Genomic DNA, 56,351 nt, shown 5'->3' on the forward strand with positions numbered 1-56,351 from the left:
AGTCCGACGATGCGGTCCAGAGACGGGGCGGTCTCGGGGACTTGGACGACAGGGCCGAACATGCCCGGGGTGCCCTCGGGCGGTGTGTCCCTGAGGAATTCGAGCAGGATGGTCGAGTGGGCCGAGTCGACACTGGGTTGCTGATCGGTAGCGCGGGCGAGATCCCAAGTGTGGACCACGATTTCGTCCAGGGCGATCGTGGCCATGACGACGGCCGGGGCGGATACGCCGCCCGCTTCGGTTTCGCCGTCCCAAGCCGCCGGATCGCGCCATGCCTCGACGAGTGCCTTCAGTTGGGCCGGAATGCGGGAACACCAGTCGGCGGGCAGGGCGCTCTCCGGGCCGACGGCGGGCGGGACCGAGCGGCCGACCGCTTCCTTGGTCGCGGCCTGCCGGAAGGCCTCGGTGAGTCCGATGACGTGGGCAAGCAGGTCGCGCACGCTGGTATCGGTGCATGGTGTCGGCGCGCTGAGCCGATCATCGGTGATGGCGCCGGCCACCGCCTCCAGCGCGGCGGCGGCCGGTTCGAGATCGAAATTCGGGTGCATCGGGGCCTCCTCGGCAACGGACGTCAACGATTGAGACGGCGCGCTCCATCGGAATTCATCGGTGCCGCGATCCCGACCGCATCCGGTTCGGTCCGGCGCCTTGCGAGGCTTTCCCACCGCCGCCCATCGCAACCAAGTCGTAGCGGCGAAAGGTGCTGGAAAAGCGGAGAATTGGGAGATGAAGGGCGATCGGGTGGAGATCGTCGTCGATTTCGGCGACGGGTCTCGCAGTTATGAAGTGGTCGCGACGCGGGCCGGGCGCAAGGTCGAGGTGCGCATCGCGCGTGGCGTGGTCGAGGTCAGCGAAGTGACGCGAACGGGCGTCGCGGTGCGGACGGCGCGGTTCATGGCGGGACGCACATTGGCGCTCGTCGAATTCCCGGCGAATGGTTCGGGTCCGGTCGACGGCGAGTAGCAGGCGGGTTGCCGCGCGGCCGGACTAGGAGCATTCTCAACAGTGTTGGACTGGTTGTCCGCCTGCGCTGTGATTCCCGCAGCACCTGGAGTTCGCTCGGCAGAGCATCGGGTACCCAGCCGAAAAGCACGCGCGGAGAGGAATGAACGATGACCGATCCAAGCACGTCCCGCACCATCGACGCGGTTTCGGAAGCCGACTACGTCGAGCAGAACGTCCCCGCCTACCCCGAGATCGGCGATGACACCGACGACAGCTCCGACCGCGATCTCGCGGCGGCGGTCGATCGAGATGCCTTCGATGCCAATCCGGCCGATGTCGTGGAACAGTCGATCCCGGTGCCGCTCGACGACGATCGCGATTCCGAGCCCGGGTACTGATCGGCCCCGCAGCCGGGGCTCACCAGCACCTGAAAGTACCGAGCGATGCTCGGCTGTACCTATCGCTCACGGCGCGATCTTGGCCCGCACGGTCGCGTGCAACTCCCGCAGACTGGAACGCTCGGTCGCGACTTCGAGCACCCGCAACCCGTGCGCGTGCCCGGCCAATTCGACCGCCAACTGCTCGGGATCGACCTGCTTGTGCGGAATCCGGTAGGCGGCACACAGCGCGGCCAAATCCATTCCGTGCGGCGTACCGAAGACGCGCTCGAAAACACCGGCGTACTGCGGATCACCCTGTTCCAGGAGTTCGAAGATGCCGCCGCCATCGTCGTTGGCGACCACGATGGTCAGATCGGCGGGGCGGGGTTCACCGCGGCCGATGAGCAGGCCGGAGGCGTCGTGCAGGAAGGTGAGGTCACCGATCAGCGCAATGGTGCGACCGGTGTGGTGCAGTGCCGCGCCGACGGCCGTGGAAACGGTGCCGTCGATACCGGCCACGCCACGATTGGACAGCACTCGGACACCCGGCCGCGGAGCCGAGACCAGGGCCGCGTCACGCACCGGATTGGATGCGCCGAGCAGCAGCTGATCGCCCTCGCGCAACGCATCCATCACCACCGCGGCGACATGCAGCCCGGTCGGCTTCGGGTGGTTGGCCAGTTCGGCGCGAACAACCTGAACAGCCTTCGTATCGAGTTCGCGGCAGTACGCGAGCCAGTCCGCACTCGGCGCACCCGTGGTCACCGCTCTGGTTCCGGTGCCGACCACATTGCCGGAGACATCGGGCCAGCGGGGACCCGTGGTGAGCGCGTAGACGGTCACGGCCGGATCCGCGAGCACCTTCGCGACCTGACGATGTAGCGTCGGCCGCCCGGTGATGATCGCCTGCCGCGGCTTCAGCAGCGGCAGCGCCAGCGGATGCAGGGACGGACCGTGCATCGGGGCCGTGGGTTCGGCCACTGTCGGCAGCTCGGCCAGCTCCGGTCGCAAGCCGGCGCCATGACCGGAGATGACGACCGTATCGGGCGTCAGGTCGAGATCGAGGGGCACATCGAGCGTCGCGTACCGGGTGCACGTCCACGCTTCGCCGCCGGGGCGACCCTGGGGCGACCACTCGTCCGGCGTGTGATCCGGTACCAGCGGCTCGCGCAGCGGAATATCGAATTGCACCGGCCCGGCATTGCCGGAACGGGTGCCACGGGCCGCCGCGAGTACCCGGCAGACGGCCGAACGCCATTGACTGTTCTGCTGGCCGTAGGGCATACCGCCATCGGTATCCGACTCCTCCTCGGCGAGTCCGAGGCTGATCGAGGCACGGACCTGGCTACCGAACAGCCCGAACTGTTCGACGGTCTGATTGGCACCGGAACCGAGCATCTCGTAGGGCCGGTTGGCGCTCAGCACCACCAGCGGTACGCGGGCGTAGTTCGCCTCCAGCACGGCGGGACCGAGATTGGCGACGGCGGTCCCCGAGGTCATCACCACCGGAACCGGCAGTCGACTGGCGATGGCGAGACCGATGGCCAGAAAGCCCGCGGTTCGCTCGTCGATGCGCATATGCAGGCGGAGTCGGCCGGCCGCATCGGCCGCCTGCAGCGCGAATGCCAGGGGCGCGTTTCTCGACCCCGGGCACAGAACGACGTCTCGCACACCCCCGCGCGCGAGCTCGTCAACGACCACTTGCGCCTGTGCTGTAGACGGATTCACATCTCCAGCCTCTCAGACAGTTGCTTCGACGTCTTCGTCACCCTGCTCACAATGGCACCTCGCCAGCGCTCGGCGCCATTGTGCTCCAGAGTGCGCTGCGCCGTTGGTTCGTCGGCCGCGCTCCCCACGCCGTCGGGGGTTGGCGGAAATTCGCCCCGCGTCCACCACCGGACGCGGGGCGCTCAGCGCCCGTGGTCGGCCGAAGCACCGTGCGCGCCAATGAGCGTCGCCGATGCACCCACCACGGAGCGAGTCCCATGAGCGAACGCAGTGAGCGGCAAACCACAGCCGCCCACGCGGTCATGTCGGAGCCGAGCGCTAGCGAGGCGCAGACACGAACGAACGCAGTGAGCGACAAAAAACACAGCCGCCCACGCGGTCATGTCGGAGCCGAGCGCTAGCGAGGCGCAGACATGAGCGCGAGACGCGGCGCCGTGGCGCCGCAATCCAACTCAGGCGTGCCGCTGCACGAGGTCGCCCAGCCGTGGCAGGGCCTCGATGACGTTCTTCTTGGCCGACGAACGCATCGACGAGTAGACCTTCTTCAGCGCCGGACGCGTCGAAGCGTCGGCACGCGCGTCGGTCACCGAGAGCAAAGCCTCGGCGACCTCATCCGACTTGGCGACCAACAGGTCGGCGAACTGGCCGGACCCTGTCGCCACGTATTCCTGCCAGTACGGCTCCAGCTGCGAGACGAGCTTGGGCGCCAAGGATTCCAGCGCGTCCGGCACGATGGACGGGCTGATCTTCTTGACCGCCGCGTAGCCACCCTTGACGGCCAGGCCCGACGCACCACCCTTGTCCGACACCTCGGCATCCAGAACCTCCTTGGCATCGGCAAGGAAGGCCGTGCGCTTTGCGTCGTCGAGCAGGGATTCAGACAGTGCTGCAACCACTTTCAGGTTCCTCCGGAATAGATGTCGATGAACGAGCGCACGTCACTATACGCACTGGTGCGCAGAGTCACACGGCACTCATCGGCTAATGGGCGCAGCCGGACGAAGTCCGTCGTCAGTCTCTTGCGCTTGGCGAGCGGAGGCGGAGCCCCGCCTACGGCTGCCATGGCAGCAACTGGACCATCAATCCTTCACAATCCGCGAGGACATTGCCCTGCTCATCGGCCAGTTCCGCGGTGATGAAGGTCTTACGGCCTTCGATGCGATCTACGCGACCCCGCACGGTCAGCGGCGTGTGCAACGGAGTGATCTTGCGATAGTTCACATGCAGATAGGCGGTGCGGCTGATCGGTCGTCCGGCGTAGTGCACGATCATGCCGAGCAGATCGTCGAAGAGCAGTGGGAGCACGCCGCCGTGTGCCGCGCCGTTGCCGCCGAGATGGAAGCGACGGAATTCACCGGTCATCACGATGCCGTCGGGTCCGGCCTCGACCACCTGCCACGGCAGCAGCAAAAGGCTGCCGCGCCCGGGCAATTCGACCGCGCGGCCCGCCGGACCCTGGAGTTCGGGTGCGCGATACGGCTCGAGCAGATCGATGAGTTCGCGCGTGCGGTCGAGTGCCTCGCCGTAGATCTCGTCGGGGGCGTCCACGGAGACGACCAGATCCTGCAGCGTGCGCATGGCCTCGACGAACGGGCCGAAGTCGGCGCCGACTCGGGCGCGGGAGACCTTGGGGAAGCCGCCGTGCTTCTCGTACCGGGATTCGTCCACCGCGCTGTTGTCGATGCGCCCGACAACGCGTTCCGGAACCCGTTTCACTGCCTCACGCCCACCCGTCGCCCGACCGCCACCCCTCATCGAATCGCTTCGCGATGCTCCACTCATGCTCTGCACGGTATCGCGTTGTTTTACACCGTCAAGTCGTACCGCCGAGTAATGGAATCGGCACCGTAGAAGTTCGCATGGAAGTCGCTGGCATCCGAAACATCGGTGGGGGCAATAATCACTGGGGTGACGTTCAATCCGAAGCTGTGGCGGCCCGTTCCAGGGTTCGAGAACCTGACCGACATCACCTATCACCGGCATATCGAGCAGGGCACCGTCCGGGTGGCCTTCGATCGGCCGGAGGTGCGCAATGCGTTCCGTCCCCATACGGTCGACGAGCTCTATCGTGCGCTCGATCACGCCAGGATGACCCCGGACGTCGGCGCGGTGCTGATCACCGGCAACGGCCCCAGCCCGAAGGACGGCGGCTGGGCCTTCTGCTCGGGCGGCGACCAGCGCATTCGCGGCCGCAGCGGCTACCAGTACGCCGATGGCGAGACCGCGGACACCGTCGACCAGGCGCGTGCGGGCCGCCTGCACATCCTCGAGGTGCAGCGGCTGATCCGGTTCATGCCGAAGGTGGTCATCGCGCTGGTCAACGGCTGGGCCGCGGGCGGCGGGCACAGCCTGCACGTGGTCTGCGATCTGACCCTGGCCAGCCGCGAGCACGCCAGGTTCAAGCAGACCGACGCCGATGTCGGCAGCTTCGACGGCGGTTACGGCAGCGCCTATCTCGCGAAAATGGTCGGCCAGAAATTCGCGCGGGAAATCTTCTTCCTCGGCCGTCCCTACACCGCCGAGGAAATGCATCAGATGGGCGCGGTGAACAAGGTCGTCGATCACGCCGAACTGGAAAATGTCGCACTGGAGTGGACCGCCGATATCAACGGCAAATCCCCGCAGGCCCAGCGCATGTTGAAGTACGCGTTCAATCTGCTCGACGACGGCCTGGTCGGTCAGCAGCTCTTCGCGGGCGAGGCCACCCGGATGGCGTATATGACCGATGAGGCGGTCGAAGGCCGCGACGCCTTCCTGGAAAAACGCAAGCCGGACTGGACCCCCTACCCCTGGTACTTCTGACATGGACATCCTCGGCAGCCGGGTCATCCTGCGGCCCGCCGACTACCAGGCAACCCTCGCGTTCTACCGCGACGGACTCGGCTTGGCCATCGCGCGCGAGTATCCGGGCGGCACGGTTTTCTTCGCTGGACAGTCGCTGATCGAGGTGGCCGCACACGGCGGATCGGGCAAATCGACCACCTTCGAGGGTGCGCTCTGGCTGCAGGTTCGCGACATTTCGGACGCGGCGGCGGAGCTTGCGCTGAAGGGGATCCGCATCGAGCGCGAGCCGGTGCGCGAGCCGTGGGGACTGATCGAAATGTGGGTGCACGATCCGGACGGCGTGCCGATCGTTTTGGTCGAAGTTCCCGCCGAGCATCCGATCCGGCGGGATTCGCGCTGGTCACCGGACTGATCGCGCACGCAGCGCCTGCGCTGCCGGTCCGGCTCGAGTTGCCAATGCCGACCCCGGCGAGGACGATAACCACGGATGACCGCCCGACCGCCGACGTCCGGGTGAGCACCGATGAGTACCGTCCTCCGAGTGAATCGCAGTCTCGATGTCCGACGTACCCGACTTCTTCCCCTCTGACGCGGCCGAACCCCCAGCGCGCCGCCCCAGCAAACCGACCCCTGCCGCGTGCGGTCATGTCGACATGACACGATCAGACTCGTGAGGGAGCGCAGCGAGCGAACCATTAACACAGCGCGCCTGCGCACGACGGCGCCGAGCACCAGCGAGGTGCGGTCGCGCATGACGGGGGCGAAATCATGAGTCGCACCCTGCGGACGCTGCCGATGCCGACCGGATCCGGGCTCGGCGATGTCATGCCACATCTGCGAGAAGTGTTGGAGGGCAACGGCCCCGCGTGGTTGCCGATACCGACCAGCGACCGTCGGGAGGCCCGACGACTGAGCGATGCACTCTTGCCCGGCGAGCTGATCGATGACGAGGCGGCACTGGTCGTGACCACCTCCGGCACCACCGGTGTGCCGAAGGGCGCCATGCTCAGCTCCGCAGCGCTGCGGGCCAGCGGGACTGCGACACACGATCGACTCGGTGGTCCCGGCACCTGGCTCCTGGCCCTGCCGACCCATCACATCGCGGGCATTCAGGTGTTGCTGCGCAGCATTCTGGCCGGTACCGAACCCAGCGTGCTCGACGTTTCCGGCGGCTTCCTACCCGAGGCGCTGGCCGGCGCGATTTCCGGTATGCGTGGTGAGCGCCGCTACACCGCGCTGGTGCCGACCCAGCTCATCAAGGCGCTGGAGGCGCCCACCGCCGCGGCGGCACTTGCCCAGTTGGATGGCGTGCTCGTCGGCGGGGCGGCCACTCCGGCGCCGGTCTACGAGCGCGCGAAAGCGGCCGGTATCAACGTCGTTCGCACCTATGGCATGAGCGAAACCTGCGGCGGCTGTGTGTACGACGGAGTTCCGCTCGACGGCACCGAGATTCGCATCGAGGACGGTCGCGTGCTGCTCGGCGGCGCGATGATCGCCATCGGCTACCGCGGCCAGCCCGACCATCCTGCGTTCGCCGAACCCGGCTGGTTCCGTACCGAGGACGCGGGCACCTACGAGAACGGCGTGCTCAGGATCAGCGGACGGCTCGATGAGGCCATCATGACCGGCGGACTGCTCGTCATCCCGCAGGTCGTCGAGGCCGTGCTGATCACGCATCCCGGCATCAGCGAATGCGTCGTGCTCGGTCTGCCCGACGATCGGCTCGGCCAGCGGGTCGCGGTCGCGGTTGTCCCCGCCCCCGGCGCCACCCCGACCCTCGAGGAACTGCGCGATCACGTCGTGCGCGAACTCGATTCCATCGCCGCACCGCGCGAGCTGGCGATCCTCGACGAACTCCCGCTGCGCGGACCGGGCAAGCCGGACCGCGCCCAACTCCGCGAGCATCTCCTCGCGGAGTCGACGCACTGACACCGGGTCGGGCGGGCAGCGCCCGCTGTTACCGACGATCGCTATCGATGGCCAGGGCCGGGCACAGCTGATAGGCGCCGTCGTCCGAGCGGCTCGCGACTTGCTGCGGGCGCGCAGACGTGCAAGTGGGTGCAAGAGATCGGTGACACCGTCGTGCAAGGGCCGTGCAAGACGGCGACCGCACAGTCTTATGCATGACTTCTTTCGCACCCACTTCAGCGCTCGCCGTCGAGGCGGACAGCCTGGTCAAGGTGTTCGGGGAACAGCGCGCCGTCGACGGTGTGAGCCTGGCGGTTCCGCAGGGCTCGGTCTACGGCGTGCTCGGACCGAACGGCGCGGGCAAGACCACGACCATCCGCATGTTGGCCACCCTGTTGCGCCCGGACGGCGGCAGCGCCCGCATCTTCGGCCGTGACGTCGTCGCGGAACCGACGGCGGTCCGGTCCCTGGTCGGTGTCACCGGGCAGTACGCCTCGGTCGACGAGGACCTCACGGCCACCGAAAATCTGATCATCTTCTCCCGCCTGCTCGGCCTCAGCCGGATCGATGCCAGGCGCAAGTCGGTCGAACTACTGGAGGAGTTCGACCTCACCGAGGCGGCGAACAAGCCGCTGAAGAACTTCTCCGGCGGTATGCGACGCCGCCTCGATCTGGCCGCCAGCCTGATCGCGACACCGCCGCTGTTGTTCCTGGACGAGCCGACCACCGGACTCGATCCGCGCACCCGCGCCCAGATGTGGGAGACCATCCGGCGTCTGGTCCGCGAGGGCGCGACGGTGCTGCTCACCACGCAGTACCTGGACGAGGCCGATCAGCTCGCGGACCGGATCGCCGTCATCGACCACGGCAAGGTGATCGCCGACGGCACCGCAGACGAACTCAAGTCCTCGGTCGGCGGCTCGTCACTGCATCTGACCCTGGTCGATCGGGCCCAACTCGAGGAGGCCCGTCGCATTGTCGCCGACTTCCTCGGCGCCGAGGCCCAGATCACGCCGGAGGCCGGACGGCTCACGGCGCCATTGCCGGATGCGGGCATGACCGCCGATCTGCTGATCCGCCTGCGCGAGTGGGAGATCGCGGTCGACGAGATCACCGTCACCAAGCCCAGCCTCGACGAGGTCTTCCTCACCATCACCGGCCACCCGGCCGAAGACGACAACGATTCGGAACGGAGCGCGGCATGACCACAATTACCGCACCAACCCCGGCGCGCCACGCTGCGCCGACCGCAATCCCGGAGGCCAGCAATAAGATCAGCCTCCGCCAGACCGTCGAGACCTCGTTCACGATGGCCTACCGCGGCATTCTGAAGATCAAGCACAACCCGGAACAGCTGTTCGATGTGACAATTCAGCCGATCCTGTTCACCGCGCTGTTCGCCTACATCTTCGGCGGCGCGATCTCGCACAACGTGCACGACTACCTGCCGATCCTGATTCCGGGCATCCTCGTGCAGACCGTGGTCCTCACCTCTGTCGTCACCGGTACCCAGCTGCGTGAGGATATGGACAAAGGCGTCTTCGACCGGTTCAAATCCCTGCCCATTTCCCGCATTTCGGCGCTGGCCGGCGCATTGATCGCCGATATGGTGCGCTACAGTCTCGCGACCGTGCTCACCGTGGTCGTCGGCCTGTGCCTCGGCTACCGTCCCGGCGGCGGGTTCGTCGGGGTCGTGGTCGCCGGTGTGGTGGTGATCTTCTGCTCATTCGCGGTGAGCTGGATCTGGGCGCTGGTGGGTGTCACGGGTAAGAGTGCCGCTGGCGTGCAGGGCATTTCGATGATGATCATGTTCCCGCTGACCTTCATGTCCGGTGCGTTCGCACAGGTCAGCACGATGCCGGGTTGGCTGCAGGGCATCAACCACGCGAACCCGATCTACTACATGGTCAATGCCGCCCGAGAGTTGATGAACGGCAACGCCTACAGCAGCGATCTGGTCTGGTCACTGGTCGGCTCGGTGGTCGTGATCGTGATCTTCGCGCCGCTCGCGGTCCGGGCTTACATGCGCCGGGCTTGATCACTCAGGTCTGACCCGAAAGTCGCGGTGGGTAAGTCACCCACCGCGATTTTCGTTGTCCCAGAACAGCTCCTGCAGGAGTTCGAGGATCCGCGCCGCCGCTTGGCGTCGACGCATCCCGGCGGCCCGGGTCAGTGCTGCATCGAAGCGCTCGTCCCCGACCGTTGTTCGGTGCAGTTCCACGTGCCGCCGCAATTCGGCCGACGGACTATCCTGTCGCCCCATGACTTTGCCGGCCAGCGAAACCAACTCCAAGCCGATCTCCGAATCGCGTTGGACCGCGAGATAATACGTTCCGACCGCGTTGCCGACCGCACCGATCTGCGGCAGGTCGTAGAACTGTCCGAGTCGGCCCACCGCGAGGCCGAGCAGCGTGCGCGCGATATCGTCGGCCTGCGCCGCCCGTCCGTACAGCACGTACGCGTCCAGGGCCCCGCTCGCGGTCATCAGAATGCCCGGGCCGGGCATCGGTTCGTCATTGGGCCAGCCGTACAGGTCGAGTGCCCGACGATAGTGGCGCAGCCCGGCGTCGATATCGCCCTCTGCCAGTTCGAGTTCCGCCATGCCGATGACCACCGGTGCCAGACGGTGGTTGCGTCGGATGTGCGGGTCGTCGATCGCGGTGCCATGCGCCGGATCACCGTCCGCGGCGCCGAGCGCGAAGCCCAGCTCCCGCCGCCCTTCCGCGAACCGCCCCGCGCCGATCAGCGATATCGCGAGATAGCTGCGTATCTCAACGGCCTCTTCGTGGGCACGCAACTCCCGCAACAGCTCCGCGGCCCGGCGGTAGTAATCCACCGCATCGGCATAATGCGCGGTCTGTCCGGCGAGCTGCCCGAGGTGCTGGGTAACCATCGCCGTGCCCCAGACATCAGAGCCCTCGATCAGCTGCAAGGCGGCCTTCGCGTCCCGGGCGGAGCCGTAGACATGGCCGGCGTTCTCCCTGATATTCGCGCGCATGAACACCGCCGCGGCGCGTACCACCGGGTCCGGCGACTTCGCACCGTCGGCGAATAGCCTGGGTGCGTCCGCACCCGAGGTATCCGAGCAGGCCATGACGCCGAGAAAGCGCACTCCACTATTGAGATCGATTGCGGTGCTGAGCAATCGACGGACCCGCGCCCGAGTGGTCGCCACCGCACGCAGATCGCTGCCCTGATACACCATGTGCATACCGATCAGCAGGTGCGCGAGCATCTGCAGATCGGCGAACGTACCGTGCACCGGACCGGGTTCGGGTGCCAGGTTGATAATCCGGCGCCCCCAACCGCTCAGCTCCATATGCGCGCCACGCATCACCCAGAGCGTGCCGACGATCGGGAAGACCCGGTACACCGTGCGGGCGTCCCTGCGCTCCAACGCATATCGCAGCACCGCGACCAGGTTGTCGAGTTCCGCACCGACCGAGAGCACGGTGGCCACCTGCTCGTCGGAGACATAACGCTGCACCGTGGCGATCGAATAGTCACGGGCCCAGCGCGACATCCGATCCATCACCACGGGACGCTCGTCGATCGCACCCGAAATGCCCGCCGCCGCATCGGATCCGGTCAGCGCGAGCTGTTCCTCCCCGAATTCGCGAACGGTTTCCAGCATTCGGTAGCGGGTGCCGATCAGGCCTTCATCGTCGTCCAGGACGGTCAGCAGCGATTGGCCGACCAGTCCGTCCACGGCCGTGGCCACATCGTCGACATCCGGGCCGCCCGCCACCACTTCGGCGGCATCGAGGGTGAACCCGGCCGGAAAGCGGCACAGCCTGCGCAAGGCGATCTGTTGCGACTCTTCCAGCAGATTCCAGCTCCATGCGATCACCGCATGCAAGGTGCGATGGCGTTCCGGTGAGGAGCGATCTCCGCTGCGCAGCAAGGCGAATCGGTGTTCCAGGCGGGTTTCGATTTCCTCGACGCTCATGGTCCGCACGCGGGCGGCCGCGAGTTCGATGGCCAGTGGCAGCCCGTCGAGTGTGGTGCACAGCCGGGCCACCACTTCGGGATCCAGGCGCACTGTCGGCCGCACCGCACGGGCTCTGGCCATGAACAGCTCGGTTGCGGGCGATCCGGCCGCATCGATTGCCAAGGGCGCCAGCGGATAGACCGTTTCCGCGGTGATCGCCAGCGGCGCTCGGCTGGTGGTGAGGACACTGAGCTGGTCGCAGCTGCCGACCAGGTCGGCGACCACCTCGGCGACCGCGTCGATCAGATGCTCGCAGTTGTCCAAGATCAACAGCGTCGGGCGGGCGGCGAGCGCATCGCGCAGTCGGCGACCGGCATCGCTGTAACCGGTGGAGCGCCGCCACGCCGTCTCGCGGACGATCTCGCCGAGGCCGAGCGTCGTGCTGATCGCGGCCTCGATATCGGCGCGCGGATCGGCATCGGCGGTCGTATCGGCCCGCACCGAGGCCAACTCGACCAGCACCACGGATTCGCTGCGCGCGACCCGTGCGCCCAATTCGTTGGCCACCCTGGTCTTTCCGGTGCCGCCGGGGCCGAGGACGGTGGTCACCCGGGAGCGGTGCAGTAGTTGCGCGAGTGCGTCCAGATCGGTGGCGCGTCCGAGTAGGGCATTGGGGGCGGCGCGCAGGCCGATCGCGGAGCTGGCACTCGGTGGCGCGGCGGCCGAATCCGAAACTCGTCCAATCGAATCCAGTGCCGTCGCGTCCCGCCCTGCGGAATCCCGTGCGACCGAATCCGCTACCGCGGACGATACCGTCGGATCAGCCGGTGTGACCGAATTCACGACGGGCGTCGGCTTCGGTACGACCCCACCGTGATCGGTCCGCGATGCGAATCCTGGCACCGGATCACCCCGCAGGATAGCGGTATTCAGCTCGACCAGCGCCGGACCCGGATCCGCGCCGAGTTCTTCGACAAGTCGCCCACGGATCGATGCGAAGACATCGAGGGCTTCGTTGGGCCGACCGGCCGCGGCGAGCAACCGCATCAAGGTGGCGTGCGCGGCCTCGTCGAGCGGCTTGGCGGCCGTGGCGCGGCGGGTGATCGCCACCGCGCCGTCGAGATCACCGCCGGCGACCCGGGCGGCGACCTCGATCGCCTCCAGTTCGGACCAGCGGTGGGCGGCCGCGGCGCGCAGCTCGTCGGCGAGATCGCCCGCGGGTAGGTCGGCACCTGGCTCGCCGCGCCAGAGCGATCTGGCCTGGGTCAGCACCTCTAGACATCCGGCATGATCACCGTCGGCTTGTTTGGCGCGGGCCGCGCGCACCAGGTAGTCCACAAGGGTCAAATCGACCTGATCAGCGGTCAGCGTGAGACGGTAGCCCGCCGGACCGATCTCCAGCGCCGCATCCGGTAGCGCCGCCCGCAGTCGCGACACCTGGGTGTGCAGTGCGTTCATCGGCGAGCGCGGCGGCTGCTCACCCCACACCTCATCGATCAGTGCCTGGGCACTGCGGCTGCGGCCGGGACGCAGGGCCAGCGCGGCGAGCAGCAGTCGCGACCGTGCCCCGGGTAGCGCTGCGAGCGTGCCGTCTCGGCGTAGCGCGATTTCGCCCAGCAGGGCCACTACGACCGATTCGCCTGCGGGCGTCGTCAGGGTTTGACTTCGGCCGTTCGGGCCGCTCTGATCGGGAAACATTCCGTGGTTATCGTATGCGAGCCCCGGCGCGAGCGACGGGCTCGGAGGCGGTAGCGCAAGGGCAAAACAGTCGGCCGCCAGGCCGCCCGTTGAGGGTGGGAGACGGGCGGGCCCATGGAGGGACCCGGGAGTGCCGAAATCGAATACTGTGTGCCAGGCTGACATGGTTTTTCGCCCCTGTTCGGACCGCTGAGGCGTTTACGCTGTGCGCATGGCTGAGTTCGAAATCGTTCGGCAGGCTGTGATCACGGCCGAGCCCGCGCGCATTCATGGGCTGATCGATAACTTCCACGAGTGGACCAAGTGGTCGCCGTGGGAGGACGTCGATCCGCAACTGCAGCGGAAGTACTCCGGACCGGACGCTGGAGTCGGCGCCAAGTACGCCTGGGACGGCAACCGCAAGGCCGGTCGCGGCAGCATGGAGATCACCTCCAGTGACGACCGGGAAATAGGTATCCGGCTGGCCTTCGAGAAGCCGTTCAAGGCCACCAATAAGACGACCTTCGAGCTGAACCCGGTCTCGGCCCTGGAAGGAGGAGAACCCCGCACCGAGGTGGTCTGGCGGATGAGAGGTCAGCACAAGGGCCTGATGGGCGTGATCGGGAAGGTGTTCCCGATCGACAATATGATCGGCAAGGACTTCGAAAAGGGCCTCGACCGACTGAAGACCGCCGCCGAAGCCAACTGAACCGCCCGAGCGGACCGAACCGCGGCCGCGCATTAGGCTGCGAAGATGGCTACTGCAGCGCAATGGATCGAGGGCGCACGGCCCCGCACCCTGCCGAACGCGATCGCCCCTGTCCTCGCCGGAACCGGCGCCGCCGCCTCCATCGATGGCGCGGTGTGGTGGAAAGCGGTTCTCGCGCTGCTGGTTTCGCTGGCCTTGATCATCGGGGTGAATTACGCCAACGACTACTCCGACGGCATCCGCGGCACCGATGACGTGCGGGTCGGTCCGCTGCGGCTGGTCGGGCAGAAGCTCGCCTCGCCCGCCACGGTCAAGAATGCCGCGATCATCAGCCTGGCCATCGGCGCGGTCTTCGGGCTGGTGCTCGTCATCGCGACGGCGTGGTGGTTGCTGCTGGTCGGCCTGGCCTGCCTGGCCGGTGCCTGGTTCTACACCGGCGGCCGCAAGCCCTACGGCTACAGCGGGTTCGGTGAGCTGGCGGTCTTCGTCTTCTTCGGCCTGATCGGGGTGCTCGGTACCGAATTCGTACAGGCCGAGCGGATCGAATGGGCGGGTCTGGTGCTGGCGATCGGGGTCGGGGCGTTCTCCAGCGCGGTGCTGGTCGCCAATAACCTGCGCGATATTCCGACCGATACCGAATCCGGGAAGGTCACGCTCGCGGTCAAACTCGGCGATCCGCGGACCCGGACGCTGCACCTGGCGCTGCTCCTGGTGCCGTTCATCGCGACGCTGCTGTTGGTCGTCCGCACGCCCTGGGCGCTGGTCGGACTGGTCGCCGTGCCGTTGGCGGTGCGCGCCAATGCACCGGTGCGCTCCGGCAAGGGTGGGCTGGAATTGATTCCGGCGCTCCGCGATTCGGGGTTGGCGCTGTTGGCGTGGTCGGCGGTTACCGCACTGGCACTGGGTATCGCAGGATAGGGACCGCGAAGCGCGGCACCCAGTTGGCGCCGACGGATCCGAGTGTGCACTTCCCGGCCGAATTCGGCAATTTCCGCCTCGTTCGCGCAAAGAATGCACGCTCGGACCCATTCCGCCTTTGAACGAGCCGTGAGCGCGCCAGGAAACTGCTAGTCGTCGCCGTCCGGAACCAGGACGCCGAGGATCCAGTTGACCACCGCGACAATGATGCCGCCCCACACCGCTGCCCAGAAGCCGTCGATACGCAGGCCGTAGTCGGTGGTCTCGGTGATCTTCGCGGTGAGCCACAACATCAGCGCGTTGATCACCAGCAGAAACAGGCCGAGGGTCACGATGACCAGCGGCAGCGATAGAAGTTTCACGATCGGCTTGACCAGCGCGTTCACCACGGTGAAGACCACGGCGACGGCCAGGATGACAATGACTTTGCCGCCATTGCCCTTGTCCTCGGGACTCCAAATCTCGATCTTGTCGACCCATGCTGCCGCCAGCCAGATGGCAACGGCGTTGATGATCAAGCGAATCAGAAGCTGCATGGCTTGATGCTAGGCCCGACGGGCGGGCATGTGCTGCCACAAACCGCGAATCGAGCGGCGCACACATGCCCGACCCCTCACGCGGCACGGTCGAGCAGCGCGTGCACCTTTGGTCGGAGCGCATCGATCGCTTTCGAACCGCCGAGGATGCGGATGGTGGTCGCATTGGGCGCGCGCAGAATGCCTAGCAGCAGGTGCCCGGATTCGATGGACCTGTCCTTGCGGGCCATGGCTTCGCGCAGTCCCAGCTCCAACACCTTCTTGGCATCCCTGGTGAACGGGATGTGACCCCAGTTCCGATCGCGGCCGCGGCCGAATCGGGACCGCTCCTCGGGCACGGCCCGTTCCAGCGCATCCTCGCCGAAGGTGGCCTCCAGGCTCTCGCGCACCGCATCCAGATCGATGCCGATCGAACGCAGCGCCTCGGCGTCCTCCGCACCGAGCGGCTGGCCTTTGGCCTGCTGGCCTAGGGTTTTCAGCACCTCTCGGTGGGTGAGCCCCGCCTCCTCGAGCAGTGTCTTCAATTCCGGCTCGCCCTGTGCCAACAGACCGAGCAGGACATGCTCCACCTCGATCCTGGGTGCGCGCAGTTCCCGCGCGTCTTCCTGAGCGATGACGATCGCCGTTCGCGCCGACCTGCTGAACCGTTCGAACATCAGCGGTTCCCGCCTCTCCGGTTGTATTTCTGGTGGACCGCCTGCTTGCTGACCTCGAGCGCCTCCGCGATCGCCTGCCAGGACCAGCCCTGTTCGCGGGCATTGGTCACCTGGATCGCCTCCAGTCGTTCGAGCAGCCGACGCAGAGCGAGCACCGCGCGCAGCCCGACCTTGGGGTCCGGACTGCCTGCGGCGGCCGCCAGTGTGGTTGCTTCAGTCATGTCGTCAATTTTGATTGACGAACTCCGGAGTTGTCAACGAAAATTGACGAGGCTCGCCGCGAGAGAACCCCGGCGCTGCGGCCGGGGTTGCGATATCGCGTGCTAGGCGGACCAGATTCCGGTCGCGGCGAACTTCTCCAGGATCGCGGCGGGTTCGGTGAGGTTCATGCCCTGCGCCTCGACCCACGAGTCATCGAAATACGTCCCGGCATAACGATCTCCGCCGTCGCAGAGCAGCGTGACGACACTGCCCGCACGTCCGTTGAAGATCATTTCGGCGATGAGTGCGAACGCACCCCACAGATTGGTTCCGGTGGAACCGCCTACGCGGCGGCCGATTACCCGACTCGCGTGCCGGGCAGTGGCGATCGATGCGGCATCGGGCACCTCGATCATCCGATCCACCACCTGACCGATGAACGACGGCTCCACTCGCGGGCGGCCTATTCCCTCGATGCGCGAAGGCATTCCGGTCTGATACCCGGCGTCGGCGGTTTCGTAGCCGCCGTAGAACGCGGAGTTCTCCGGGTCGACCACGGCCAGTTTCGACGGGTAGCGGTGATAGCGGATATAGCGACCGATGGTGGCACTGGTGCCGCCGGTACCCGCGCCGACCACGATCCAGTCCGGCACCGGATGCGCCTCCAATTCCATTTGCTGGAAGATGGATTCGGCGATGTTGTTATTGCCGCGCCAGTCGGTGGCACGCTCGGCATGGGTGAACTGATCCATGAAGTGGCCACCGCATTCGGCGGCCAGCCGCGCCGCCTCGGTGTACATATCCGGTGGGCGCTGCACGAAATGGCAACGGCCGCCCTGAGCTTCGATCAACTCGATCTTCTGCGGCGAGGTGCTCGCCGGCATCACCGCGACGAAATCCAGGCCGAGCAGTTTGGCGAAATACGCCTCGCTGACCGCGGTCGAACCGGACGACGCCTCGACCACCGTGGTGCCCTCGGTGACCCAGCCGTTGCAGATCGCGTACAGGAACAGTGACCGCGCCAGCCGGTGCTTGAGGCTGCCGGTGATGTGGGTCGACTCGTCCTTCAGGTACAGCTGGACGTGCCAGGCGCCGGGCAGCGGATACCGGATCAGATGCGTGTCGGCGCTGCGCTGGGTGTCGGCCTCGATGAGCCGCACGGCATTGTCGACCCAGGCCCGTGGCGTACTGCGATCGCAGTACTTCACGAGGCGGCACCGTTCGGGTCGTCGTCACCACGCAGCCGGGCGCGCAGCTGCGCCTTGTCCTGGCGACGCTTCGCATCGACGACCGCGATGTCCTCGTTGACCCGAGCGCGCAATTTCTTGAACAGCGTCAGCGACAGCGGCATCGCGATGACCAACGCGAACAGCGCGGCGACCAACCACGGAACATCCACCGAGACGAGCCGGGCGACACCGATGATCGCAGCGGCGATGACGACGACCAGCGCCAGCCTGGCGAGCGTGTACAGCGCCAGATTGCGGGCCAGCCGCGCGCCGACGCCAGCGGTTTGCTGTGCGGGTTCACCCTTCGGTGGCGTTGCGTCACTCACGTCGTCCAGCCTATGCGAAGCTATGGCGCACCCTCGGCGATACCTCCGGTCGAAGTAAGTGGTGGCCTCGCCGATGCTCGACCAAGCGCAAGGAACCAGAGACGGACTGCGTCCGACTACGCCTGACCAGGGCTCATATCCGTTTTGTCTATTACTTCCCCTTTACCAACTGTAGGTGGTTCGAGTACCTAGGGGTTGCAGTGCAACGATGGCGCCATCTGATGAGGGAACTGTCGAGAACGGAGAGGTTTGCTATGACTGCGATCACCGTCGGCGGCCAGGACACCCTGCTGACACCGGGCCAAGTCGCCGCCATGTTCCACGTCGATCCGAAGACCGTCACCCGTTGGGCCCACGCCGGGCGCCTGGGATCACTGCGGACGCCGGGCGGGCATCGCCGGTTCCGCGAATCCGAAGTACTTCAGCTGCTCCAGTCGCTCACCACCGAGGCAACCGCACGCTGATCATGGTCCGCGGGCCTGTAGCTGTGAGCTCGATCTTCCTGTCTAGGGGCCCGCACCCACCAATTTCGTGTCTGCGGTGTTCGAAGGCTACGCACGCGACTACCCTCGTTAGCAGGAGGTGAGCGACGTGACGTACCTGTTGGCACTCATCGCAGTTGTGGCAGTCGCGGTGTTGTGCTGGAAGGCGTTCGGCCCCGAGAAGACAGCCGGACCGCCCACGCGTTCGCCGCAGCGCAAGCGCATCATGGGGCCGGATGACGACCCCGAATTCCTCTGGCGCATTTCGCGCCAGCATCGTGATGGTGACGGGTCTGCCGAGCGCTGATCGTTCGCTCGGTTCGCCGGGAGGTTTTTGGGCCCGAAGCCCCCAGTCACGCAACTGTATTGACCGCGCGGTAAATCCGCATCAGAAGGTGCCGAAACCCGATTTGCTACCTCTGACGCCTGGTCACTTCTCTTCGCCTGGTACGAGGTCGAACGCGGCACAATGCTTCGGAATCACCTGATGAAAGTGGCGATGATCGAGCGTCGCCACTTCTCGTGAACCCAGACGTTCCGCGACCGCAATGACCGATGCAATTGGCAACTGCCGACAACGGCCCGGTGTCGCAAATGATCACTCACGACCACCGAGGTCGCGCCACAGCACTTCCTGGGATGTCGAAGCGAAGTCGGCCTCGGCCTCGACGGTCCCCGTAAACGAGAGACGCCGCCGAGGCTCGGTTGTCGTTTCTCGATCTGCGGCCGACCGACCATGGCTAGCAACCAAGCGAAGTACGACCGGCCGAAGATCCTCCTGCTCCTCCTCAGTCAATAGGCTGACGAGGTCGCGAAAATTCATGTCATCGACGGCCGCCGGTCATGCTCCTCAGCGTACGGTTCGGCCCGTCAAACGATCACGGCTCGCCGTTGATGACGGCCATGAGGGCATCCATGAACGACTGCCCGCCCATGATGTAGCCGCCGGCGATCGCGCCGATTACCGCGCCGATCGGGCCGGTGATGATGCTGAAGAAGAAGACGCCGACGATGGCGCCGATGATGAGGCCGAGGACGCCGCCGAGGACCACGCCGACGATGTTCTTGTTGATTTCGTCGGTCAGGCGGGCCATGGAATTGACCGGCTGCATCTCGCCGATGTTCTTGGCGCTCAATTTCGGTGTGAGAGCGAGGGTTCGGCCGTTATCGGAGATCGTCTGGTCGACCGCGACCTTCGTGCCGGAGAGCTCGTAGGTCAAGGGGACTTCCGACACCACAGCGCCGGCATCGGACTTCAGCAAGACCTTGGTGCCGTTGTCGGCGAGTTCGAACTTGCCGCTGTCGACCTCGGTGGTGAGAACGCGATCCCGGTGCCCATCCGAGATTTCGGAAGCCACTGTGTGGTAACCGATTCCCTGCTCGACGCCGGAGGCCGACACCTCTTTGGCAACTTCCGCTGGCTTCGCATTCGCGGTTCCCGCCGCGATTCCTACGGCGGCGATGGACACGAGAGTGACGGCGAACGTGCCGAACTTCATCAAGGTTTCCTTCTGACAAGCACCGGCCCCGGTAGCCGGTTGACGCGTCTAGCGCCACGTAGCTTGTTGCCCCGCACGGCATTTAGGAAACCCCTGCAGACCATTGTTATTCGATTGTTATTCCAGCATCCGACCCATGATCATTTCACACAAGTATCCTTTTTATCCTCGAAAATAGGTGAACTCGACGCGCACACACCGGATGGTGTAGGCATGACGTGATCTCTCACCATTGCAACTTTCAACTTCGTATCTCGGCGCGCGAGTTCGAACAGCCCTGGAGGACATCACAGGTGTCACGTCAACGTGTCCGTGCAGGTCTCACCTTGACGGTCTTCATAGCTGTAACCGCGCTGGCCGCTGCCGTTGTGGCGGTGGCGGCAATGTCGCTCAGCAACGACAAGTCCACCACGAGCAGCCCATCGCCCGCGGCCCAGAACGACGCCGCGCCGACCACCGCGTCGGAACCGTCGTTTCCCGAACTGCCACTGACCACCCCCGAGGCCCCACCGACCACCTCCGCCACCCGCAGCACCTTCGACAAGATCGCGGGCGGCCTGAAGGTCGAGGTCGGTGACTGCGTCGAAATCGGCGGCAGCGGCGACAATCCCACCCTCGGCAAGGCAGCCTGCGGCGGCGCGACCTCCACCTACAAGGTCATCGATAAGGCGCCCGAGAACGCCGCCTGCCCGACCGACGCCGACCGCGCCCTCACCGACACCCTGCACGGCATCAACCGCGCCGCCCTCTGCCTGGACATCGACTGGGTAATCGGCGGCTGCATGGATCCGAACAAAGACAACCCCAAACGCCTCGACTGCAACACCAGGGGCGTCCCCAACGCCGTCCGCGTCATGGACGTCAAACAGAACACCACAAACGTGAACGTCTGCTCCTCGAGCGACCGCGGAATCGTCTACCAGCAACGCCAATTCGTAGTCTGCGTCCACCGGTTGTAAGACCCCGCCGAATCGGCACCCGCCGGTAGCGGGTGGCGAGTGCATCGGCCAGAAATCGCGCCTCGACAGTCCGTGTCGACATGGTCACCCGACAGTCGATGCACGAACAGCACCGCCACCACAGGCATCTGGAGTCCGAGGCTCCCATCAGTAAGCAGAGCGGCAACGTACCCGAGCCAAGTCACCTCTCTACCAATGACATTGCATTGTCGGTAGACCCGTGCGGCACTCGATCTGCGGACGGCACAGAAGTATCAGGACGAAGCGCGCCAGGTGGCCGAGGGGGCCTGGCAGCGATGGCGTGAACTAGCCGCGGAGCTGCCCGCGGTCCAACCTCGGCAGTTCTATCAAGACCGTCACGACGCTGATCCGGGGACATACTCGTCGGCGCAGGGCCGAGACCGAGCAGTGCTTCGACGGACCGGTGCAGTTCATGGATTGCCCCGAGGTGACGCAGTGGCTGGGCGGTGGCTCGGATCAAGCCGGGTTCGTCCAGGTCATGGAGGGACACACGCGCAATCCACGTCGCATGCGCGAACTGCTCGCCGAAGGCACCGACGCCGACATGCCGCACAGCCTCTCGTTCACGCTTACGAGAACTATCTCCGCACATAGTCTTCCGCGCGTGCGTGGTCCATGTGCACATACGATCCGGTGGTCGCAGTCGGATCCGTCGATCGAGACGAGTTCGTCGCATCCGTCGTGAGGTATGCGCGGCCCCGACACAATGGATGGCTGGTGGTACGAGGACGGCTGGACAGGGATCCACGGTGCCTGCTTCAGCTCCGCCGACTGCCCACATGAACCGGAAATCGCCGCCGGATACGACCACAGCGCCGACTACCTGGCAGCCCTGCCCGGCGACGCGATGCTGGTCGAACTACGCTGCCACGGCTGACCACTATCACTACCGCCGACGCCGCAGGAAATGAACAGTTCCGGTAGCCAGCGGTAAGCTGTTGTTGACGCCTTCTGCAGTACGAATGACGTCCTGTTCGGTCCGGTCGACGCTGCAGCTGTTGGCCAGCCGGAATGCGCGTTCCTAATCGGACGCATCATGTACTTCATCAAGTAGCGAATCGCGTGTCGCAAAGTCGATCGGCACGTAACGCACTCGCTGCCCCAGTCCGGTAGCTCGGCAGCGCGGCCTACTACGCGGACGTCATAGAGCTCGTTGTGAGGAAGCAAAATGTCTAGCAAGATCGTCAAAACTCTAGCCGCGACTGTTATCGCCGCGCCCCTGCTCGTCCTCGCGGCGCCCGCAGCCACTGCCGATTCGACTGCCACGGTGCCGTCGTCCTCCACCACCGCTCCGGTCGACGGATCGTTCGGATCGGCTACGTGGTGTTTCCCCCTCGGTAGTGTCGTCTGGTGCATCTGAGTCAGCGTCTGAGAACTCCAGTGTTGGGTGCGGGACGCTCGAGATTTGAGTGAACTCCTGGTAGGGCGGTGATCGCTGAGATCAATCGCTGTACCAGGGAGTTCATTTGTCATCATCGCGTATTGCAGGGTGTTCGTCGTGCCCGGCTGGTGGATCGCGTGGGCGATGCTGCCCTCGGAGTCCCCCGGTCAAGACCGTCTACGACATCTACCGGCGCTGGGTCAGCTCTCGATATCGGCGAGACGCTGACGTTTTTCGTGGAACGGTCCGGCGGCAGCGTCGTACTCGGCAGTCCGGCGGCAGCGTTCGACTGGCTGAATTCGGGGGAAATACTCGCCGCCAGCCCTTGATTCGGATCGATTCCGACGGTGAAGCCGTTCTCCAGACTGAGCGCGCAGCCGAGGAGGAACCCCGCGACGGCTTGGCCGGACACTATTCCATCGCCCTCCATGTTCAGCGAGTAGTTGCGGGATAGCTGTGCGGCATGCGCGAACGTCATGAGAAAGTTCGGCATCCGGTCGCCCGGTGGATCCACTTCGACGTTCTCCACCGATGTCGCACATGAATTCCGGCACCGGATACGTCCGCACCGGGCGATTGAGCTCGGCTCGGCTCGGCGCCGGGCCACACAACCACAGCCAGGACGGCCGCGACCACACCGGTCGCGAGAACGACGAATCAAGGGCGCATATCTTGATCCCGTTTCGAATCGGATGTACTTCAGCGGCGGCGAAATCGCATGAACAGACCCACATAGCTAAGTGGGATACCGGCCCGGCTCGTTCAGGCTGCGGGGCGTGTCGCACACCGCCCATTTCCGCTGGTAAAGCCCTTTAGTTCAGCCCGGCGTACGAGTGCAAACCACTGATAACGATGTTGATGATGAAGAGGTTGAAGAGCATTGCGACGAAGCCCGCGATGTTGATGTAGGCGGCCTTGGTGTCGCGCCAACCCGATGTCGCGCGGGCGTGGAGGTACGCGGCGTACAGGACCCAGGCGATGAAGGAGCAAGTCTCCTTCGGGTCCCAGCCCCAGAAGCGGCCCCAGGCGGCTTCGGCCCAGATGGCGCCGAGGATGACTCCGGCTCCGAAGAGCGGGAACCCGATGATCGTGGTCTTGTAAGCCAACCGGTCGAGGGTGCGAGCGTCGGGGAGCCTGCGGGCGATGGTGCCGAGGATGTTGTCGGATTCGGCGCCTTCGGGCTGGCGCAGACGGTAGAGGAACAGCAGGCTGGCTATGCCGGAGACCAGGAAGACGCCGCTGCCGATGCTGACGATGGTGACGTGGATGGGCAGCCAGAACGACTTCAGTGCGGGCACAACGGGTGCCGCGTCGGCATAGAGCACGGTGCCGGCCAGGAACAGCAGGATCAAGATCGGGACGAGCAGGAAGACCCACATCGAGCGGTAGCGCTGTTCGCGCAGGAACACCATGCCGACCACGGCGGCCGCGGCGGTCGCCATGGTGACGAATTCGTACATGTTGCCGAGCGGGAAGCGGTGGGTCGCGAAGCCGCGCAACACGATCGAGGTCACATGCAGGGCGATCGCGACGAACAGCACCGAGAACGCCATATTGCCTGCGCGTTCGGCGAACGGCTTGGCCTGCGGCGTCTCGACCCGACCGGGTCCGGTGGGACGATCGGAACCGCCGCCCACGGTCACCAGTTCACGCGCGACGACCTTCTGCGTCCGCGCCGCCGCGTACTGCACGATCAGCAGCACCAGCACCAGCGCGTACACGACGATCGCCGATTTGAAGGCGAGATCGCTGTACTGGGCGATGGTCTCGTCGATCGGCATGGTCACTCTCCCGTGGCGGATCGGTCATCGAGCAGGCGCTTACGCAGGCGATCGAATTCGCCGCCCCAGCCCGCCTGATCGGTTCTGGCGAGCCCGCCCATCTCTACTACGGTGCGTCGTTTGTCAACGGTACCCGCTTCGTCATCGGCCGGGTACACGCGGATCCAGATGCGTCGCCGCTTCACCAGCAGCGACACCAGCAGCCCGGCCATCATGGCCAGCGCGCTCACCAGCACCCACTGCTGCGCCGGATCGTGGGATACCTGCAGATTCACGAATTCCTGCGCACCGTCGAAGGTGACCTTGGTGCCATTGGGCAGCGTCGCCGACTCGCCGGGACGCAGGTTCACCCTGGCTTCCTTGGCCAGTCGCCCCTGCTTGACCTGCTCGGGATCCAGCACGAACAGCGACTGCGGCTTACCGGTATCGAGACCGGTATCGCCGCGATAGATGTCCACCGCGACGGCCGGATCGTTCATGGTCGGGAACGAGGATGTCAGCAGGCTGCCGTGCAGTAGCGCGGTCGGCGCGAACAGACCCTCGATGGCGATCTGGTTCTTTCGGCGCTCTTCGTCGGTTGCATACATGCCGCCGGGCGGATCGATCCGCAGCACACCGCTGGACAGGAAGGTCTGCGCATTGTCGGGCCGCCACTGGACGGTCTCGGTTCGGGTCTGACCATTCGGGAAGGTCACCGTGAACGTGGGCGCGAAACCGTGACCCTGCAGATACAACCGGTCCCCCGAGACGCGCAGCGGATGGTTCACCTGGATCTGCGCATCGCGCCAGGTATCGCTCTGCAGATCGCCGCCTGCCTGATATTCGATATCCGAGGTGAACATCTCGGCCTGACCGTTCTGCAGGTAATCGGCCTTGAAGTCCTTGACCCGCACGCACAATGGCGCCATACCGGTGCCGTCGTTGATATTGCCCGCCTTGAACGAGTCGAAGACGGCGGGCGAGGTAGTGCAGAAGCCGGGCCCGTTGTTCGCGATGACGATCACGCTGCCCTCGTAACCGAACAGCTTGCCGACCGCGATCGCGACGAGCAGCCCGACCAGGGCCAGGTGGAAGACGAGGTTGCCGAGTTCACGGGTGTAACCCTTCTCCGCGGAGAGGGTGATCTCGCCTTCGCGAGTGCCGTCGCGCACCTCGGTCCGCCAGCCGCGCAACTCTTTTCGAGCATGCTCGAGCGCGGCGTCCGGGGTGCCATCGATTGTCTCGGAGTAGTGGTGCGGCAGCCGAGACAGGTTGCGCGGCACCCGGACCGGCGGCGTGCGCAGCGCGCGATAATGGTCCAGGCAGCGCGGCAGAATGCAGCCGACGAGCGAAATGAACAGCAGCGCATAGATTGCCGTGAACCAGAAGCTGGAGAACACGTCGAACAGCTGGAACCGGTCCATCCACGGTCCGAGCGTCGGGCGGTCGGCGATGTACTGATCGACCTTGCCCTCGTTGAGGTTTCGCTGCGGCAGCAGTGCGCCCGGAATCGCGCCCAGAGCCAGCAGGAACAGCAATACCAGCGCGGTGCGCATGCTGGTGAGCGCACGCCAAGCATTGCGCACGAGCGCCCACGCGCGACCCGGTAGCGACTGGCGCGGCGGCGTCACCGGCGCCTCGGGTCTGTCGATCACGGTCATATCGGCAGCGTCACCTCGGAAACGAACCCGTCGCGCACCCAGGCGACGAACTGGTCCCACGCCCCCGTGACCAGCGCGATCCCGACCGCGACGAGCAATATGCCCCCGATGATCTGAATGGTGCGCGAATTGCGCCGCAGCCAACCGACCCCGCGCAACGCACTCGCCGACCCGAAGGCCAGGATCACGAACGGCAGCCCGAGACCGAGACAATAAGCGACGATCAGCGCGACGCCGCGCACGGCCGTCGTACCCTCGGTCCCGGCCGAAACCGCCATCACCCCGGACAGCGTCGGCCCGAGGCACGGCGTCCAACCGAGCGCGAAGACCGCGCCGAGCAGCGGAGCGCCCAGAATACTGGTGAGCCTGCGCGGCTCCATCCGCGTATCGCGCTGCAACGCGGGAACCAGGCCGATGAACACCAGACCCATCAGGATGGTGACCACACCGCCGACCCGTTGCAGCAGTTCACGATTCACGTTCAAGGTCTGGATGACGCCGAAAACCGTTGCGGTGGCGAGCACGAACACCACGGTGAAGCCCGCGACGAACAACCCGGCCGCACCGGCCACTCGGATCCGACCCGTCCGTGCCGCAGCCCGATCGACCGAAACCGCCGTGCCGCCAAGGCTTTTGGCCTGCGCCGCGGTGGCGGGCGGCGCCTCGGCGCCGACCAGCCCGGCCAGATAGGACAGGTAACCCGGCACCAGCGGCACCACACACGGCGAGGCGAACGAGACCAGTCCGGCCAGTACGCATGCGCCGAGCGCCAATAACAACGGCCCCGTCGCCGCTGTCTGCTGGAACGAATCACCCACTGCGGCAAGCACCATCAGTCGGTCTCCACCGGGGGTCGATCAGCACGCTCGGGCACCGGCGCCGCAGAGGTATTCGTCGAGGCGGGGGCGAAGTCCATCATGGAATCGGCCGCGGCGCTGCGCGGTACGGCGGCAACGCCGACCCAGCGGTCATCGACGGTCCAGACCCCGCGAACGAGACGGGCGGCCTGCCGCGGGCGACAGGCACGCGGGCTACGAGTACGGCGATCGCGAATCACGATTGCACCTTTCCTACCGCTCGCTATCGAGCGGGACGTAATTACGACATGGGCCGAACGGCTTGTGCGGGGTCACTGCGAACCTTCCGCGGCAATGCGTTCGACAATTGGTTGGAGGTCTTCCGCCAAGAGCGAGCGGAGGAAGACAGCGGCGACCCGATGTTGCCGATCCAGCACCAGCGTGGTGGGAATGACACTGGTCGGGAAGTTGCCGCCGAGCGCGAGCAGGGTGCGCATGGACGGGTCGTAGACGGACGGATAACCGACCTTGTTGTCGACGACGAAGTCCTGTGCCTTGTCCTGCTGGAAATCACGGACATTGATGCCGAGAAAGACGACGCCCCTGTCCTTGGTTGCCTCGTAGACCTTTTCGAGCGCGGGCGCCTCGGCACGGCACGGCCCGCACCACTGCCCCCACAGATTGAGCACGACCACCTTGTCCGGGAAGTCGGCGACCGAGGTGGTCTTGCCCGAGGTCATCAGATCCGGCCCGGCGAGCTTGCCGATGGTGCCACGCGCGGCGGGCGGATCGTAGAAAATATCGGTTTTGCCACCGGGCGAGACGAATTCGAACGTACCGCCGGAGGCCACCGCATCCTTCCCGGTCGAACAACCCGCGAGCGCGGCCACCAGGGCCACGCACGCGAGCAGGACCGGCGCGAAACGCCGGGCCGACGGCCGGGAAGAAGTTCTCATGCGCCGTGCACCGTGGGATCCGAACCGCCTGCGGGCTCGGAGTAGACGATGTCGACGAGGGTGTCGCCCTGGTAGACCAGCGAGGTCAGCGAGGCGAGCGAGCACTGCCGGTGCCGCGGATCGTGCCAGAGCCGCTGGCCCTGCAGGAACCGCCGCAGCGTCCAGACCGGCAGCTGATGCGAGACCAGTACCGCCTCGTGCCCGGCCGCCTCGACCCTGGCCTTATTGACCGCGGCCAGCATGCGGTGCGCGATCTGCAGATACGGCTCGCCCCAGGACGGGGTGAACGGATCGCGCAGCTTCCACCAGTGCCTCGGCTTGCGCAGCGCACCGTCGCCGACCGAAACCCGCAGGCCCTCGAAGGTATTACCGGCCTCGATCAGGTTCTCGTCGGTACGCACGAGCAGCCCGTGCTGACGCGCGATCGGCTCGGCGGTCTCCTGCGCACGCTGCAGCGGCGAGGCGATCACCACCGCGATGTCGTGGTCGGCCAGCGACCGCGCCACCGCACCGGCCTGCGACCGACCGGTCACGGACAGGCTGAACCCGGGCAGGCGACCGTAGAGAATGCCCTTCGGGTTGTGCACCTCGCCGTGCCGCAGCACGTGCACGATGGTCTCGGCGGTGTCGTCCTCGACGGCGTCGACCGGCGCGGCGGCATCGGACTCGTCGACGAGGGCGGCCGTTTCCGCGCTGTCGACAGGGGTATCTGGTAGTTCGCGCATTTCTGAATCTGGCTGGTCGGAACTCACGCGCGGGATCCTTCGGGGGTGGCGGCCGCGGCCGCATGTGCGGCGGCGGGCAGGGCGGCGGCGATACGGTCGAATGCGTCCTCGTCGAGCGCCGCGGAGACGAACCATGCTTCGAACGCGCTCGGCGGCGCGTACACACCGCCGTCGAGCAGCGCGTGGAAGAAAGCGGGAAAACGCCAGGTCTGGCTGGCTTTGGCGGCGGCGTAGTCGGTGACCGGACGGTCGGCGAAGAACACGCTCACCATATTGCCCGCGAACTGGACCTGATGCTCGACCCCCGCGGCACCGAGTGCCTCGGTGAACAAGCCGCCCAGCCGCTCGGCATTGCGATCGAGTGCGGCGTACACCGCGTCGTCGGCCGCACGCAGCGAGGCGAGGCCGGCGGCGACGGCAACCGGGTTCCCGGACAGGGTGCCCGCCTGATACACCGGACCAAGCGGCGCAAGGTGATTCATGATCTCGGCGCGCCCTCCGAATGCTGCGGCAGGTAGCCCACCGCTCATCACCTTGCCGAAGGTGTAGAGGTCACCGGCGACACCGTCGCGGCCGAACCAACCGGACCGGCTCACCCGGAATCCGGTCATTACTTCGTCCATGATCAGCAGCGCGCCGTCGTCTGCGGTCAGTTTGCGCAGGCCCTCGTTGAAACCGGGCAGCGGCGCGACCGCACCCATATTGCCCGCGGCCGCCTCGGTGATCACACACGCGATTTCACCCGGATGCGCGGCGAAGGCGGCGGCAACGGCCTCGATGTCGTTGTACGGCAGCACGATGGTGTCGCCCGCCTGCGCGCCGGTGACACCGGGCGAGGTCGGCAGGCCGAGGGTCGCGACGCCGGATCCGGCGTCGGCGAGGAGCGCGTCCACATGGCCGTGGTAGCAACCCGAGAATTTGATGATCTTGGCGCGACCGGTGTAGCCGCGGGCCAGCCGGACCGCGCTCATGGTGGCCTCGGTGCCGGAGTTGACCAGGCGGACCCGGTCCACCGGCGCCATTCGCTCGGCGATCAGTTCGGCGAGTTCGATCTCGGCTTCGGTCGGCGCGCCGAAGGACAGTCCGCCGACGGCCGCGCGCTGCACCGCCTCGACCACCTCGGGATGCGCGTGGCCGAGAATCATCGGACCCCAGGAGCACACCAGGTCGACATACTCGTTCCCGTCGACATCGATGAGTGTGCAGCCCTTGGCCGATGCGATGAATCGCGGTGTGCCGCCGACGGACTTGAAGGCCCGCACCGGCGAATTCACACCACCCGGAATCACCGAAGCGGCCCGGTCGAAGAGCTGAGCCGAGACCGGCACCGATGCCCTGGTCACGCGCGGAGAAGAACTCACGACGTCCAGTGTCTCAGCCCGATTGGAACGAGTCGACGACAGGGTGTAGTCGAGTGACGCAGACCGCAGGCACCGCACCCCTGCCGGCGCAACACGCCGATCATGGTTGCGGCCGATATCGGTCGCCGACCCATTACAGATGCGTAATCTCGGTGCGTCGTCGCACCATCTAGCCCATCGGGAGGGTCCAATGCGGTTTGCCGTCATCAGCGCCACGATCTTTGCCGCGCTCGCCGCCACCGTCACCTTCGGCACCGGGACCGCAGCCGCCGCGGATCCGGTCAGCCAGCCTGACCGGATCGGGCTGCATCTGGATCACGCGGAGACCGTGGCCCTCGGCGGCGGACCACTGCCCGCGTTGGTCACCATGGTGGTGCCGCTCAACCGGATCGGCGCTGGACTGAAGAGCGACACCGAGATCTACCGCGACGAGAACGGCGGAGTGCACGCCTCACTGCGCCAGGTCATCATGGAGGCGGCCAGTCATCCCGACGGCACCGTCACCGTGTACGTCAACGCGCCGGGCACGAGGGACGGCCGCACGCTGGACATTTACCAGAACTGGAACTAGCGGGACGGCAGCCGCCGGAGTGGGTGAACTCAGGTGTACATGCACGGCACCGATGCCGAGATGGTGTGCAGCTGGCACATGAAGTTGTTGTACACACCCGCCGAACCCGAATCGGGCACGAAGATCGGCGCGGGCTGGGCCACCTCGGTCCGAGGGTCGGACTGGGCGGCGGGTTCCAGCGGCAGTCCCGGCGCGGCCCATGCGGGCGCCGCACCGATCGCGGCCGCCACGACGACCGCCGCGCACACTTTCCCGGCAAAACGAATCACAAGCATTTCTCCCAGTCGACACAATTCGGATTCCGGCCGAAAGCATAACGGCCACAACAGTATTCACTGAATGCCGACCGTTGCACCTCGCGGCGCGGCACTTGCACGCTAGTGCAGTCGCGGCCGATGCGCCAGCGCATGTCCCGGATCGCCGTTGCGCCCGAGGTGCGGGCGCTATGAGGTGGCGCCCAAGCACAACCCGGCGAAACCGGTGGTCAGCAGACAGGCCAACGGGACCGGCAGCAGATTCAGCGGCGAGAACGATGGGATTATCGGCATCATGCCTGCGATGTTCCCGCGCAATTCGCGACCAAAACAGCCGAGGCGATGCCGATCGCCGGTGATTGCCCTGGTTCAGCGCGAACGCGCGGCACGCACCGTGCGCGCGCCGGCATCGATCGCGAGCACGCCGGCCACCATGACCAGGAAAGCGGCGAGCACCAACCACGGGGCGCTGTAGCGGGTGGAATCGAAGCCGGGCACGTCGCCCGACGGCGCGAAGGTGGTGGTGATCAGCCCATTGCGCCAGCTCACCACCGCAAGGACCGCGCAGCCGAGCGCGAGTGTCAACTCGACCAACGCCGGAAGCATCCGGTCACCGAGCGCAATCAAGCGTGTCAACGATCCGCTCCGTTCTGGCTGTCTTCGGTTTCCTCGGTCCGCGTCGGCACGTCGGCATCGGACCCACCGAGCGCTTCGGTGAGCGCGGCCCGCAGTCCGCGGTGATCCTTCGCCCACGCCTGCACCAGTTCACCACCGACGAGCCGCAACCCGATGCCCTTGCGACGGCGTGGCACCCCGCTCAATTCGCCGAGTGAGCGCGCCGATTCCCAATCCTCATCATCCCAGGAGTCCTCGTCCCGCTCGGGCAGCACCGCGGCGATGGCCGCCAGCGGCAGGGTCTCGGTGCCCTCGCGCAGCGTGTCGGGAGTCAGCTCGACGCTCACATGCCGCTGCCCCGCGATCACCTGCAGCACAACGAAACCCGCGATCAGCGCGGCACAGAAAATGAGGGCGAACCAGTGCACCTGATCAGCGCTCACCAATTCCAGAATCAGCACGATCAGACACAGCAATGGCCCGTAGACCACCGAACGCCAGCGCGCGCCCGGCTCGGCGAACAGGATGGTCGCGCCATCCGCGGAATCCGTCACACCATGCTCCCGGCCGCTAGCGACTGCTTGCAGGTCGCTCGAAAGGGCCAGCCGGGCACGGCGACGGAAATCGACATCCGGTCCCGGATCAGCCGACCGCGCCGGGCAGTATCAGCAGCGCGACGGTGACCAACGCGAACAGGACAAGCAGGCTCAGTACAAGCAGATCTCGTCGAATGCTCTGCGGCTGTTGGATCACCACTCGCATCGATGCCTCCGATCTCCCGGAGCCATCTGGTCGACGTACTTACAAAACGTAAGACAACGTGTAACAAATGACTTCCGGTTCCCATGTCCTCTGTGACAACCCTCACGATACATGCTGCCGATTTCTTGACAAACTCGCGGACGGCTCCAGCCTTCGTTCACCTGCGATTCATCTGGAAGTACGCGGTCGAGTCCGGACGGTGACTCAGATACACCGCGCCCGCCGCCAGCACGCCCTGCACGATCGCCGCCGCACCGGCCACCAGCGAGGCCGCTCCGGTTACCGCTTCCAGCGCGAACAGTGTGCCGACCGCGACCAGCACCAACCAGACGCCCACAGCAGTCAAAAGCGTCCGCGCCCAAAGCTTTCCGCGCACGAGCTGGTGCACGAACAGCAAGGCGAATGCCGCCAGCGCCAACCCGATCACCACAGCCACAACGAAGGCCAACGACACCATCAGCTCCGCATCGGCCATCGTGAAATTCGGATCGCCGACGTGCACCTGGTCGAACATCTTCTGCGCGAAATCCTTGCGCTGCTGAAACGCCGCGACAACCGAGCCGATCATCTGCAGAATGCCGAATCCGATTACGCCCCACCACAATTGCCGCGCGGTCCGAATATCCTCCGGCGGTTCGGGCCGCGGCAGGACAACGGGCCCACGCGCGTGCAGCCCCGGTGGATACATCCCGGGCGGATACGGCATCTGTGGATACGCCCCCGGCGGAATCGCGCCCTGCGGATACAGTCCGGACGGAACCGGCTCGGGCGGATGCGCTGCCGCCGGACTCGGACCGTGCGGATGCACTTCTGCGAGACTCGGAGCGTGTGAACTCGAATCCGCCGCCCCTGGCACCTCCGCCCCCTGCGACCCCGCAGCCGACTCAGCGCCCTGCGGCCCAGGCGGATTCGCACCCTGCGGATCCGAACCCGGGGAATTCGCGCCTGCAAGACTCGAACCAGACAGTTCCGCACCTGTGGGACTCGGACCGTGTGGACTCGAATCAGGCGCCTCGAACACCTCCGTCCCCTGCGACCCCGCAGCCGACTCAGCATCCTGCGGCCCTGTCGGATCTGCCCCTGGTGGATGCGCGCCCTCTGAAAGTGACACAGGGGAATTTGGTCCCGGAGTATCCGCCCCTTGTGGATACGAACCCAGAGACGCCGTCTCGCCCGACTCACGATCCGGCGAATTCGGATTACCCGGCTCGGGGGCGGAGGACTGTGATGTGGCCGATTCCGGGGTCGACGACTCCGACTCGGACTTCGGACTGCCGGATTCCGAACCCGGCGCCTCGGGTCTGAGCGGATTCGTCACGACAGCCAGTGCGCGGCCTCGGTCGCCCAGTAGGTGAGCACCATATCCGCACCGGCCCGGCGGATGCCGATGAGCGATTCCAGGATGGCGCCGCGGCGGTCGATCCAGCCGCGCTGGGCGGCCGCGGTGATCATCGCGTATTCGCCCGAGATCTGATACGCGGCCACCGGCACCGTCGATTGGTCGGCGACATCGCGCAGGATGTCCAGATACGACATCGCCGGCTTGACCATCACGATGTCCGCGCCCTCGGCCAGATCCAGTTGCAGTTCCCGGATCGCCTCGCGGCGGTTCGCCGGATCCTGCTGATAACTACGCCGATCCCCTTCCAGCGAGGAGGCGACCGCCTCGCGGAACGGACCGTAGAACGCCGAGGCGTACTTCGCCGCGTAGGCGAGAATGCCGGTATCGGTGCGCCCGACCGCGTCCAGTCCGCGCCGGATCGCGCCGACCTGACCGTCCATCATGCCGCTGGTACCGAGCAGATCCGCACCGGCTTCGGCTTGCGCGAGCGCCATCTCCACGTAGCGGTGCAGGGTGGCGTCGTTATCGACGGCACCGTCCGCGGACAGTACGCCGCAGTGCCCGTGATCGGTGAATTCGTCGAGACAGGTATCGGCCATGACCACCGTCGAATCGCCGACCTCGTCGGCGAGCGCACGCAGACCCCGGTTGAGAATGCCGTCGGGATCGCTGGCCTTGCTGCCGGTGGCGTCCTTGTCCTCGGGCCGCGGCACACCGAAGAGCATGAGCCCGCCCACGCCCGCGGTGACCGCCTCGACCGCCGCCTTGCGCAGCGAATCCATCGAATGCTGCAGCACGCCCGGCATCGAGCCGATCGCGCGCGGCTCGTCGAGTCCGTCGGCGACGAACATCGGCAGCACCAATTGCCGTGGCTCGAGAGTTGTTTCGGCCACGAGACGACGCAGGGCGGGGGTACGGCGCAACCGCCGCGGGCGGTCCAATCCGGTCATAACCGCACGATACGCCCGGCCAGAATGCGAGTCACAAGCGGCGGGTGCGCCAATGGAGCAGCGCGCCGGGAAGCCCGGCGGCATCTGCATCTTTCCGCCGCCGAACGGGCCGCCGACCAATACCGTCGAACCCGCCATATATCCGAGGTCGTCGCCGCACAGCGCAGGGATCGCGCGGGCGATCTCCGCAGGTTCGGCCATCCGGCCCAGCGCGGACACATTCTGTGGACCTCGAGCATCCTCGAGCACCGCCCACATCGCATCCGGCAGGCCGTCTGGTCGGATCAGCGCGGTATCGGTGGCGCCCGACGCGATCGCATTGACCCGGATGCCGCGCGGGCTTGCACCACACCATCCCGTTAAGGATGTCTCGAGGATTCGATAAGCCCGCTGCGCGAGACTGCGGGCCACCCGGCGGTCGCCGGGGATTTACCGGTGCTCGAAGAGTGCGGTGCGAGGGGCGGATGATGGTGGGGTGTGACCGGCCTTGTTCCAGGAGTACGCGATGACCGAATTCGCGACGCCCCCGCGGCGACGCACCGATTGGGAAGGTCTGCGGAGACTGGCGCGTGGCGGGGATTCGAGCGTGATCGTGCAGTTGGCGCAGCGGTTATCGGAGGCGGGTGAGACGGCCGAGGCCGAGCAGTGGTTCCGCCGCGCCGCCGCCCGAGGCAGCGGACCTGCCATGGCAGGCCTCGGCGCATTGCTCGCGGCCGATGGCCGGATCTCGGATGCGATTCGATGGCTGGAGTTCGCGATCGCGGCCGGTTGTCCAGGGGCGGATCAGCAATTGGGCACGTTGTATCTGGAGCGCGGAAATCTCGACGCCGCCGAGTTGTGGTTCCTGCCCGCGGCCGAGGACGGGCTGCCGGAAGCGCTGTGCAATATGGGTGTTGTCGCGAGTCGTCGCGGTGTCGACAATGAGGCGCGGCACTGGTACGAGCGGGCGGTGCGGGCCGGAAGTCCAACGGCCATGCGCACTCTCGGCGTATATCTGGCGCGCGACGGTGAAATCGAACGAGCGATCACGCTGCTGACCGAGGCGGTCCGGCGCGGTCGCGACGACGCCATGGCCGTACTCGGCGCGATCTTCCTCGACCACGGTGACTGGGTCGAGGGCGAGCGATGGTTGCGTCGCGGCGCTGAAGCGGGAGATGCTGATTCGATGTTCCAGCTCGCGCGATTCCTGCGCGAGCAACCTGTGCAGAAGGACAATCCCGCGGCAAAAGCGCAGGCGCACAAGGATGCCCGCTACTGGCTCGAACGCGCCGCAATCCTGCGCCACCCCCAAGCGCTCGAACGCCTACACGGACTCTGAAACGCACGCCCGCGAACAAATCATCCGCCCGGATAGCCGGTCTCACGGCCGGGCACCGCGTACCCGAGCCCTCGGTTCGAACTCGGGGTTGCCCAGATCACCGCGCGGTTCGCCGCAGCGTACGAAAGCCCTTGTGAGCGGGCGTTTTTGTCGGTGGGCAGGAGTAAAATCGAAGGCGTGTTCGAGGAATCGCTCCGGGTTCCCGATTGCGACGGGAGGACGCCACCGTGCCCAACACCGCACCGAAGTCGAAGGTCGCCGCTAGCGATTGCTTGCAGGTCGCTCGAAACAACACAGTTCGGCCCTATGTTCCGCTGCAGAAGCGGCCGCTGCCCACCGGCCGGCCGCGCAAGTGGTACATCTCGCACAATCGGCGACTCAAGGCGATGCGCCTGACCATCGCCCTGCTGGACTCCGGGATCTACCTGCCGAGCCAGGCCAGCAACGAAAGGATCCGACGCACAGCCGAACTCATCGATATCCGCCCGCCGTCCGACACCACCTGCCGTTTGGTGCGGACCCTGATGCGCTACAGCCGCTGATCAACGGAGCTCGACGGTTGCGGCGGCTCCGTTTGCGCGGCGAGGGAGCCACCGCTAGCGACTGCTTGCAGGTCGCTCGAAAAGGTCTGCTAGCGACTGCTTGCAGGTCGCTCGAAACAGCCCGCACTCTCGCCGCCCAACCGGGTAGGCCGACGGATATCTAGCGGCTGCGGCGGCTCTTCTTGCGCGGCGGGGGCAGCAGGCCCTCGGCGCGCAGGCGGGCCGCATGCTCGGCCAGCGCCTCCACCAGCGGACCGACCTGGGCGACCTCCGGCTGCACATCCACGCGCAGACCGAATTCGATGGCCGTCTCGGCGGTCTTCGGGCCGATGCACGCAACGATGGTGCGCGCGTGCGGTTTACCCGCGATACCGACCAGATTGCGGACCGTGGAGGACGAGGTGAACAGCACCGCGTCGAAGCCGCCGGTCTTGATCATCTCGCGGGTCTCGGCCGGCGGCGGCGAGGCGCGCACCGTGCGGTAAGCGGTCACGTCATCGATTTCCCAGCCGCGGTCGCGCAGACCCTCGGCCAGGGTTTCGGTGGCAATGTCCGCGCGCGGCAACAGGACCCGGTTCACCGGATCGAAAACGTCATCGTAGGGCGGGAAGTCAGCGAGCAGGCCCTCGGAGGACTGTTCGCCACTCGGCACCAGCTCCGGGTTGATGCCGAACGAGCGCACCTTGTCCGCGGTCGCCTCGCCGACGCAGGCGATCTTCACACCGGAGAAGGCCCGCGCGTCCAAACCGAATTCGGCGAACTTCTCCCATACCGCGCGCACCGCATTGGTGGAGGTGAACACCACCCACTGGTAGCGGCCGTCGACCAGACCCTTGACCGCGCGCTCCATCTGCGCCGGACTGCGCGGCGGCTCGACCGCGATGGTCGGCACCTCCATCGGGATGGCGCCGTGGGTGACCAGTCGCTCGCTCATCTCGGCGGCCTGATCCTTGGTGCGCGGCACCAGCACGGTCCAGCCGTACAGCGCCCGCGACTCCCACCACGACATCTTCGACCGCTGCGCGACCACCTTGCCGATGGTCACCACCAGCGGACCGACCAATTCGGAGGCCGCACTGTTGAGCGTGGCCAGGGTGGCCTCGATGGTGCGCTGCTGGCGGGTGGTGCCGCGCACCGTCACCGCGACCGGGGTCTGCGGCGCCATACCGTGTTCGACCAGCGCACTCGCGGTTTCGGCCAGATGACCCGAGGTCGCCGACAACACCAGCGGGCCCGGCGCGGCGGCCAGAGCGGCCCAGTCGACCTCACCGCGCACATCGGCCTCGGTGTGCCCGGAGCCCAGCGCGATACCGGCGAAACTCGGCACCGCGGAACCATTGGGCAGCCCCGGCAGCACCTCGAAGACCATATGCGAGCGCGTCACCGCATTGACCTCGGCGATCACCGAATCGGTCGTCAGCGGATCACCCGCGACCACCCGGACCACGTCATGGCCACCGCGGGCCTCGGCGATCAGCGTCTTGGCCACCTCGGCGGGGTCGCCGAGCGCGGGCCGCACATCCACCGGGCGTTCACCGTCCTCGCCCGGCTCGACCGCGATACCGATCAGGGCGAGCACGCCCTTGTCGACATCGGGATCGGTGAATGCCAATGTCGCCCGCCCCAGCACCTCGCGCGCACGCACTGTCAGCAGTGCCGCGTCGCCGGGCCCCGACCCGACAAACAGGATCCGTCCTGGATGCTTCTTGTGTGCTCGGCTCATGCCCGCACCTCGCTAGCGCTCGGCACGGCCATGCCCGAAGGCGCTGTGCTGTTGATTCGCTCGCTTCGCTCGCTCATCGGCTGTTCTCCATTGGGCTGGAATTGGAAAAGTCAGTGGGCGGGTTAACCGCTGCTTCCGGCGTGCTGAGCAGCTCGCGGGCGCCCAGATCGAGCAGTTCCCGGGCCAACTCGCGGCCGAGCTCCGCAGCGCGCTCCGGAGCGCCGACCACGGAGGCTCGCAATACATCGGAGCCGTCGACGGCCGCCGCGCAACCGCGCAGCGAGAGTTCGTCGATAATTCTGCCGTCATCGTCGAGCGATTCGACGACCTCGGCGATCGCGCCGATCGGCACGGTGCAACCGGCCTCCAGTTCGGCCAGCAGCGACCGCTCGGCAATGACGGACGCACGGGTCGCGGCGTCGTCGAGTTCGGTCAGCGCCTTGATGAGTTCGCTGTCATCGCTGCGGCATTCCACCGCCAACGCACCCTGCGCGGGCGCGGGCAACATCTGCACCGGCTCCAGCGCCTCGGTGACCACGTCGAGCCGGCCGATTCTGGCCAGTCCGGCCCTGGCCACCACGACCGCGTCCAACTCCCCCTCGCTGACCTTTCGCAGCCGGGTATCGAGATTGCCACGTAGCGGCACGATGTCCAGACCGAGTCCGAGGGCACGCAATTGGGCGGCGCGGCGCGGCGCGGAGGTGCCGACCTTGGCACCGGCGGGAAGTTCACCGAGCACCAGACCATCGCGCGCCACCAGTGCGTCGCGCGGATCCTCGCGGGGCGGGATGGCCGCGATGGTGAAACGCGGATCCTGTGCGGTCGGCAGGTCTTTGTACGAATGCACCGCGATATCGATATTCCCGGCGGCCAGTTCGTCGCGCAGTGCCGAGGTGAAGACGCCGACACCGATCTGTTGCACCGGATCCGAGGACAGATCGCCCGCGGTCTTGACGACCACCAGCTCCGCGTCGTGTCCGGCCGCGATCAGGTTGTCGCGGATGGTGCCCGCCTGCGTGAGGGCGAGCAAACTGCCTCTGGTGCCGATCCGCCACGGCACGCGAATGCTGCCTGCGGTCACGTTTTCCTCTTCCTGCACAACTGTCATGCCGTCTGCCCCTGTTCTTCGCCGCGGTGTCCGGCGGTGAAGTCGTCGGCCAGCGTGATCTCGCTGCCGCCGACGATCGCTTCCTGGTCGAGGGAAATATCGCCGAGGAAGCGGATCGCGGTATGCTCGTCGCTGATCGAACTGAGCTCCATCGGAGCCGCAACCGCTTGCGCCGCACCGGGTTTGAGCTCGAACAGTTCTCGCAGCGCCTCGGCGTAGGTATCGCCGCCCGGGGTGGAGGCCAACTGTTTGACTCGCACCGTCGGCGCGTGGAGCAACTTGTCCACCACGCGACGCACGGTGCGCGCCACCTCGTCACGCTCCGGATCAGCCAGTCCGGGCAGCCGGGAATCCAGCCGCAGTAATTCGGCCTCGACCACCTCGGCCGCGCGCTGCCGCAACGCGGCAACGGTCGGGGTGACCTCCGCCATGCGCTGGCCCGCAAGGTATTTCGCGAGTTCGTCGGCGACGATCGAGCGCGCGGCGGCGGTATCGTCGGCGGCCGCACCGGCCGCCGGATCGCGCTGCAATGTCTCGATATCGATGACGGTGACACCGGGCAGTCCGGCTACGGCGTGTTCGACATCGCGCGGCAGACCGAGATCGCAGAACACCAACGGCCGTTCCACCCGGCTGGCGCGCTCACGTTCGGCGAGTGCGCGATGGGTATCGGCCAGCGTCACCACCGCGCCGACCGCGCCGGTACAGGTGATGACGACATCCGCGGCCGCCATCGCCTCGGTCAGGCGCGACAGTTCCATCGAATGAGCTTCGACACCGTGACTGCGCGCGGTCGCGGCGAGCCGCTTGGCCCGGGCCGACGTGCGATTCACCACGATGATGCGGCCGATGCCCGCCCGCGACAGATGCGCCACCGCGAGCCCGCCCATCGCCCCGGCTCCCAGCACGACGGCGGTCTGCCCGGCGAGCGGGCCGAGCACATGCTGCGCCCGATCCAGCGCCACCGAAACCACCGACGCACCGGCCCGGTCGATACCGGTCTCCGAATGCACCCGCTTGCCGACGCGCAGCGCGTGCTGCGCGAGTTCGTGCATGGTCCGCCCGACCGCCTGCTGGGCATCGGCGGAGGCATAGGCGCCACGGATCTGGCTGAGCACCTGCTGCTCGCCGATCACCATCGAATCCAGACCGCTGGCCACCGCGAACAGATGCTCGGCGGCGGCCTCGCTGTAGCGGACGTAGGCGTGTTTGGTCAGATCCGGCAGCGGCAGTCCGGAATGTTTGGTCAGCAGCTCGCCGACCTCGGCGAGGCCGCCATGGAAGGCGTCCACCACTGCGTAGACCTCGACGCGGTTGCAGGTGGAGACGATCATCGCCTCGGACACATGGCTGGAGGTGAGCATTCGATCGATCAGTTTCGGCCGGTCCGCGTCGGTGATCGCGACCTTCTCCAGAATCGAGACGGGCGCGCTGCGATGCGAAATCCCGACCAAAAGAATGCTCATGGTGTGACCACCGATCCCTTGCTGGATGGCTCCGTTGCCGAATGCGAGGACGTCGAGTGCTTGAGCGCCGGATGTCCGGCGGCAGTGTGCGCGGGCGCGCGGTGGGCGATGCGGCCGGAAACGGCGTGTGCGACCTCGGGCAGCGGCGGCGCATTGCGTGCGGTCTCGAACGACAGCATCTGCAACTCGACCGCCAGATCGACCCGGCGCACCTCCACCGTCTCCGGTGCGGTCAGCTCACATGGGGCAAAGCTCAGAATCGACTGCAGCCCGGAGGCGACCAGCAGATCGCAGACATCCTGTGCCGCGTCGTCGGGCACGGTGATCACCGCGATGGTCGGCTTCAAGACGTCGATGGCCGGGGCCAGATCCGCGACATCGCCCACCACCAGACCGGCGACCGACCGGCCGATCACCTCGGGATGGCTGTCGAACATGCCGACCACGGTGAAGCCGCGCCGCCGGAACCCGCCGTAGCCCACCAGGGCCCGGCCCAGATTTCCGGCGCCGACCAGTACCACCCGATGTCCCTGCGAGAGCCCGAGCACATCCTCGATCCTGGTGCGCAACTTGGCGACGTCATAGCCGACACCCCGAACACCGTTGGGGCCGAGGAAGGAAAGGTCCTTGCGCAACTTGGCCGAATTGACACCCGCCGCGACAGCCAGTTCCTCACTCGATACGATGGCAACACCGTCGTCGGCCAACATGGCCAGGACCCGGAGATAGGTGGCCAGCCGCGCCACGGTGGCTTGGGGGATGTCCTTCTGCAGAGCCCTGCCGGAGACGCCACTCGGCGCCTCATGCTGCTCTGTCACGTCGTCGGCTCCTCGTTCCGGCCTCCGGCGAGGTCCGGTTCGTCGTTCGACCTCGGGCCCGGGGCGGTCCGGTGCCATGGTCGAAGTATTCGGAATGCTGGGTTCATTACGCGGTGGATCCGCAGCCTCGGCGAGCGGGTCGCGTGCCACCACCGTAACCGCTTGTGCAGCCCTTCACAAAGTCGGTGAATTTGGCCTCATTTTCCGCCGCGACCAGCAGCGCGGCGGAATCAAGCCGGATCAGCAATCGCTCAGCGAGTCAAGTCGGCCCGCAATCGGGGCTCGTCGACATCGAAATAGCTGTGCTCACGGCCGTCCAAAAGCACGACGGGAAGCCGGTCGCCGTACTCCGCGCGCAGGCCAGGGTCGGTTCCGGCGGCTTCGTCGACATCGACCGTCGACGGCTCGATATCGAAATCGGCGCAGATCGCCAGGAGTTGCTCGAACGCGGTGACGCAGAGGCCGCAGCCCGATCTCGTCAGCAGCGTCACCGAATGTGTGGGATTGGTCATGGCCGATATTAAATCCCCTCGCCACGCCCCGATCGGAGCGTGCGGTAGTGCCTTAACTGTCACCGCGGCCAGCTAATGTGGTTGTGGTTCGCGCGACGGGCGGAGGTACTGGTGCCGGAACGATCGAAGGTGGCAAGGGCGGGTTTCATCGCGGGACGATTCGGTGAGTTTCCGGTGCGGTGGAATCAGGGTCGGCTCGGCCAGGGTCTGCAGGACCAGCTCGCGCGCATCTCTCGCAGCCCCTTCGGCCCGAGCGAGGAAGAGTTGCGGGCCAATCTGGCCGGTGAGGCCAGTGCCGAGGCGGCGCTGTCGCTGCACGATGCCGAACTCGCCGAAGCCGATATCGAGGCCACCGGGCCCGAAGTACCGCGGGACTTGACCGCGGCCGCATTCTTCGATGTCGACAACACCATGGTGCAGGGTGCGTCGATCGTGCATTTCGCCCGTGGCTTGGCCGCGCGCAAATATTTCAAGACCTCCGATCTGGTGGACGTCGCCTGGAAGCAGGTGAAATTCCGGGTCACCGGTAAGGAGAACAGCACCGATATGGCCGCGGGCCGGGAGAAGGCGCTGGCATTCATCGCGGGCCGCCCGACCGCCGAACTGGCCGCACTCGGCGAGGAGATCTACGACGAGATCATCGCCGACAAGATCTGGCCCGGCACAAGGGCTTTGGCGCAGATGCACCTGGACGCCGGACAGCAGGTGTGGCTGGTGACCGCGACGCCGGTCGAGCTGGCACAGGTGATCGCGAAGCGGCTCGGACTCACCGGTGCGCTCGGCACGGTCGCCGAGAGCGTGGACGGAAAGTTCACCGGGCGATTGGTCGGCGACATCCTGCACGGACTCGGCAAGGCGCATGCGGTGCGCACACTGGCGATCCGAGAAGGCTTGAACCTCAAGCGTTGTACGGCCTACTCCGACAGCCACAACGATGTGCCGATGCTGTCGCTGGTCGGCACCGCGGTGGCGATCAATCCGGATTCGGACCTACGCGAGGTGGCAAAGAATCGCGGCTGGGAGATCCGTGATTTCCGCACCGGACGCAAGGCAGCCAAGATCGGCGTGCCGACCGCGCTGGCACTCGGCGCCGCCGGTGGCGCGGTCGCCGCGGCGGTCACCCGGCGCCGCGAGCATTAGCCCGTGAACGGGTTGCGGCGCTTGGTGAGCAGTTTGTAGAGAGTCTGCTGAATGGTTTCGCGGACCTGGTCGGTGATCTCGAACATGGTCATCGGATCGTCCGCGTCCTCGGCCTCGTAGCCGGTGGTCGCGATGGGCTCGCCGAATTCGATGTACCACTTCGACGGCAGCGGCAGCGCACCGAGCGGACCCAGATGCGGGAACAGCGGTGTCACCGGGAAATACGGCACATTGAGCAGCCGGGCGAGCGGCTTGATATCGGCCAGTTTCGGATAGATCTCTTCCGAGCCGACGATCGAGCACGGAATGATCGGCGTGCCGGTGCGCACCGCCGCCGCGACGAATCCGCCGCGACCGAAGCGCTGCAGCTTGTAGCGGTCGGTGAACTGCTTACCGACGCCCTTGAAGCCCTCCGGGAACACGCCGGTCAATTCGCCTGCGCGCAAAAGCCTTTCGGCATCCGGATGGCAGGCCAGGGTGTGCCCGGCCTTGCGAGCGAGCACGCCGAGCACCGGCGTCTCGAAGAGGAGATCGGCGGCCAGCAGGCGTAGCGCGCGTTCCTTCGGATGCCGGTCGTGGATCGCCAGTTGCAGCATCAGCCCGTCGAGCGGGATGGTGCCCGCATGGTTGGCGACGATCAGCGCACCGCCGGCCTCCGGAACGTTCTCGATCCCGTTGACCTGCACACGAAACCAATAATCCGAGAGCGGGCGCAGCGCGGGCAGGATCAACGATTCCAGCAGATGCTCGTCGAAGCCGAATTCGTCGACCTGATAGTCGCCGGTGACCCGACGGCGCAGGAAATCCGCGGTGGTGCGGATCTGCTTGCCGATGGCGCCGCGCAGCATGTCCGACACCGAATGCGGCGCCGGGGGTTCGGCGGCCGCGAGACGTTCGGTCAGCGACGTCACCACCTGGCTCGGCGCGACCTCGCCGGTCACCGGCTCCGGCCAGCGCCGCGGCGTGCTCCGCTGGCGCGTTTCGATATTCAGATCGTGGAGTTGGATGACTTTCGCTACGTCATTCATGTATGTGCTCCCGTATCGGCCCCGAGCAGGCCGAGCAGTTTATGTTCTGCGGCATCGATCCACGCTGGATCGATGACGGGCCGCGACGCTGCGCCCCCGATGAAGTCGTCGAATGCCTGCACCGTCGTCCAGCGCGGGACGAAACCGAGTTCGGCGCGCATACGGGTGGTGTCGAGACCACAGCCGAAGTGGAAATAGTCGATCTGCTCACTGGTGAAGTCCCGCATGATCGGGCCCATGATCGCGCGGCCCGCGGTACGGAAGACCAGCCATGGGATCGGCAGCTCGATCCGGCCGGCACGCCGGATCGCCTGCGATAGCATCAGCGCGCCGTCGCCCGCGATGTTGTAGGTGCCACCGGGCGCCTGCCGGGCCGCGTGCGCCATCGCGGCGATGGCGTCCTCCTCGTGCAGCAACTGCAGCCTGGCATCGCGGCCGAGGACCGTCGGCGCGACCGGTGAACGCAGATACTGCACACCGCGCCGGGCCAATCGCGGGCCGACAATGGGCGCCAAACGCAAAATCGAAGCGGCGATATCGGGACGTCGCCGCGCGAGTCCGCGGACGAATCCTTCGATTTCGATCATGTCGCGAGCAAACCAACCACTCGGTGGGGTTCGCGCACTCATTTCTTCGGTGAATTTCGCGGGATCCTTCGCGCTGCATCCGTAGACCGCGGAGGTCGAGCGCACCACCACGCGCCGCACCGAAGGCGATTTCTGACAGACCGCGAGCAGCTGCATGGCGCCGAGCACATTGAGATCCTTCATCACCGCCCGGCCACCACCGGCCGGTGGATGCGTGAGCATCGCGGCGTGCACCACGGTATCGACCTCATTGCCGCCGATCACCTTGCGAATCAAGGGATTTCGAATATCGGCGCGAACGAATTCGGCGCGGCCCATGCGTCGTTGCAGTTCACGACTCGGGGTCATGGTGTCGACGGCCAGGATGTGTTCGATAGTCTGATCCTGGGCCAAACGCGCGACCACGTTGCCGCCGAAGAATCGGCTGGCACCGGTCACCATCACCACCTTGGGTGTATGTCCATCCCGTATTTCAGAACCCACCGCACCGGATCCCAACTGTGACAGCCCCCCAATTCCATTTGCTGCGGTATCAGAGTAGCCGGTCGACTCCGCTACGCAGAGGGTATTAACCAGGATCTAACGATGACTTCAGTCACCCGATACATGAGCAACTTTCAAAATTCGCTGTTTCAAAAAGAAAAGCCCGCCACCAATCGGTGACGGGCCTCTCAGCTAACGCGCAGCAACTCACTTGCCGAGTTTGCGCCGCTGAACACGCGTGCGGCGAAGCAGCTTGCGGTGCTTCTTCTTCGACATGCGCTTGCGGCGCTTCTTGATCACAGAACCCATAGGGTTGTCCTCGCGTTCTCTCTACTCGGCGCGCACGCCAATCACGTACGCCTATTTCAGCGTCCGCGCCGCCAAGCTGGCACCGGACACCACAAAGCGGTGCCGCCGGCAGGCGCACACGAACCGAGGGTTCATCCTACCGGGACACCGTCAAGCTGATGAAACCGCCTCATCCAGCGTCGAAGTAGGACGTCTCCAGATAGTCGTGCACCGCCTTGGCATGCACCCGGAATGAGCGACCGACCCGTACGGCGGGCAACTCACCCGAGTGCACCAGCCGATAGACCGTCATCTTGGACACTCGCATGAGATTCGCAACCTCGGCGACGGTGAGGAACTGAGTACCTCCGCCGAGCACCGATTGCGTCGGAGTTCCCGAACCGCCTTGGGTCCGGGAATTAGCCCGGCTACCCGATGGTCCGGAACTTCCTGGCGACGTCCCTGAACTATTTGGAGACATCTTGTTAGACATCATCGCACCACTGACCTCCGGCACGTCCGCGCCGCCGGCTTCCCCACCGGCGGAACAGACACGCACGTGCTCCTTGAAGCTTAGCGGGACCAGTGGGATTACTGCGACGGGTGTGAGAAATCAGGTTTACACGCAGGGAACCGACCGGTCACCCCGTAGACGCGCGGTGTTTGATCAACGCCCACCCGAGACGCCTCAGGAAGCGCTGCCGCCCGCACCGTCGTTGGCACCCTGTTCGGCGGATCGTTGCTTCGCCGCGTGCAATGCCTCGAGGAAGGCCGAACGCACCCCGCCACGCTCCAATTCACGCACCGCGGCGGCGGTCGTACCCGCCGGTGAGGTCACTGCGGCACGCAGCTCGGCAGCGGTCTGCCCGGAGCTCTCGAGCAGGGCGGCCGAGCCGAGCATGGTCTGCACCACGAGCTCGGTGGCGACGTCGTGGGTCAGGCCGAGCCCGACACCGGCATCGACCATGGCCTCGACCACCAGGAAGAAGTACGCGGGTCCGGAACCCGAGACCGCGGTCACCGCATCCATCTGCGCCTCGGTCACGGTCGCCACCTTGCCGACCGCGGCGAGCAGCTCGGTCACCTGGGCCAGCTGTTCGGGCCGGGCATAGCGGCCCGGCGCGAGCACGCTCATGCCCTGGCCGACCAGCATCGGGGTATTCGACATCACCCGCACCACCGGGAAACCGGCGGGCAGCTTGTTCTCCAGGCGCGCCGTCGGCACACCCGCTGCCAGCGACACCAGGATCTGATCCCGGTCGGCGTCGAGTTCGGCCTTGCCGAGCTGGGTCAGGACCGTATCCACATCACCCGGCTTGACCGCGATGACCAAGACATCCGCACCGACGATCGCGTCCGCGATCGAATCGGTGACCCGTACACCGAAGCGGTCGCCGATGAGTTCGGCCCGATCAGCGTGCGTCTCGACGACGACCAGCCCCTTCGCCGCCCGTCCGGATTCGAGCAATCCGGCGATCAACGCCTCCCCGATGCGACCGCCACCGATCACCGCAACTCTCGTCATGGGCTCAAGGCTAGCCCGCCTCCCCGAGCCTTTTACCGGCCGCAGGTGCCACGCACTTTGCGTCCGTGGAATTGGACGAGGGGAACCGGTCCTATCGCGGCTGCGGCACCAGGGCGAGCTGACGGCTCTGCGCGACGACCGCACCGGTGGAGTCGAGAATCAGCTGGTCCTCGTCGAACATGCGCTGGCCGATCTCGTGGCTGGTCGCGATGATCCGCAGCCAACCCGGGGCCGGGCGGCGGCGCAGGTAGGTGGTCATCTGAACGGTCGGGGCCCAACCGGTCTGGCCGAGGTTCGCCGGGACCGGCGGGCTCATATCGGCGGACATGATCGCGAAGTACATGGCGATATCCGGATCCTGCTGGTCACCCTCGAACGGGCGCATCCAAAGACGCAGGCGCGGTTCACCTTTCGCACCGTCGAGGAATCGGGCCCACTCGCGGTCGATGAACAGTTCGGCGCCGCGCGCCACATGGACGACCTTGCCCATCGACGAATCCCGGTAACCGACGGCGTCGGCGGGCGGTTCGATCGGCATTTCAGCATGCTGCTGCGCGTAGATCGGGTCGGCATCATCGAGATGACCGAAGGTGAACGCGGTGCGCACCAGCGTGCGCCCGTTCTGGATCAGGTTCACATCGACCAGGCAGATCTGGCGACCGACCTTGCGGATGTGCACCTCGTACTCGACCTCGCCCGGCTCCGGTGCACCGAGGAAATCGGAGCTCGCCGCGATGGGCGCCATGGCGACCAGGGCCGCATCGGAGGCGCGCAGCCAGCGGGTGGCCGCGGCGGCGCTGGTCGCGACCATGGTGCCGCCGTGCACCTTCGGCCCGATAGTCCAGATTTTGTCGATGATGCCCAGGTAGCGGCCGGTATCCGGGTTGGCCGACAGCAGTTCGGTCAGTGTGCACACCCGGCTGAAGGGTGCGTCCGTCGTGATGGCCTGCTCGAGTTCGGCGGTCAGCTCCGGCATCGTCACTCCTGTCGTCGGTCGGCCGCGTCGGCGAGACGCGGCGTTCGTACAGCGTAGAACGAAGCGATTCGGGACCGGAATTCCCCTCTGCCGGCAGATCGGTGCGGCGTCACACCTGGTTGGCGTGCGTCGGGGCCGGAGCGGGTGCGCTGAGGTGCGCTCTGGCGAAGTCCAGCGTGCGGTTGAGCATGCCCGTGCGGTCCTGGGTGGTGCGCGCGTTCTGGGTATTGATCTCGGCCACCGCGTGACCGGCGAAACCGGAGCGCAGCAGCGCCGCACACAGCTCGACACAGGGCTGGGTGCCCTCGCCGGGCACCAGATGCTCGTCATGCGCCGCACCGCGGCCGTCGGCGAGATGCAGGTGTGCGAGGCCGTGGCCCATCCGCGCGGCCAAGGCGAGCGGATCGGCACCGGCGGTCGCGGTATGTGAGAGATCCAGGGTGTAGTGCCGGAATCCGGTATCGGTCGGATCGTAGGACGGGCTGAACGCGGTAACGCCGGGACCGGGTCCGCCGCGGCGCTCCAGCCGCTTCACCGACCCGGATTTGCGGCCGAAAAGGGTGTCCGCGCGCATGGGGAACATATTCTCCACCGCGACGATGACGTGGCTGTGCTCCTCGAGCTCCGCCACCTGATCGGCGAAGCCCTGCGCATATCTGCGCTGCCAGCGGAACGGCGGATGCACCACCACGGTGCCCGCGCCGAGCGCCTCGGCCGTGCGCACACTGCGCTCGAGTTTGGCCACCGGATCCGAGCCCCACACCCGCTGCGAGATCAGCAGGCACGGTGCGTGGATCGCAAGTACCGGCACACCGTATTTGCGGGAATAGGCCTGGACCGTGGCGATGCTCTGGCTGGCCGGCTCGGCCCAGACCATCAATTCGATACCGTCGTAACCGATTTCGGCCGCGTATCGGAAGGCCGCCTCGGTGTTCTGCGGATAGACCGAGGCCGTCGAGAGACCGACGAGGATCTGCTGACCGCCGGATCCGCCGGTCGCTTCGACCGGCGTATCGGGTTCGGTACGCACGTCGGGATCGGGAGCGGGCCCCCTGGCCACGCTCGCCGTTCTGGTGTCGTCCGCCTGCCCGATGTTCCCCACAGCCTGCTCCCTGCTCAGTTCGTACTGAGTAGAAAGGCTAGCGGTCCCAGGGTGACAAAGATGCCGACGACGACGGCTATCACCGTGCTGAGGATGTCATCGGTGCGCCGCAGTATTCGCACCAGCGCCACCAGGCCCAGGATCACGATCATCGCCAGGCACAGCGCCACCCACGGCAGCATTTCCCACATGCGCTCGAAGCCCTTGAAGAGCAACATTCCGGCGACTGCGGCGCCGGTGCTCTGACCGCCGAGAATCATCCACTGGCGGCGATTGGCGTCGTACTCCGACTTGCGTGCGACCCGCGAGCGCGCGCGTCTCGGGGACAGGCGGGAGGCGAACGAATGATCCGAATCGACATCGTCGTCGTCGAAATCCTCCTCGTCGTCGAGGACATCACCGGTCGGGAACGGTTCGTACACATCGGTGAGACCGTCGTACACCTCTGGCTCGGCGGGCTTCGATCGGCCACGTCGTCCACGCCCGTTGCGTTCGGCGGCGCGCCCGTTCGCCCGCGCGGCCTCGGCACGTTCGACTTCGTCGCGCAGCAGGTCGCCCGCTACGGTCTGGCCGGAGACGAGCTGTTGATCCTGGCTCGCCAGAGACCATGCGGCGGTGGGGATGCTCTCGGACTCGGGCGCATCGTTCTTGGTCGGTACATGTCTTCGCGCCGACCAGGCAGGCAGACCGCCATCGGCCGGACCGTCCCGCCGTGCGGACCTTCGCTGATCCGGCGGCTCGGGATGGGCACCGCGCGCCCGACCGTCCGGCAGCGGGGACATCGGCACTGGCGCGGACTCCGGGGCGAAACCGTTGGTGGACGGCGACCATGCCGCGGTCGAGGGTGCGGCTTCGGCCTCGGCTGCCTCGGCCGCACGTCTCCGGGCGGCCCGGCCGCCTGTTCTCGATCCGCTCGGCGGGCTTTCCGGCGGGGCACCGATGCCACGGCCGAGATCGCGCAGCGGCTGTACGTCGGTGGTCTCTTCCTCCGGTTCGGCATGCCGACGTCGGCGGCCGGTGCGTCCGGAGCCGACCCCCGAAGCGCCATCGGCAAGCGGGTCCCGCGAATACGGGCCAGGCGCCGGGGCGTACGGATCAGGTGCCGGAGCGTACGGATCAGGTGCCGGGACGTACGGATCGGGTGCCGGGGCGTAAAGGCCCGATATCGGCGCAGACAGCGGATCCGCGGGTGCGGCATGCCGCGACGAATCCGCGCCCGGCATTTCCCGCCCTGGCATGACCCGGCTCGAATATCCCGGCGCGGGCAGCGGATCGGCGGGCGCCTCCGGAGCGGCGTAGGCCGAGAGCGGGTCGTATCGGGTGATCGGCCCCGACATCGGCGAGTAGTTGGGCAATTCGGGTGCGGCGTACGGCGCCGGCTCCGGCGCGGCGTACGAAGTGGGTTCCGGCGCAGGCGTTTCGAAACCGGCCCCCGCGTACCCGCCGGACTGGAAACCGGAAGGTTGGTGACCCGACGCGTCGTAACCGTTGGATTCGTATCCGTTGGATTCGTACGACGGCGGTTCGTACGCCGGTTCGTCGTCCTCGGGTGCGGCGTGCGCGGAATGGCCACCGCCGCCGCCCACCGGAATGGCAGGCAGATCACCGGTCAGCTCGGCAACCGAGATGCCGCGACCACTGCGCCGCCGCCGCCCGCCGCCACCGGACGATGCCGCGCCCTGCTGGCCGTTGCGTGCCAGCAGCTCGGCAACCGATAGCTGCTTGGAATCCTCACTCATGACGACACCGTTTCGATCGGGCCCGATAGACCGCCGCCGGGCACCGGCTTACCGCTCGTTTCCGCGACGGAACCCGGCAATGCCGTAGCCCTCGGTCCGCCGTTCATATCGGTATCCAGTTTGCGCAAGATGAGCCCCTCGCGCAGTGCCCACGGACAAATCTCGAGGCTATCCAGCGATAGTGCCCGCATACTCGCCTCCGCGACCAGTGCGCCAGCCACCAATTGCTGTGACCGATCGGAACTTACGCCTTCCAATTCTGCACGGTCCGCCGCCGTCATTCTCGAGATGAACGCAATCAGTTGGCGCAGACCTGAGCTGGTGAGTGTACGGCGTACCCGCAGCCCGGCCGAAGAGGGTGCCGCTCCGGTCAACCGGGCAAGCGACCGAAACGTCTTCGAGGTGCCGACCGCGAGATCCGGTTTCCCCACGTCCAGCAGCTGTTTCGCGGGTGCGACGAGTTCCGCGTCGAGCCAATCGCGCAGCACCGCGACGCGGCGTTTGCCCGGTGGATCCTCGCGCAGCCATTCTCTGGTCAACCGTCCGGCGCCGAGTTGCAGCGAGGTCGCGAGATCGGGTTCCTCGTCGCCGCCGTTGGTCATTTCCAGTGAGCCGCCGCCGATGTCGAGATTGAGGATCCGGCCCGCGCTCCAGCCGTACCAACGGCGCACGGCGAGGAAGGTCAGCCGGGCCTCGTCGACACCGGCGAGCACCTGCAGCTCGACGCCGGTTTCGGCGCGGACCCTGGCGAGTACCTCATCGGAATTCGCGGCCTCACGCAGCGCGGAGGTCGCGAACGGCATCAGCTCGACGCAGCGGGAAGTCTCGGCGATGCTGGCGAATTCGGCCACCGTCGCGATCAGCCGTTCGGCCCCCTGCACGGTGATGCAGCCGTCGGAGTCCATGTTCTCCGATAGCCGGAGAGTGGCCTTTGTCGAGCTCATCGGCATCGGGTGACCACCGCGATGGGCGTCCACCACAAGCAGGTGGACGGTATTGCTTCCGACATCGAGTACCCCAAGCCGCACATGAATACGGTACTGGGTGAACCGGCCCTTTAGCCCAGCCGACTGAACTGTTAGCGTCCTGGAGTGTGACGGTAGGCGCAGCAGTGAGTGAGCGCAGCGAGCGAATCAGCAAGCGCAGCGCGACGCCGCGCGCGACGGAGCCGAGCGCGGGCGAGGTGGAGTCGTGAGCGGCTCCAAGAGGCCCCGACCAGCGGGGAAGATCGATCCGGCGCCGGAGGTCGATCTCGACTTTCCCCGTGAATGGATCGAGTTCGTGGATCCCGCAAACGACGAGCATGTGATCGTCGCGGATATGACCTGGCTGCTGTCGCGCTGGACGTGTGTCTTCGGAACTCCGGCCTGTCAGGGAATTCTGAGCGACCGCCCCGATGACGGCTGTTGCTCGCACGGTGCGTTCCTTTCCGACAAGGACGATCGCAAGCGTCTGACCAATGCTGTGAAAATGCTCACACCGAGCGACTGGCAGCTGATGGACGAGGCGACCGACGCCGAGGGCAAGATCACCAAGAAGGGCTATCTGGAGCTCGACGAGCTGGAGGACGAGCCCGCCCTGCGCACCCGTCGCTTCGACGGCGCCTGCATTTTCCTGAACCGCCCCGGGTTCGAGGGCGGCGTCGGCTGCGCGCTGCACACCATGGCGCTGCGCAAGGGCATCGAACCGCTCGAGGTGAAGCCAGATGTGTGCTGGCAGCTGCCGATCCGGCGCACCCAGGACTGGGTGGAGCGCCCAGACGGCGTGCAGATCCTGAAGACCACCATCACCGAATACGACCGGCGCGGCTGGGGGCCCGGCGGCGAGGACCTGGACTGGTACTGCTCCGGCTCCCCCGACGCCCATGTCGGCACCCGCCCGGTGTGGCAGTCCTACGGTCCCGAACTGAAGGAATTACTCGGCGCACCCGCCTACGAAGAGCTGGCCAGACACTGCAAGCGCCGCGAGGGACTCGGCCTGATCGCGATCCATCCCGCGACCGTGCACGCAAATCGCATGAGATCCGACGACCACGTCGCAGACCAGTCGGCGTGACCTATCCAACGTCCACCACGTGAGGTTTGCATAGCGGGTGATTCACCTGCTCGCCATGCGGGCTTTACTCAGATGCGGTTGGATGTGCGGTCATGTTGAAGAAAGCCCTGACCCTGACCGCCATCGCGCTCGGCGCCACCGCCGCGCTGACCGGCGCGGCGCATGCCGAACCCAACGGCGACCCGGCCAAATACGCCGATTTCACCGCCGACTTCCTGCCCGCCAACACCCCTGAGGCGCTGAACGCCCAGGCGAATGGCAAGAACCTGATCATGAGCCCGTACGGCCTCAGCCGCACCATCGCCTGCCGCGGCACCAGCGCGGCGGATGTCTACGACTGCATGCAGGAAGACGATCTCGGCTGGATCACCCTGCACAAGCAGGACGTCCCCGGCATCGGCCCCACCTGGGTCTACCTGCCCTGATACTCCCCCGCCTCCCCGGACCTTTTGCCGGTCGTAGGTGCCCGGAGACTTACGTCGCGGGCCGACGGTCGGTTTTAGGGTCCGGTTATGGGCGTTCCCGGCGAGTTACCCATGTCCTAACGAAATCAGTGGTCAGGCCTCGAGCTTGTAACCGAGACCACGCACCGTCACCAGGTGCTCCGGCTTGGCCGGATCGCCTTCGATCTTCGAGCGCAACCGCTTGACGTGCACGTCGAGGGTCTTGGTGTCGCCGACGTAGTCGGCGCCCCAGACCCGGTCGATCAGCTGGCCGCGGGTCAGCACTCGCCCGGAATTGCGCAGCAGATATTCGAGCAGATCGAATTCCTTCAACGGCAGGGTGACCTGCCTGCCGTTGACGTGCACGGTGTGGCGGTCGACATCCATCCGTACCGGTCCGGCCTCGAGCACACCGCTCTCATTGCCGCCGTCCAGTTCATCGCCCGCGCCGCGGCGCAGCACGGCCCGGATGCGGGCGATCAGTTCGCGCGCCGAGTACGGCTTGGTGACGTAGTCGTCGGCGCCGAGTTCCAGGCCGACCACCTTATCGATCTCGCTGTCGCGCGCGGTGACCATGATCACCGGGACCCCGCTGCGGGTGCGCAGCTGTTTGCACACGTCGGTGCCGCTCATGCCGGGCAGCATGAGGTCGAGCAGCACGATATCGGCGCCGGAGCGGTCGAATTCGGCGAGCGCGGACGGTCCGTCACCGACCACGGTGACCTCGAATCCCTCCTTGCGCAGCAGGAACGCGAGCGGATCGGCCAGCGACTCCTCATCTTCGACGATCAGAACACTCGTCATCTGCGTGCCTCCACACCATTCGGTCTGCCCGGCCCCATGGGGCGCGGGTGTGTTTCTCTCATGCTCACCGCGGAACCGTCGGCTTCTTCTTCGCCGTCGGCTTCATGGTGGGCAGGTATTCGCAGGGTGAACGTCGATCCGGTGCCGAGCTTGCTCCACAGGGTGATTTCACCGTTGTGGTTGGCCGCCACGTGCTTGACGATAGCCAGGCCGAGCCCGGTGCCACCGGTGGCGCGCGAGCGTGCCTTATCGGATCGGAAGAATCGTTCGAAGACCCGCTCCTGGTCTTCCTTGGCGATACCGATGCCGCGGTCGGTCACGGCCATCGCGACGTGATCGCCGCGCAGTGAGCGGCTCACCGAAACGTGGGAGCCCGCGAGTGAGTACGCGATGGCGTTCTCCACCAGGTTGGACAGTGCGGTGACGAGCAGGGTTTCGTCGCCGAGCACCTCGAGTCCGCTCGGACGATCGGTGCTGACGGTGATGCCCGCGGCCTCGGCGGCGGTGCGGGAGCGATCGACCGCCTGCGTGACCACGGAGTCGACGTCGACCACCTCGAGCTCGGGTAGCTTTTCCGCGCCCTGTAGTCGCGAGAGCGCGATCAACTCGGTCACCATCTTGCCGAGGCGCCGGGATTCACCGAGTACGCGCTGACCGAAGTGCCGGACCGCCTCGGGATCTTCGGCGGATTCCAGCATGGCCTCGGCCAGCAGGCTCATCGCGCCGACGGGAGTCTTGAGCTCGTGGCTGACGTTGGCGACGAAGTCGCGGCGGGTGGCCTCCATGCGGGCCTGCTCGGAATCGTCGTCGGCGAACAGCACGGTGAAGCTGGTCTCTTCGCGCGATAACTGTCTGGCCACTCCGCGCACCGCGATCCGGCTGCGGCCGGGCATCGGGTTCTTCGCGGTGAGATCGAATTCGGTGGATTCGCCGGTGGCGAGCACCTTCTCCACCGCGGCCCAGGCGCGTTCGTCGAGCAGCCGGTTGCGGACCAGGCCCAATTCCTCGGCGCGCGGATTGACCAGTACCACATCGCGGTATTCGTCCACGACCGCGATTCCGCTCTCGGAGGCGAGCACGATCAGGTCGAGCACCTGGGACATGGTGAGACCGGAATCCGCCTGTCTGCGAGCGGCCTGCCTGGCGTTCATGAACGGGATCAGTAGCCCGCCGACTGCCAGGCCGACGACAGCCGCGAGGACTGCCAGCAGGACGGCCTGGGGAACACTCACACTTGAATCGTACGGTCGCCGACCGACAACCCAACTCGGGGTGTGCGAAGTTTCGCGCAGGTCATGGGCACTTCCAGGCCCGTTAGCCGCTTGTTTACGCGTTGTTCGCGCGACAGCGTCCGGATCGTTCTCACTCCTCCGAATCCGACATTGCCGACCGCACCGAGTCGCCGTGGCGGTCGGCCCATTCGCCGAGGGCGTAGATCGGAATGAGCAGATCGCGTCCGGCTTCGGTCAGTTCGTATTCGACGCGGGGCGGGGCCTCGGCGTAGCGATGGCGCTCGATGAGGGTCATGGTCTGCATGCGGCGCAGCGTCTGGGTGAGCATCTTCTGGCTGATGCCGCCGATGGCGGTGCGCAGGTCACCTGGGCGCATCGGGCCGTCGCGCAGCATGTAGACGATGACCGCGAGCCAACGGTTGCCGAACAGGTCGACGCCGAGGCGGGCCGGGCAGTCGGCCTCGTAGTCGCCATAGGGCGCGAATTCCACGGGTTCGGCATGTTCGACCGTCATGACTCCAGCCTGCCATCGTCATTGCGCACCTTCGGGTGCCTATCGAAATCCCTAGCGTCGGTGCCGAATACATCCCGAAACAGGAGTTGATATGCGAATCGGAATCATCGGGGCCGGTGCGATGGCGAAGGCACTCGGCGGCGGCTGGGCCGCGGCCGGGCACGAGGTCGTCATCGGCGCGCGGTCCCGTGCGGCCGCGGATGCGCTGGCAGCAACCATCGGGCATGGAGCGCGGGGCGGAAGTACCGGCGCGGCTGCCGAATTCGGGGCGGTGGTGCTGTTGGCGCTGCCGGTAAGTGCCCTTGACGAAGTATTGGGTGAAATCGGCGGAGAACTTGCCGGACGGACGGTGATCGACTGCACCAACGCGTTCCTCCCGGACGCGGCCGCGCCGCAAGGAGTTCCGGCTTTCGTACTGTCCGAGGACGCGGTCGCCGCTCGCATCGCGGCGACGGTTCCCGAGGCGAATGTGGTGAAGGCGTTCAACGTATGTGCCGCCGAGGTGTGGGAATCACCGGCCCGCGTCTTCGAGGACCGCAGGCTGGCGGTGCCGATCTGCGGTGACGATGCTTCCGCAGTGCAACAGGTCGCCGCACTGACGGAAGATCTCGGGCTGCAACCGGTTTCGGCGGGCGGACTGCATCAGGCCAAATATCTCGAGGCCACCTCGGTCTTCACCGTCGGCCTCTGGTTCGGCGGTGCGGATGCCCGCGCGATCTTCCCGCCGTTGGAGGCGGCATTCGCCGTGGCCGACTAGCGACCGGACCCGGTCCGAGCGTGCACCACCGCCCATACCCCGCGGATTCGAGCTTGAATGCGCGAGAGGTGCACGCTCGGGCCGGATACGGCTTACCAGCCCGGGTTACCCCGCACCGGAAGATTCACGAAACTCGGCCGATTCGGATCCAGTTGCACGTGTTGTGG

At 66.3% G+C, this 56,351-nt stretch carries 59 protein-coding genes and 2 pseudogenes; 20 read left to right on the top strand and 41 right to left on the bottom strand.

The window, feature by feature from the left end; all coding sequences use genetic code 11:
• Positions 1–548 (bottom strand): TIGR03086 family metal-binding protein (locus ON44_RS30025; RefSeq protein ID WP_040696237.1); only part of this gene is annotated, 548 nt, incomplete at its 3' end.
• A gap of 178 nt (positions 549–726) precedes the next feature.
• Here ON44_RS30025 and ON44_RS30030 point away from each other — a divergent pair.
• On the top strand, positions 727–963 hold the full coding sequence (locus tag ON44_RS30030) for a DUF8836 family protein (RefSeq protein ID WP_040696132.1): 237 nt from the start codon (positions 727–729) through the stop codon (positions 961–963).
• A gap of 149 nt (positions 964–1,112) precedes the next feature.
• Positions 1,113–1,343, top strand: coding sequence for an Rv3202a family protein (locus ON44_RS30035; RefSeq protein WP_040696134.1), 231 nt, complete (start codon positions 1,113–1,115; stop codon positions 1,341–1,343).
• 66 nt (positions 1,344–1,409) lie between these two features.
• On the opposite strand, the gene menD is transcribed toward ON44_RS30035, so the two are convergent.
• From menD to ON44_RS30050, 3 genes are all read right to left on the bottom strand, one after another.
• On the bottom strand, positions 1,410–3,053 hold the full coding sequence (gene menD, locus ON44_RS30040) for a 2-succinyl-5-enolpyruvyl-6-hydroxy-3-cyclohexene-1-carboxylic-acid synthase (protein WP_040696137.1): 1,644 nt from the start codon (positions 3,051–3,053) through the stop codon (positions 1,410–1,412).
• 452 nt (positions 3,054–3,505) lie between these two features.
• Positions 3,506–3,949 (bottom strand): DUF6918 family protein, encoded by a 444-nt coding sequence (locus ON44_RS30045; protein ID WP_040696139.1) that lies wholly within the window; start codon positions 3,947–3,949, stop codon positions 3,506–3,508.
• A gap of 154 nt (positions 3,950–4,103) precedes the next feature.
• A complete protein-coding gene (locus ON44_RS30050; protein WP_245567393.1) occupies positions 4,104–4,835 on the bottom strand; it encodes a PaaI family thioesterase in 732 nt (243 codons plus the stop codon).
• Positions 4,836–4,961: 126 nt separating this feature from the next.
• On the opposite strand from ON44_RS30050, the gene ON44_RS30055 reads away from it, so the two are divergent.
• The 5 genes from ON44_RS30055 (at position 4,962) to ON44_RS30075 (ending at position 9,783) form a co-directional block, all read left to right on the top strand.
• Positions 4,962–5,855: a 1,4-dihydroxy-2-naphthoyl-CoA synthase gene (locus tag ON44_RS30055; RefSeq protein ID WP_040696142.1), complete on the top strand. Its 894-nt coding sequence runs from the start codon at positions 4,962–4,964 to the stop codon at positions 5,853–5,855.
• Position 5,856: 1 nt separating this feature from the next.
• Positions 5,857–6,249, top strand: coding sequence for a VOC family protein (locus ON44_RS30060; RefSeq protein ID WP_040696144.1), 393 nt, complete (start codon positions 5,857–5,859; stop codon positions 6,247–6,249).
• Positions 6,250–6,605: 356 nt separating this feature from the next.
• Positions 6,606–7,766, top strand: a complete 1,161-nt coding sequence (gene menE, locus ON44_RS30065; protein ID WP_040696147.1) for an o-succinylbenzoate--CoA ligase — start codon at positions 6,606–6,608, stop codon at positions 7,764–7,766.
• 194 nt (positions 7,767–7,960) lie between these two features.
• Complete coding sequence (locus ON44_RS30070; RefSeq protein WP_040696150.1) at positions 7,961–8,950, top strand: daunorubicin resistance protein DrrA family ABC transporter ATP-binding protein; 990 nt, start codon at positions 7,961–7,963, stop codon at positions 8,948–8,950.
• The gene (locus ON44_RS30075; RefSeq protein WP_040696153.1) at positions 8,947–9,783 is read left to right on the top strand and encodes an ABC transporter permease; all 837 of its coding nucleotides are present in this window, start codon (positions 8,947–8,949) and stop codon (positions 9,781–9,783) included. Before ON44_RS30070 ends, ON44_RS30075 begins: the two co-directional genes overlap by 4 nt.
• Before the next feature lie 36 nt (positions 9,784–9,819).
• Here the strand turns inward: ON44_RS30075 and ON44_RS30080 are convergent, their stop codons facing one another.
• Positions 9,820–13,374 carry an AfsR/SARP family transcriptional regulator gene (locus tag ON44_RS30080; RefSeq protein WP_051182597.1) on the bottom strand — a complete coding sequence of 1,185 codons (3,555 nt, stop codon included), beginning with the start codon at positions 13,372–13,374 and terminating at the stop codon, positions 9,820–9,822.
• Positions 13,375–13,585: 211 nt separating this feature from the next.
• Between ON44_RS30080 and ON44_RS30085 the strand changes: the two genes are divergently transcribed.
• Together ON44_RS30085 and ON44_RS30090 are read left to right on the top strand one after the other, a co-directional pair.
• Positions 13,586–14,062, top strand: a complete 477-nt coding sequence (locus tag ON44_RS30085; protein ID WP_040696156.1) for an SRPBCC family protein — start codon at positions 13,586–13,588, stop codon at positions 14,060–14,062.
• A gap of 45 nt (positions 14,063–14,107) precedes the next feature.
• Positions 14,108–14,980: a 1,4-dihydroxy-2-naphthoate polyprenyltransferase gene (locus ON44_RS30090; RefSeq protein ID WP_040696157.1), complete on the top strand. Its 873-nt coding sequence runs from the start codon at positions 14,108–14,110 to the stop codon at positions 14,978–14,980.
• Positions 14,981–15,129: 149 nt separating this feature from the next.
• Here ON44_RS30090 and ON44_RS30095 read toward each other — a convergent pair whose 3' ends face one another.
• The 5 genes from ON44_RS30095 to ON44_RS30115 all read right to left on the bottom strand — a co-directional run bounded on the left by ON44_RS30095 (position 15,130) and on the right by ON44_RS30115 (position 17,928).
• Positions 15,130–15,516 carry a phage holin family protein gene (locus tag ON44_RS30095; protein ID WP_040696159.1) on the bottom strand — a complete coding sequence of 129 codons (387 nt, stop codon included), beginning with the start codon at positions 15,514–15,516 and terminating at the stop codon, positions 15,130–15,132.
• A gap of 77 nt (positions 15,517–15,593) precedes the next feature.
• Positions 15,594–16,172: a Clp protease N-terminal domain-containing protein gene (locus ON44_RS30100; RefSeq protein WP_040696161.1), complete on the bottom strand. Its 579-nt coding sequence runs from the start codon at positions 16,170–16,172 to the stop codon at positions 15,594–15,596.
• The gene (locus ON44_RS30105; protein ID WP_040696163.1) at positions 16,172–16,393 is read right to left on the bottom strand and encodes a hypothetical protein; all 222 of its coding nucleotides are present in this window, start codon (positions 16,391–16,393) and stop codon (positions 16,172–16,174) included. The genes ON44_RS30100 and ON44_RS30105 overlap by 1 nt, the downstream gene beginning before the upstream one ends.
• A gap of 102 nt (positions 16,394–16,495) precedes the next feature.
• Positions 16,496–17,581, bottom strand: a complete 1,086-nt coding sequence (gene cds1 / locus ON44_RS30110; RefSeq protein WP_040696166.1) for an L-cysteine desulfhydrase Cds1 — start codon at positions 17,579–17,581, stop codon at positions 16,496–16,498.
• A complete protein-coding gene (locus ON44_RS30115) occupies positions 17,578–17,928 on the bottom strand; it encodes a DUF4229 domain-containing protein (protein WP_040696170.1) in 351 nt (116 codons plus the stop codon). Before ON44_RS30115 ends, cds1 begins: the two co-directional genes overlap by 4 nt.
• Positions 17,929–18,182: 254 nt before the next feature.
• Between ON44_RS30115 and ON44_RS30120 the strand changes: the two genes are divergently transcribed.
• A complete protein-coding gene (locus tag ON44_RS30120; protein WP_040696172.1) occupies positions 18,183–18,392 on the top strand; it encodes a BldC family transcriptional regulator in 210 nt (69 codons plus the stop codon).
• Between the two features lie 127 nt (positions 18,393–18,519).
• Positions 18,520–18,717, top strand: a complete 198-nt coding sequence (locus ON44_RS30125) for a hypothetical protein (RefSeq protein WP_040696246.1) — start codon at positions 18,520–18,522, stop codon at positions 18,715–18,717.
• Between the two features lie 571 nt (positions 18,718–19,288).
• Here the strand turns inward: ON44_RS30125 and ON44_RS30135 are convergent.
• Positions 19,289–19,909: a DUF8020 domain-containing protein gene (locus ON44_RS30135; protein ID WP_040696177.1), complete on the bottom strand. Its 621-nt coding sequence runs from the start codon at positions 19,907–19,909 to the stop codon at positions 19,289–19,291.
• 293 nt (positions 19,910–20,202) lie between these two features.
• Between ON44_RS30135 and lppU the strand changes: the two genes are divergently transcribed.
• Positions 20,203–20,868, top strand: coding sequence for an LppU family putative lipoprotein (gene lppU / locus ON44_RS30140; protein ID WP_051182598.1), 666 nt, complete (start codon positions 20,203–20,205; stop codon positions 20,866–20,868).
• 709 nt (positions 20,869–21,577) lie between these two features.
• The gene (locus tag ON44_RS30150) at positions 21,578–21,766 is read left to right on the top strand and encodes a hypothetical protein (RefSeq protein ID WP_040696183.1); all 189 of its coding nucleotides are present in this window, start codon (positions 21,578–21,580) and stop codon (positions 21,764–21,766) included.
• A 1,316-nt stretch (positions 21,767–23,082) separates the two neighbouring features.
• On the opposite strand, the gene ccsB is transcribed toward ON44_RS30150, so the two are convergent.
• From ccsB to hemL, 7 genes are all read right to left on the bottom strand, one after another.
• Positions 23,083–24,051: a c-type cytochrome biogenesis protein CcsB gene (gene ccsB / locus ON44_RS30155; RefSeq protein ID WP_040696187.1), complete on the bottom strand. Its 969-nt coding sequence runs from the start codon at positions 24,049–24,051 to the stop codon at positions 23,083–23,085.
• A 2-nt stretch (positions 24,052–24,053) separates the two neighbouring features.
• Complete coding sequence (gene resB / locus ON44_RS30160; RefSeq protein WP_040696190.1) at positions 24,054–25,691, bottom strand: cytochrome c biogenesis protein ResB; 1,638 nt, start codon at positions 25,689–25,691, stop codon at positions 24,054–24,056.
• Positions 25,688–26,524, bottom strand: a complete 837-nt coding sequence (locus tag ON44_RS30165) for a cytochrome c biogenesis CcdA family protein (RefSeq protein WP_040696192.1) — start codon at positions 26,522–26,524, stop codon at positions 25,688–25,690. Before ON44_RS30165 ends, resB begins: the two co-directional genes overlap by 4 nt.
• Entirely contained in the window at positions 26,524–26,748 is a 225-nt protein-coding gene (locus tag ON44_RS30170) for a hypothetical protein (protein WP_040696195.1), read from the bottom strand. Before ON44_RS30170 ends, ON44_RS30165 begins: the two co-directional genes overlap by 1 nt.
• 72 nt (positions 26,749–26,820) lie before the next feature.
• Positions 26,821–27,444 (bottom strand): TlpA disulfide reductase family protein, encoded by a 624-nt coding sequence (locus ON44_RS30175; RefSeq protein ID WP_051182599.1) that lies wholly within the window; start codon positions 27,442–27,444, stop codon positions 26,821–26,823.
• The gene (locus ON44_RS30180) at positions 27,441–28,196 is read right to left on the bottom strand and encodes a histidine phosphatase family protein (protein WP_245567394.1); all 756 of its coding nucleotides are present in this window, start codon (positions 28,194–28,196) and stop codon (positions 27,441–27,443) included. The genes ON44_RS30175 and ON44_RS30180 overlap by 4 nt, the downstream gene beginning before the upstream one ends.
• Positions 28,193–29,530, bottom strand: coding sequence for a glutamate-1-semialdehyde 2,1-aminomutase (gene hemL, locus ON44_RS30185; RefSeq protein WP_051182600.1), 1,338 nt, complete (start codon positions 29,528–29,530; stop codon positions 28,193–28,195). The genes ON44_RS30180 and hemL overlap by 4 nt, the downstream gene beginning before the upstream one ends.
• Positions 29,531–29,720: 190 nt before the next feature.
• On the opposite strand from hemL, the gene ON44_RS30190 reads away from it, so the two are divergent.
• A complete protein-coding gene (locus tag ON44_RS30190) occupies positions 29,721–30,101 on the top strand; it encodes a hypothetical protein (protein WP_040696200.1) in 381 nt (126 codons plus the stop codon).
• Between the two features lie 29 nt (positions 30,102–30,130).
• On the opposite strand, the gene ON44_RS30195 is transcribed toward ON44_RS30190, so the two are convergent.
• The 6 genes and pseudogenes from ON44_RS30195 to ON44_RS52885 form a co-directional block, all read right to left on the bottom strand.
• The gene (locus ON44_RS30195) at positions 30,131–30,370 is read right to left on the bottom strand and encodes a hypothetical protein (RefSeq protein WP_157187355.1); all 240 of its coding nucleotides are present in this window, start codon (positions 30,368–30,370) and stop codon (positions 30,131–30,133) included.
• A gap of 354 nt (positions 30,371–30,724) precedes the next feature.
• Entirely contained in the window at positions 30,725–30,991 is a 267-nt protein-coding gene (locus ON44_RS30200; protein ID WP_157187356.1) for a hypothetical protein, read from the bottom strand.
• Complete coding sequence (gene mce1N, locus ON44_RS30205; protein ID WP_245567395.1) at positions 30,988–31,524, bottom strand: transport-regulating membrane protein Mce1N; 537 nt, start codon at positions 31,522–31,524, stop codon at positions 30,988–30,990. The genes ON44_RS30200 and mce1N overlap by 4 nt, the downstream gene beginning before the upstream one ends.
• A 365-nt stretch (positions 31,525–31,889) precedes the next feature.
• Positions 31,890–32,540 (bottom strand): hypothetical protein, encoded by a 651-nt coding sequence (locus ON44_RS30210; RefSeq protein WP_083898222.1) that lies wholly within the window; start codon positions 32,538–32,540, stop codon positions 31,890–31,892.
• A 506-nt stretch (positions 32,541–33,046) separates the two neighbouring features.
• Positions 33,047–34,024, bottom strand: coding sequence for a porphobilinogen synthase (gene hemB / locus ON44_RS30215; protein WP_040696256.1), 978 nt, complete (start codon positions 34,022–34,024; stop codon positions 33,047–33,049).
• Between the two features lie 123 nt (positions 34,025–34,147).
• A pseudogene (locus ON44_RS52885) lies at positions 34,148–34,435 on the bottom strand (SDR family oxidoreductase); the annotation flags it as partial.
• Positions 34,436–34,529: 94 nt separating this feature from the next.
• Between ON44_RS52885 and ON44_RS30220 the strand changes: the two are divergent.
• Both ON44_RS30220 and ON44_RS30225 read left to right on the top strand, forming a co-directional pair.
• Positions 34,530–35,342 carry a tetratricopeptide repeat protein gene (locus tag ON44_RS30220; RefSeq protein WP_040696208.1) on the top strand — a complete coding sequence of 271 codons (813 nt, stop codon included), beginning with the start codon at positions 34,530–34,532 and terminating at the stop codon, positions 35,340–35,342.
• Positions 35,343–35,569: 227 nt separating this feature from the next.
• The gene (locus tag ON44_RS30225) at positions 35,570–35,884 is read left to right on the top strand and encodes a hypothetical protein (RefSeq protein ID WP_245567396.1); all 315 of its coding nucleotides are present in this window, start codon (positions 35,570–35,572) and stop codon (positions 35,882–35,884) included.
• A gap of 160 nt (positions 35,885–36,044) precedes the next feature.
• On the opposite strand, the gene ON44_RS30230 is transcribed toward ON44_RS30225, so the two are convergent.
• The 5 genes from ON44_RS30230 to ON44_RS30250 form a co-directional block, all read right to left on the bottom strand.
• Entirely contained in the window at positions 36,045–37,607 is a 1,563-nt protein-coding gene (locus ON44_RS30230) for a bifunctional uroporphyrinogen-III C-methyltransferase/uroporphyrinogen-III synthase (RefSeq protein ID WP_040696211.1), read from the bottom strand.
• 73 nt (positions 37,608–37,680) lie between these two features.
• Positions 37,681–38,715 carry a hydroxymethylbilane synthase gene (gene hemC, locus ON44_RS30235; protein ID WP_040696213.1) on the bottom strand — a complete coding sequence of 345 codons (1,035 nt, stop codon included), beginning with the start codon at positions 38,713–38,715 and terminating at the stop codon, positions 37,681–37,683.
• Positions 38,712–40,181, bottom strand: coding sequence for a glutamyl-tRNA reductase (locus tag ON44_RS30240; RefSeq protein WP_040696215.1), 1,470 nt, complete (start codon positions 40,179–40,181; stop codon positions 38,712–38,714). The genes hemC and ON44_RS30240 overlap by 4 nt, the downstream gene beginning before the upstream one ends.
• Complete coding sequence (locus ON44_RS30245) at positions 40,178–40,999, bottom strand: redox-sensing transcriptional repressor Rex (RefSeq protein WP_040696261.1); 822 nt, start codon at positions 40,997–40,999, stop codon at positions 40,178–40,180. Before ON44_RS30245 ends, ON44_RS30240 begins: the two co-directional genes overlap by 4 nt.
• A 251-nt stretch (positions 41,000–41,250) precedes the next feature.
• On the bottom strand, positions 41,251–41,511 hold the full coding sequence (locus ON44_RS30250; RefSeq protein ID WP_040696217.1) for a glutaredoxin family protein: 261 nt from the start codon (positions 41,509–41,511) through the stop codon (positions 41,251–41,253).
• 129 nt (positions 41,512–41,640) lie between these two features.
• Here ON44_RS30250 and ON44_RS30255 point away from each other — a divergent pair, with 129 nt between their 5' ends.
• The gene (locus ON44_RS30255; RefSeq protein WP_040696263.1) at positions 41,641–42,651 is read left to right on the top strand and encodes an HAD family hydrolase; all 1,011 of its coding nucleotides are present in this window, start codon (positions 41,641–41,643) and stop codon (positions 42,649–42,651) included.
• Here ON44_RS30255 and ON44_RS30260 read toward each other — a convergent pair.
• From ON44_RS30260 to ON44_RS30295, 9 genes and pseudogenes are all read right to left on the bottom strand, one after another.
• Positions 42,648–43,679 carry a lysophospholipid acyltransferase family protein gene (locus tag ON44_RS30260; RefSeq protein WP_040696219.1) on the bottom strand — a complete coding sequence of 344 codons (1,032 nt, stop codon included), beginning with the start codon at positions 43,677–43,679 and terminating at the stop codon, positions 42,648–42,650. The two genes, ON44_RS30255 and ON44_RS30260, sit on opposite strands and share 4 nt — an antisense overlap.
• Complete coding sequence (locus ON44_RS30265; RefSeq protein ID WP_051182601.1) at positions 43,676–44,707, bottom strand: NAD-dependent epimerase/dehydratase family protein; 1,032 nt, start codon at positions 44,705–44,707, stop codon at positions 43,676–43,678. The genes ON44_RS30260 and ON44_RS30265 overlap by 4 nt, the downstream gene beginning before the upstream one ends.
• A 249-nt stretch (positions 44,708–44,956) precedes the next feature.
• Positions 44,957–45,058 (bottom strand): 30S ribosomal protein bS22, encoded by a 102-nt coding sequence (locus ON44_RS48690; protein ID WP_003402602.1) that lies wholly within the window; start codon positions 45,056–45,058, stop codon positions 44,957–44,959.
• A 169-nt stretch (positions 45,059–45,227) separates the two neighbouring features.
• The gene (locus ON44_RS54135) at positions 45,228–45,518 is read right to left on the bottom strand and encodes a helix-turn-helix domain-containing protein (protein ID WP_373283219.1); all 291 of its coding nucleotides are present in this window, start codon (positions 45,516–45,518) and stop codon (positions 45,228–45,230) included.
• A gap of 207 nt (positions 45,519–45,725) precedes the next feature.
• Positions 45,726–46,562: a pyrroline-5-carboxylate reductase gene (gene proC / locus ON44_RS30275; RefSeq protein WP_040696224.1), complete on the bottom strand. Its 837-nt coding sequence runs from the start codon at positions 46,560–46,562 to the stop codon at positions 45,726–45,728.
• A 91-nt stretch (positions 46,563–46,653) separates the two neighbouring features.
• Complete coding sequence (locus ON44_RS30280; RefSeq protein ID WP_083898224.1) at positions 46,654–47,538, bottom strand: thioesterase family protein; 885 nt, start codon at positions 47,536–47,538, stop codon at positions 46,654–46,656.
• Between the two features lie 109 nt (positions 47,539–47,647).
• On the bottom strand, positions 47,648–48,511 hold the full coding sequence (locus ON44_RS30285) for a sugar phosphate isomerase/epimerase family protein (protein ID WP_040696269.1): 864 nt from the start codon (positions 48,509–48,511) through the stop codon (positions 47,648–47,650).
• 143 nt (positions 48,512–48,654) lie between these two features.
• Positions 48,655–48,903: pseudogene (locus ON44_RS54415) on the bottom strand (Rv0497 family membrane protein); the annotation flags it as partial.
• A 1,472-nt stretch (positions 48,904–50,375) separates the two neighbouring features.
• On the bottom strand, positions 50,376–51,407 hold the full coding sequence (locus ON44_RS30295) for a Ppx/GppA family phosphatase (protein WP_040696226.1): 1,032 nt from the start codon (positions 51,405–51,407) through the stop codon (positions 50,376–50,378).
• A gap of 163 nt (positions 51,408–51,570) precedes the next feature.
• Between ON44_RS30295 and ON44_RS30300 the strand changes: the two genes are divergently transcribed.
• The gene (locus tag ON44_RS30300) at positions 51,571–52,434 is read left to right on the top strand and encodes a DUF3109 family protein (RefSeq protein WP_040696227.1); all 864 of its coding nucleotides are present in this window, start codon (positions 51,571–51,573) and stop codon (positions 52,432–52,434) included.
• A gap of 92 nt (positions 52,435–52,526) precedes the next feature.
• Complete coding sequence (locus ON44_RS30305; protein ID WP_051182603.1) at positions 52,527–52,859, top strand: hypothetical protein; 333 nt, start codon at positions 52,527–52,529, stop codon at positions 52,857–52,859.
• Positions 52,860–52,991: 132 nt separating this feature from the next.
• Here ON44_RS30305 and ON44_RS30310 read toward each other — a convergent pair whose 3' ends face one another.
• The 3 genes from ON44_RS30310 to ON44_RS30320 all read right to left on the bottom strand — a co-directional run bounded on the left by ON44_RS30310 (position 52,992) and on the right by ON44_RS30320 (position 55,427).
• Positions 52,992–53,681 (bottom strand): response regulator, encoded by a 690-nt coding sequence (locus tag ON44_RS30310; RefSeq protein WP_040696229.1) that lies wholly within the window; start codon positions 53,679–53,681, stop codon positions 52,992–52,994.
• On the bottom strand, positions 53,678–54,913 hold the full coding sequence (locus ON44_RS30315) for a sensor histidine kinase (RefSeq protein ID WP_040696232.1): 1,236 nt from the start codon (positions 54,911–54,913) through the stop codon (positions 53,678–53,680). Before ON44_RS30315 ends, ON44_RS30310 begins: the two co-directional genes overlap by 4 nt.
• Before the next feature lie 130 nt (positions 54,914–55,043).
• Positions 55,044–55,427 (bottom strand): winged helix-turn-helix transcriptional regulator, encoded by a 384-nt coding sequence (locus ON44_RS30320; RefSeq protein WP_051182604.1) that lies wholly within the window; start codon positions 55,425–55,427, stop codon positions 55,044–55,046.
• Positions 55,428–55,518: 91 nt separating this feature from the next.
• Here ON44_RS30320 and ON44_RS30325 point away from each other — a divergent pair, with 91 nt between their 5' ends.
• The gene (locus ON44_RS30325; protein ID WP_040696234.1) at positions 55,519–56,184 is read left to right on the top strand and encodes an NADPH-dependent F420 reductase; all 666 of its coding nucleotides are present in this window, start codon (positions 55,519–55,521) and stop codon (positions 56,182–56,184) included.
• The last annotated feature ends 167 nt before the right edge of the window (positions 56,185–56,351 follow it).

This window comes from Nocardia vinacea NBRC 16497 (assembly GCF_000308835.1).
Taxonomy (GTDB): domain Bacteria; phylum Actinomycetota; class Actinomycetes; order Mycobacteriales; family Mycobacteriaceae; genus Nocardia; species Nocardia vinacea.

Bases quoted from the DNA above. Each gene is read 5' to 3' on its own strand.
- ON44_RS30280 (WP_083898224.1), bottom strand. From the start codon at position 47,538: ATGCCGGAGCTGACCGCCGAACTCGAGCAGGCCATCACGACGGACGCA.
- ON44_RS30050 (WP_245567393.1), bottom strand. From the start codon at position 4,835: ATGAGTGGAGCATCGCGAAGCGATTCGATGAGGGGTGGCGGTCGGGCG.
- ON44_RS30150 (WP_040696183.1), top strand. From the start codon at position 21,578: ATGCGCGGCCCCGACACAATGGATGGCTGGTGGTACGAGGACGGCTGG.
- ON44_RS30075 (WP_040696153.1), top strand. From the start codon at position 8,947: ATGACCACAATTACCGCACCAACCCCGGCGCGCCACGCTGCGCCGACC.
- ON44_RS30310 (WP_040696229.1), bottom strand. From the start codon at position 53,681: ATGACGAGTGTTCTGATCGTCGAAGATGAGGAGTCGCTGGCCGATCCG.
- ON44_RS30095 (WP_040696159.1), bottom strand. From the start codon at position 15,516: ATGCAGCTTCTGATTCGCTTGATCATCAACGCCGTTGCCATCTGGCTG.
- ON44_RS30100 (WP_040696161.1), bottom strand. From the start codon at position 16,172: ATGTTCGAACGGTTCAGCAGGTCGGCGCGAACGGCGATCGTCATCGCT.
- ON44_RS30240 (WP_040696215.1), bottom strand. From the start codon at position 40,181: ATGAGCATTCTTTTGGTCGGGATTTCGCATCGCAGCGCGCCCGTCTCG.
- ON44_RS30305 (WP_051182603.1), top strand. From the start codon at position 52,527: ATGTTGAAGAAAGCCCTGACCCTGACCGCCATCGCGCTCGGCGCCACC.
- ON44_RS30035 (WP_040696134.1), top strand. From the start codon at position 1,113: ATGACCGATCCAAGCACGTCCCGCACCATCGACGCGGTTTCGGAAGCC.
- hemC (WP_040696213.1), bottom strand. From the start codon at position 38,715: ATGACAGTTGTGCAGGAAGAGGAAAACGTGACCGCAGGCAGCATTCGC.
- ON44_RS30260 (WP_040696219.1), bottom strand. From the start codon at position 43,679: ATGAATGACGTAGCGAAAGTCATCCAACTCCACGATCTGAATATCGAA.
- ON44_RS30320 (WP_051182604.1), bottom strand. From the start codon at position 55,427: ATGACGGTCGAACATGCCGAACCCGTGGAATTCGCGCCCTATGGCGAC.
- ON44_RS30250 (WP_040696217.1), bottom strand. From the start codon at position 41,511: ATGACCAATCCCACACATTCGGTGACGCTGCTGACGAGATCGGGCTGC.
- ON44_RS30190 (WP_040696200.1), top strand. From the start codon at position 29,721: ATGCGGTTTGCCGTCATCAGCGCCACGATCTTTGCCGCGCTCGCCGCC.
- ON44_RS30070 (WP_040696150.1), top strand. From the start codon at position 7,961: ATGACTTCTTTCGCACCCACTTCAGCGCTCGCCGTCGAGGCGGACAGC.
- ON44_RS30030 (WP_040696132.1), top strand. From the start codon at position 727: ATGAAGGGCGATCGGGTGGAGATCGTCGTCGATTTCGGCGACGGGTCT.
- menE (WP_040696147.1), top strand. From the start codon at position 6,606: ATGAGTCGCACCCTGCGGACGCTGCCGATGCCGACCGGATCCGGGCTC.
- ON44_RS30085 (WP_040696156.1), top strand. From the start codon at position 13,586: ATGGCTGAGTTCGAAATCGTTCGGCAGGCTGTGATCACGGCCGAGCCC.
- ON44_RS30105 (WP_040696163.1), bottom strand. From the start codon at position 16,393: ATGACTGAAGCAACCACACTGGCGGCCGCCGCAGGCAGTCCGGACCCC.
- ON44_RS30230 (WP_040696211.1), bottom strand. From the start codon at position 37,607: ATGAGCCGAGCACACAAGAAGCATCCAGGACGGATCCTGTTTGTCGGG.
- ON44_RS30325 (WP_040696234.1), top strand. From the start codon at position 55,519: ATGCGAATCGGAATCATCGGGGCCGGTGCGATGGCGAAGGCACTCGGC.
- ON44_RS48690 (WP_003402602.1), bottom strand. From the start codon at position 45,058: ATGGGTTCTGTGATCAAGAAGCGCCGCAAGCGCATGTCGAAGAAGAAG.
- ON44_RS30120 (WP_040696172.1), top strand. From the start codon at position 18,183: ATGACTGCGATCACCGTCGGCGGCCAGGACACCCTGCTGACACCGGGC.
- ON44_RS30165 (WP_040696192.1), bottom strand. From the start codon at position 26,524: ATGGTGCTTGCCGCAGTGGGTGATTCGTTCCAGCAGACAGCGGCGACG.
- resB (WP_040696190.1), bottom strand. From the start codon at position 25,691: ATGACCGTGATCGACAGACCCGAGGCGCCGGTGACGCCGCCGCGCCAG.
- ON44_RS30090 (WP_040696157.1), top strand. From the start codon at position 14,108: ATGGCTACTGCAGCGCAATGGATCGAGGGCGCACGGCCCCGCACCCTG.
- ON44_RS30175 (WP_051182599.1), bottom strand. From the start codon at position 27,444: ATGAGAACTTCTTCCCGGCCGTCGGCCCGGCGTTTCGCGCCGGTCCTG.
- ON44_RS30220 (WP_040696208.1), top strand. From the start codon at position 34,530: ATGACCGAATTCGCGACGCCCCCGCGGCGACGCACCGATTGGGAAGGT.
- ON44_RS54135 (WP_373283219.1), bottom strand. From the start codon at position 45,518: ATGTCTCCAAATAGTTCAGGGACGTCGCCAGGAAGTTCCGGACCATCG.
- ON44_RS30265 (WP_051182601.1), bottom strand. From the start codon at position 44,707: ATGGTGACCGGTGCCAGCCGATTCTTCGGCGGCAACGTGGTCGCGCGT.
- proC (WP_040696224.1), bottom strand. From the start codon at position 46,562: ATGACGAGAGTTGCGGTGATCGGTGGCGGTCGCATCGGGGAGGCGTTG.
- ccsB (WP_040696187.1), bottom strand. From the start codon at position 24,051: ATGCCGATCGACGAGACCATCGCCCAGTACAGCGATCTCGCCTTCAAA.
- ON44_RS30080 (WP_051182597.1), bottom strand. From the start codon at position 13,374: ATGTTTCCCGATCAGAGCGGCCCGAACGGCCGAAGTCAAACCCTGACG.
- ON44_RS30060 (WP_040696144.1), top strand. From the start codon at position 5,857: ATGGACATCCTCGGCAGCCGGGTCATCCTGCGGCCCGCCGACTACCAG.
- hemB (WP_040696256.1), bottom strand. From the start codon at position 34,024: ATGACCGGATTGGACCGCCCGCGGCGGTTGCGCCGTACCCCCGCCCTG.
- ON44_RS30135 (WP_040696177.1), bottom strand. From the start codon at position 19,909: ATGAAGTTCGGCACGTTCGCCGTCACTCTCGTGTCCATCGCCGCCGTA.